The sequence below is a fragment of the Mesorhizobium sp. M7A.F.Ca.CA.004.04.2.1 genome, assembly GCF_004022825.1.
Lineage (GTDB): Bacteria > Pseudomonadota > Alphaproteobacteria > Rhizobiales > Rhizobiaceae > Mesorhizobium.
In genome coordinates this window covers 1-44,902 of the sequence record NZ_RZPH01000001.1, presented here as the reverse complement: position 1 = coordinate 44,902, position 44,902 = coordinate 1, and the positions used below count along the sequence as shown (strand labels likewise).

The following is a 44,902-nucleotide window of genomic DNA, read 5'->3' as shown; positions in this document are numbered from 1 at the left end:
GCGTCACACCGAGACGCTGTTCGTCGATGACGGCAAGCGACAGCTCAAGCTTTCGGTGCGCATCGAGCCGCTTAGCATCGACGCCGAAGTGGTTGGCGCACTGATGATTTTCCCGACGCCTCACGAGTCTGGTCAACTCGATCAGATGCTGCTCGACAGCACCAAATTCGCACTCAGCGTGCAGATGATGCGCAGCTTCGTGCGCTTCCGTTTCGAGACGCGCTCGCTGACCGAGCTTTTCCTGGAGGTGGCGGAGCGCCGCTGGCGCGACGAGGCCGATATCGTCAGTCGCGCCCGCCGGCTGGGGCTCGACTTGACCGTTGCACAGAAGATGATCGTCGTCGACCTCGCCGAACAGGACGGTGCCATCGGCCTTGCCGATCCGCATCACGAGGTCATGCGTCTGCTGCAGCAGGCCGGCATTGCCGGCACGGCAATCGCGGTGGAGGATGGGCTTGTCTGTCTTGTCCCGGCCGATACCGGGCAGGATGGCGCGCGCTTCGCGAAATTGCCGCACAAGATTGCGGCCGGGCTTGGCCGCTATTTCGAAGCTGAGCCGGTGGTTGTGCTTTCCGAGGCCTGTGCCGCGCTGGTCGATTATCCCATCGCCTGGGAGCGGTGCCGCCGCATGATCCGGATCGGCCGTTCCTTCGGGCGCGCCGGCGTTTTTGCCGGCCAGGATTTCGGTCCGCTGCCGATATTGGTCGCCGCTGCCGACGCTCCGGACGTGCGCGGCTTCGTCGACGAAAGTGTCGGCGCCCTGATCGCGCATGACCGCGAGCACGGCACGCCCTATCTGGAGACGTTATTTGCCTATCTGCGCGAGGGCTGCCGCAGCCAGGCCTGCGCCGACGCCATCGGCCTGCATGTCACCACCTTACGCTATCGCCTGTCGCGCATGGAGGACCTGTTCGGCATCCGTCTCGACACGCCCGAACAGCGCTTCGCGGTTGAACTCGCGATCCGTCTCAGCGGCATCATCGACAGCCGCACGCCGACAGCCCGTTAGACTCTGTTGACCTCGCCACCACTGTTTCGACGCGGCAGCCGCCGCAAGTGCAGGCGCGCTGCGCCTGCACTTGCTCGGGATGGCAGCAGCACGCCCCGACATCTTTCCTACAGACCGGAGGAAGAAGGCCGGCCGTCTCTTGCCTAGCTTTCATCCGACACTATGGGAGGAAAGCAATGGCGGACGCGGTGGTACACAGGACGATCGACCCGATCGCCTTGCGTCGTGCCTTCGGCACCTTCGTCACCGGCGTGACCGTCATCACCACGCGCGACTGCGACGGCAATCCGCGCGGCATGACCGCGAACTCCTTTACCTCGGTCTCGCTTGACCCGCCGTTGCTCCTGGTCTGCGTCGCCAAGGCGGCGGCGAGCTTTCCCGCATTCAACGAAACACGGTCCTTCGCGGTCAATTTCCTCCATGAAGGCCAGGTCGACGTTTCTTCGGTGTTCGCATCCAAAGCGGCGGACAAATTCCAGTCGGTCAACCATGACCGCGCCCACACCGGCGCGCCGATCCTCACCGACAGCCTGACATGGTTCGACTGCACCGTTCACAACCGCATCGAGGCCGGCGACCACATCATCCTGATCGGCCAGGTCCAGGCTTTCGGAACCAGCCCATCGGCGCCGCTCGGGTTTTGCCGCGGCCGTTACGCCAGCGTAAAGGATCCGCTGCCTGCCGGCTGGCTGGCCTCGCAGGACATGATCATCGGCTATCTTGTCGAAGCCGGCGACCGCATCCTCTTGCGCACCGATGGCAAGGGAAGTTGGGTGCTGCCGACGGCGCGGCGCCGCAAGGCCGACAGTCAGCTCGTCCTCGATGGCGGCGAGGCGCTGACCCTCGTCCCTGAAAACACCTTCCTCTATTCGGTCTTCGACGTCGCCGACAGCGACCCGGGCTATCTCATCTACCGCGCCGAACTGAGCCGTGAGAGCGCTGAAGCCGCACTTCCGGAGGGTCACGCCTTCTTTTCCGTCGACGCGCTGCCCTATGAGCGGATCGCCACGCATGAACTGCGCGCCATGCTGCGCCGCTATGCCCGCGAGCGCCAGGACAAACGCTTCGGCATCTATATCGACACCGGCGATGGCGGCCGTGTCGCCATGATCGACGGCCAGTCGCAATCGTGGACGCAGGCCGCGTCCGAATGATGCTCCACGCAGGACAGACAGCATGAAAACGACGGTCGGATCGCTCGAAGGCTCACGCCAGAACCTGTTCATCAACGGGGCGTTCGTGGCGCCGAAAACCGGGCAGTACATCGACAGTTTCGACCCGACCACCGGCAAGCCCTGGTACGAGTTCGCCGAGGCCGGCGCCGAGGATGTCGGCGCGGCCGTCGAGGCCGCACGTACCGCTTTCGCGGCGCCTGCCTGGCGGCGCATGACCCAGACCGACCGCGGCAGGCTGGTGCGCCGGCTGGCGGAACTGGTGCTGGAGCACGCCGACGCGCTGGCGCTGATCGAGACCCGTGACAACGGCAAGCTGCTCAAGGAAATGCGGGCGCAGATGCGCGCCATGCCCGACAGCTACACCTATTTCGCAGGGATGGCCGACAAGCTGCTCGGCGACACCATTCCGGTCAACAAGCTCGACATGCTCAATTTCAACCTGCGCGAGCCGATCGGCGTCGTCGGCATGATCACGCCATGGAACTCGCCGCTGATGCTGCTCACCGGCACGCTGGCGCCATGCCTGGCGCTCGGCAACACGGTGGTCGTCAAGCCGTCCGAGCATGCCAGTGCCTCCACGCTCGCGCTGGCCGAGCTGATCATGGAGGCCGGCTTCCCGGCCGGCGTCGTCAATGTCGTGACCGGCACCGGCGCCGTGGCGGGGGACGCGCTGACCCGGCACCCTGGCATCGCGAAATTCGTCTTCACCGGTTCGACGGCGACGGGCCGGCGGATTGCCGCCAATGCGGCTGAGAACCTCATCCCCTGTTCGATGGAACTCGGCGGCAAGTCGCCACATGTCGTCTTCGACGACGTCGACATCGACCATGCCGTCAACGGCGTCGTGTCCGGTGTGTTCGCGGCGGCTGGGCAGACCTGCGTCGCCGGTTCGCGCTGTTTCGTCGAGGCCAGCGTCTACGATCGGTTCGTCGAGGCGCTGGTCGAACGCACGCGGCGCGTGCGGGTCGGGCTGCCGATGCTGGAGGAAACCGACGTCGGACCGCTGGCGCTGTCGGTGCAACTCGCCAAGGTAGAAGGCTACGTCGCCTCGGGCGTGCGCCAGGGCGCGCGGATTGCGGCCGGCGGCAAGCGGCCGCAGGCGGATGAGCTTGCAGGCGGCTGGTACTTCGAGCCGACCGTGATGACCGATGCCGACAACGGCATGGACTTCATGCAGGAGGAACTATTCGGTCCTGTCGTCGGCGTCATCCCGTTCTCGTCGGAAGACCAGATGATCCGTCTCGCCAACGACACCCGCTATGGCCTCGCCTCCGGCATCTGGACCCGGGACATCAACCGCGCGCTGCGTTTCGCCAGGAATGTTGAAGCCGGCACCGTCTGGATCAACACCTACCGCGCCTCGTCCTTCATGTCCGCCAATGGCGGCTTCAAGGAGAGCGGCTACGGGCGGCGCGGCGGCTTCGACGCCATGGAGGAGTTCTCGCGCCTGAAGAACGTCGTCATCGACTACTCGGGCGCGATGCAGGACCCCTTCATTATCCGCCTTCGCTGACCAAACCGACGCACTGGGGAGACCGACATGAAATTCGCCGTTTCGCTGACCATGGAACGCTTCTCGCCCGACATGCCGATGTCGAAGGTGAAGAGCAATCTCCTCGAGTTGGCGCGCCTGGCCGACGAAGGTGGCTTCGAGACGCTGTGGACGGCCGAGCATCACACGATCGAATGCACGATCTCGCCCAACCCCCTGATGACGCTGACCTGGCTTGCCCAGCATACCGAGCAGATCCGCCTCGGCACCTCGACGCTGGTCGCGCCCTACTGGAGCCCGATCCGGTTGGCAGGGGAGGCGGCACTTTGTGATCACCTGACCGGCGGGCGGCTGGAGTTCGGCATCGCGCGCGGTTCTTACCAATATGAGTTTGACCGCATGGCCGGCGGCATGCCGCAGCAGGAAGGCGTTGCCTATCTGAAGGAGCTGGTGCCGGCGGTGAAGAAGCTGTGGGCACAGGATTATGCCCATGACGGCGATTACTGGAAGTTCCCACTCGCCGCCGGCGTGCCGAAGCCGCTGCAGAAGCCGCATCCGCCGATCTGGGTGGCCGCGCGAGACCCGGGAACCTTCGACTGGGCGGTCGGCATCGGCGCTTCGATCCTGTCGACGCCCTTGTCGGCGCCGGCGGCCGAGATCGCCGTGCTCGGCGAGAAATTCCGCAAGGCCGTCGCCGATCATCCAGAGGTGCCGCGCCCGCGCCTGATGATGCAGCGGCGCACCTGCGTCTACGAACGAGCGCAGGACTGGGAGATCGCGGTCGGGCATGCCATTGACTATGGCCGCGCGTTCGAGAACCTGTTCCAGAACATCGGCACCGTGCAAAACGGCTTTCCCGAAGCTATCCCCTACGAGAGAGTCAAGGGCAAAGACAATTACAATCCCGAGAACATCCGTCGCAACCTGATGTTCGGCACGCCCGACGAGGTGATCGAGAAGCTGCTCGACTATGAAGCCGCGGGCGTTGACCAGTACTGCCTCGGCCTGACGTTCAACCTGCCGTTCGAGCTGCAGAAGAAGACGATCAAGCTGTGGGTCGACGAGGTGATGCCGGTCTTCGCCGCGCGCGAGCGCGACAGGGCGCGCCAGGCGGCGAGGGCGTGACTATGGCGCGCTCCGGCCAGCTCGATGTCGATGGCGTGCTGCTCAACTGGCGCCTTGAGGGTGAGGGTGGGTTGCCGCTGGTCTGCATCCATGGAGTCGGCTCCTATCTCGAAGCCTGGAGTGGCGTGGCGGGCCAACTGAAAGATCGCTTCTCGGTTCTCACCTTCGACCTGCGCGGCCATGGCCGCTCCAGCCGGATCAAGGGCCGTTACGAGATCGACGATTTCGTCAAGGAAACGCTGGCGCTGGCCGACCATGTCGGGTTTGCCACCTTCCATGTGGCCGGGTTTTCACTGGGTGGCCTGATCGCACAGCGCCTGTCGCTGACCCATGCCGAGCGCCTGAAAAAACTGGTGTTGCTGTCGACGGTCGCCGGCCGCACGCCCGAGGAACGGCACGCGGTGCGTGGCCGGCTGGCGGCGCTGATGGCGAGCGATGCCTCAGTGCATCATGAAGCCTCGCTGTCGCGCTGGCTGACGGAGGATTTTCAGGACAGCAACCCGGAGACCATCGCCGAGTTGCGCCGGCGTGACGCTGAAAACGACCGCGACTGCTATGCGGCCGCCTATCGCGTTCTGGCCGAGACCGATTTCGGCGGCATTCTCGACCGCATCACCTGCCCGACGCTGATCGTGACCGGGGAGGACGATCAGGGCTCCAGCCCGCGGATGGCACGGCTGATGCACGAACAGGTGCAAGGGTCGCAACTCGCCATCCTGCCCGGACTTCGTCATTCGATCCTGATCGAGGCGCCGGCTCGGGTTGCCACGCTGATGGGCGATTTCCTGATGGACGCTGACCGCGGGAAAGGGGGGCGGCGCCGATGAATAGCAGCCTTCGCGATGCGAAAGCCAACGCCGGACACCAGGGGCTGCACGACACCTCGCAGGGAGCGGGCCGGGACCTTCCCTGTGATCGGGGGAATGGCGACGGCAAACATCCTCCGCCACATCGGAAGACCGGACCGGCCGCGACGTCGCTAAATCCGCGGGCCTTTGGGAGAGGACGCCGACCAGGTCGGCACGAAATTGCGACGTCACGACCGGCTGAACGGAAGTGACTGCAAGGAACTGAACAACAACAGGGGAATACGGATATGACATTCTGGAACAGACCACAGCTGACGTTGGCCGCGATGGCGCTTGCGCTTGGCGCATATCCTGCTCACGCAGGCGCGGTGCTCGACCGCGTTGTGGCGGCCGGCACGCTCAAGGTGGCGACCGATGCCAACTGGGCGCCGCAGTCCTTCGTGAATTCCAGCAACGAGCTGGACGGCTTCGATGTCGACGTCGCCAAGGCGATCGGCAAGCACCTCGGCGTCAAGGTCGAGTTCATCACGCCCGGCTGGGACATCATCACCGCCGGCCATTGGGCGGGGCGCTGGGACATGCATGCCGGCTCGATGACGCCGACCAAGAAACGCGCCGAGATCTTCGATTTTCCGGCGGTCTACTATTACACGCCGGCGGCCGTTGCCGTGCACAAGGACAGCAAGGCCAAGACGCTGGCAGATCTCGACGGCAAGGTGGTCGGCGCCACCAGCACCTCCACCTTCGAGGCCTATGCCAAGAAGGATCTGACGCTCGACGCCGCCGGCGCGCCGCCATTCGAGTACAAGCTCAACCCGAAGGAGGTCCGCTCCTACGAGAATTCGACGACCGCCTTTGACGACCTCCGCCTCGGCGACGGCGTGCGCCTGGACGCGGTGGTCTCTTCACTGCCGTCGATCCTCGACGCCGAGAAGGCCGGTTACCCGATCAAGCAGCTGGGCGACCCAGTATTTTACGAGCCGCTGGCGATCGCCACCGAACGCGGCGATCCCGAACTCTCCGCCAAGATCGGCGACGCCGTGAAAGCGATGAAGGAGGATGGCACGCTGAGCAAGCTTTCCGAAAAGTGGTACGGGCAGGATTACTCGAAGACCAACTAGCCCCCTTAAAAGGCGCCTGCCCCCCGGGCAGGCCGCCGAACAGCCGGTGCTCAAAGATGCTTTATCCGGATACCGTCGAAGCCGAAGTCCTCGTCCACAAACCCTGGTTCGTGGCTACGATGTTCGGCGTCGTTCTGCTTCTCTTCATGGCTTTCAACATGTCGAGCACCAGCTTTGCCGAACTGATGCGCCCCGTGATCGGCGAACCGTCGGTGAGTGGCTTCTACGGCCGCTTTGCCATTGCTTTCGCCATAGCGGTGATCTTCACCTTGAATGTCGTGTTGATCGGCTTCGCGCCGCTCAAGTTCCAGATCGGCATCGTATGGCTCGAACTGCTGCTCCTGTTTGTTGGCTTCTTCGAGACGTTCCATCTCAGCTTGCCCTTTATCAGAGAGAAACTGCCGTTCCTGATCAGCCAGGGCGTTGTCACCACGCTCTACGTCTCGGCGATTTCCATCGTCATCGCTTCGGTCATCGCGGTGGCGGGAGCGGTCGCCAAGCTCTCCAACAATGGCTTCGCCTACGCCATCGCCAGCTTCTACACCTCCTTCTTTCGCGGCCTGCCCCTGCTGATGCAGGTCTATCTGATCTATCTCGGGCTGCCGCAGCTCGGCTTTGTCATTGATGCGGTTCCGGCCGGCATCCTGGCGCTATCGCTCTGCTACGGCGCCTACATGACCGAGATCTTCCGCTCCGGCATCCAGAGCATCGATCGCGGCCAGTGGGAGGCGTCGCGCTCCATGGGCTTCGGCTTCACGCTGACCATGCGTCGCATCATCCTGCCGCAGGCATTGCCGGTCATCATTCCGCCAACGGGCAACCAGTTCATCTCGATGCTGAAGGATTCCTCGCTGGTCTCGGTCATCGGCGTGTGGGAGCTGATGTTCCTGGCGCGCACCCTCGGACAGAAGACCTTCCAGCACATGGAGATGCTGATCTCGGCAGCGATGATCTACTGGATGCTGTCGATCTGCCTCGAACTGGTCCAATCGCGGATCGAACGGCATTACCACAGGAGCAAGGTGCGATGAGCGCCCCCGCCATCATTGAAGCCAAGTCCGTTTCCAAATGGTATGGCCAATTCCAGGCGCTGAAGGACATCAACCTGATCGTCCACAAGGGCGAGCGGATCGTGATCTGCGGGCCCTCGGGTTCCGGCAAATCAACCCTCATCCGCTGCTTCAATCGCCTGGAGGCGCATCAAGAGGGCGACATTGTCGTCAACGGCGTTGCCTTACATGGCAAGATGACCAACGTTGCCGCCGTGCGTTCCAACGTCGGCATGGTCTTCCAGCACTTCAACCTGTTTCCGCACATGACGGTGCTGATGAACTGCATGGCCGGCCCAATGTGGGTGAAGGGCGTATCGGAAAAGCAGGCGCGCAAGACCGCGCTGAAGTTCCTCGAGCGGGTCCGCATTCCCGAACAGGCGAACAAGTTCCCCATCCAGCTGTCCGGCGGACAGCAGCAGCGCGTGGCGATTGCCCGCAGCCTGTGCATGGAACCGGCTGTCATGCTGTTCGATGAGCCGACCTCCGCACTCGATCCGGAAATGGTCTCCGAGGTGCTAGAGACGATGACGGGATTGGCTCGGGACGGCATGACCATGGTGTGTGTAACACATGAGATGGGTTTTGCTCGTGCGGTTGCCGACCGGGTGATCTTCATGGACGCTGGGCAGATCGTCGAGGAGGGCACGCCCGACGGGTTTTTCGGCCACCCTTGCCATGATCGAACCAAGTTGTTCCTCAGCCAGATACTAAAGCATTAAACTTCCAGAAAAAAATGCGTGGATGCGCTGGACGAACGGCCCGTGCCTTTCCTCGACCAGCAACGCGCCGGCTGCCGCGGTTTCACCACGCCATTTTTCCTGTCCGTTTCTTCCTTTGCGCGCTTCAACGATTTCTCGGCACGTTTGACGCACAACCTTGAACTGCCAAGTTCGAAATCCAGAATTTCAGCCATCGTTCCCCTTCCTATGCGGTTGCGGTCCCTTCGGCTGATAATTACGGCTGTTCTGTTTGGTTCCGGCCAATCGCGACCCGGCTCCAGATTTTACAGGAGCCAGGCCGATCTGGTCCTGCCGATTTAAATCTCTCCGGCAATGGGCTTGAGCGCATCTTCTGTCGCAGGCTCCAGCGGGGCGCGGCAACGTTCCGGAGCAAAGCGGCGCGCCGAAGGACGATCTGAAATCCGCCCCGGGACATATCCGCGATGCGATCGACCGCGCTTTCAAGCTTTCGCGCGATAGATAGGCGCGCCGATGATCATGGAAACCTTCGACCATGTTCACTCCGAGGAGGTTTCAAGTTGTTTGGGGAATGACATGTGCCGGCCAAGTGGCCTATCTCACGCATCGCCAGCACCTATGCGATTGCCAAGACGGCTGTGCCGGCGTGACGGTCCACGAACTCGAATAGCGATCCTGGGGACCGCTGGATGTCGCAAATTGCGCCGTTCGCAACGTCGCGGCGGAGGTAGGTCCGGTTTGAGTCGAAAGCTTCGGTTGCGGTCGAATGAGCAACCGCCCTATGTGCATGCGTCATGACCATCGGATCGATCTTTGAATGAGCAAATTAGCCACAAGGCGCGCATTGCTGCTCCTCAATCCAAAGGCGCGGCGCGGCCAAGAGCTGATCGCCCCGATTGTGGAGCGGCTGGAGCGCGGCCGGCTTTCTGTCGCTGTCGAAAAGTTCGAGGCGTTGCCGGAGATCGCTCGTGACATCGTTCGCTTACGCCAAACGGCCGACCTTGTGGTCGTGTGCGGTGGCGATGGTTCGGTGTCGGCGGCGGCGATGGCTGTAGTGGAAAGCAGCCTGCCGATGGGCATTATTCCTATGGGAACGGCTAATGACCTCGCTCGCACACTCGACATCCCTATGGATCTTCTGCAGGCCGCTGACGTGATCGCGCAGGGCCGACTCCGGCAGATCGATATCGGCACGGTCAATGGCAATGCCTTCTTCAACGTTGCGAGTATCGGACTCAGCACTGAACTGGCGAAGGGTCTGGATCCCACTTTGAAGAAGCGTTTCGGCAGGCTCGGCTATGCGCTGGCGGCGATGAAAGTGTTGACGCGGGCCACGCGGTTCCACGCGAAGATTGTTGAGAAAGGCACGTCGACCGACGTCGAAACCTACCAAATTGCGGTGGGAAACGGTCGTCATTACGGCGGCGGCAACGTGGTGGAAGAGACGGCCGAGATCGATGACGGACATCTCGATCTTTATAGCTTGGAAATGACGAACCTTTGGAAGCTGGCGCTGATGCTCCGCTCCTTCCGGTCTGGAAGGCATGGCGCCTGGCGAGAGGTGCGCACGGCTAGGTGCGTCGAGTTCGACATCGAGACGGAGAAGCCGATGCCGGTCAACACCGATGGTGAGATCGTCACCTCGACACCAGGCCATTTCAAGGTCCATCCAAAGGCGATCTCGGTCTTTGCGCCTCCGCCCGTGGGCATTCGACGTCGCACAGAAGGAGCATTCGGTGCGGACCTTTGATTTGTCGGGCGACCATCCCGGTGTCAAGGCTGCGCGATAGCTCGTCCGGCCGCCGAGGCACGCATGATATCGTGTTCTCGACGCGCTTCAAAGGTGCCTTCCCATCGCCGCTCGAATATTAGCAACCTCTTGACGACCGCCGACCGCGCTCCAGAATCTCTCAAATGGCGCGGGAACAGACTGGCATCGATTTTGGCCACGAGGTGAGGGTGGGCGGCGTCACCCGTCTGGAACTGCTCGACGACGATGAAGATGGCAAGGCCACGGTCGGCGGTTTGGTCACGGCCGAAGCTGGCCCCCATCAGGGCATGGGAACGCGCCCCGCCGGTGCTCGGCGATGAAAAAAGCCAGGACTGACAATCTCCTCACGGCCATCAAAAGCCCCGGCCATGCGCTGTCGATGAAGGATCCAGCGCATGTCGAGATTTTCCCCGACTACATAATCAACAAGCGCCACATGGTAGCGGCAGCGGTGGTGGCAGTCCCGCTCCTGTTCGGTTTCACTGGCCTTGCTATTCGTTATGCCGCTGTTGCTTCAACGTTGGCAGAACCAGGCTTCGAGTCTTATGCTCGTGCGCTCTGCCGATGGGATTGCCACTGGTATCTGGATATTTCCGAACGCGGCTACGAGCGCTTTCCCATCCCAAACCAAAGCAACGTCGGACGATGGGGCTTCTTTCCATTCTATCCGATGCTGGTAGCGGTGATCCGGGCGATTTTCCCCTTCGCCACGATACTGGTCGCGACGATCACTTCGATTGCATGCAGCTACGCCGCGTGTCTGGTGGCATGGCCGCTGTTGGAGAAGAACATGCGGGCCTATGTACTGTACTGCGCTTTTCTGCTTAGCGGCCCGTTCTCCTTCCACTTCACAACTTTCCTTTCCGAACCTCTTTTCGTGCTCCTGACCTCGATTGTCTTCCTGGCACTCAAACGCTCCAGCTATGCCGTCGCTGGCATCTCGTCAGCGCTCCTTTCGGCAACGAGGCTCGTTGGGGTCCTTGTCGTCTTTGCGACCGTCATTCAAATGTTCCAGCAGCATCGAGAACGGGGCGGCTCACCACTCTCCTTTCCGCGTTGGGTGCTCGGTCGACCGGATCTGCTCGTCGCTATCTTTATCTCGCCTGCCGGCTTGTTTGCCTACATCCTGTTTTTGTATGTCACTGTCGGTGACGGCTTTGCGTTTCTGCACGTCCAACGCGCCTTTGGACGAGTGGCTGGGAACCCGCTCCTGTTTCTATGGGACGGGCTCTCAGCATTTCCCAAGACCGGGTGGCTGCCCACGGCGCCGCAATGGAGTGCGCTCGCAGCGATCATCGGGCTGGCGCTATCAGTCGTGCTGGTGGCTCGCAAGCAATATGGCGCTGGGGTCTTCTGCGCGATCTGCATTCTCGTGCCATTGATAACGAATCTGGCCTCCATGGTCAGATACGTCATTGGGCTGGCGCCTCTGATAATGTTGATGGCCGTCCTGTTGTCGGCGTCGAAACTGATCTGGCTCGCCGCTTTGGTTCTCTTCCTGGTCGCCTGCTATTTCATGACGGCGGCATGGATTGGAGGCTACCTTGCTTTGGTCTGACACCCTCAATCCCCGTGGACGCGCCATCTCGCTTGGCGCTTACGCGCTCGCCGCGGTTCTGGCCGTGTCCGAACTCGCCATCCTTGCGCTGGCTCTCCATCCGACTGTCCACGCCGACTATCGTGCCTATTACATCGACCGCACGACGACATGCCTCAACCGCGATGCCATTGGCAGCTACTCACTCGGCCAGACAGTGTCCTTCCGGTCCGATGGCGCCAAACGGGCAGCCGGCATGAAAGTTTGTGGCTGGTCGGGGCCGGTAGCCGACGGCACGCATTCACTGGGCGAGACCTCGCGGCTTCGCCTGCAGATACCGCCGCTTCGCGACGGTCTCAAGGCAACGCTACAAATGGCCGCTGTCATTCGTCCGCCACAGACGACGCAGAGGGTAATAATCTCGGTGCATGGCGTGTCCGTGCATAAGGTCACACTGTCGGGCAAGCAACCGATGACCGTCTCGTTCGTCATTCCGCATGCAGCTTTTTCGAACGCCAGCACGTTCGAAATGACCTTTGACTATCTCGACGGGATCCCGCCCAGCCAGGCCGCCAGCGACATTTACAAGCGCTCCATCAAATTGGTGTCGTTTCGACTGGACGCCATTTAGAGCATTATTGCCTCTGGCGGGAGCGATTGCCGTGCCGACCGGGAATGCGTCCGGCAAAAACCCACCGGTCAAGCACGAAGAAATTGATGCCGGGGACAAGCAAGCACGTAATCAGCACGGGAATGATGAGCGGCAAGCCCAGCTTTACCGTCAGCAACGCCGGCGCCCCATAGGCAATGGCCAAGCCTGTTGCCCCCAGCAGGAGAAAACGCGGAGCTTCAGTTCGATGCGATCGGCCCGACACGAACGTCAGGGATTTGTGAGCCAGATACGAAAACAGGGTGGCTGCGGCATATGCCCCAAGCGAGGCATGGATGGGCGTTAAACCGAGCCACTCCGATTTGGAAAAAGCAGCAACCAAAGCGGCATACAGAAGTGTGGCAGCGATGCCGACCAGGCCGAAGCGTGCCAGTAGCTTCAGGGAGTCGTCGCCGGCAGGCCGATGCTCATGCATGCGCACTACACGCATACTGTGCCCCCAGCGGCAGGGGGGCGAGCGCGCGTTCGACTTTTCGGGCCAAGGACCTGCCCGACGGCAGCAGCAGGAAGTGCTCGGATCGGATGTTGCTGAAGCCTGCTTCTTGAAGGAGGGACGCTGTTTTGGCTGCGCTGAGCAGCACCGCGTCATGGTCGAAGGGACACCGGAACACAGCCAGACGCGTCAGCGGGTTATAGGGATTGTGCTCGATGATGCAGGCGACACCGCCCGGGCGCACGACGCGCCGCATCTCGCGCATGAACCCGAGCCAGGAAGCTGGCGGTACATGATGGACGACGCAGCTGGCGAAGGCCAGATCAAAGACCCCATTGTCGTATGGCAGGTTCAGGCTGGTGCAGGCCCTGTATGTGACGCTCGGATTTTCCTGCCTCGCACGCAGGATCGATTCCTGCGAGATGTCACAGCCGTCCAGGCACTCGAAGGCGCCTTTGAGATAGGGATGGAGCACACCTACGCCGCAGCCGACATCAAGCACCCGTACTTCCGAGCCGGCATGACGAAGCCCCCGCTCGATCACAACGCGTCGCAGCAACTCGGCCTTCGCCATGAGAAAGAAGTCGTGCTTAAGCCCTGAAAAGCGGATCGATCCCTGGACCGTCTCACCATAATTGAATCTATAGCTGTCGAAGGGTTCGGACATTGGCCGGGACTCCAATCCGGGATTTTCGAGGCGAGCGGCGGCTCTTGCCCGGGACGGCAGACATCGGCCGGTCGAAGCCGGTGAGGCGATCGATCACGTAAAGCGGGCGCCGTTTTACTTCGGCGTGGATGCTGCCGACATACAATCCGACCACGCCGGTCATGAAGAGGTTGATGCCGCACAGGAGCGACACGATCATCACGGTGGATGTCCAGCCGGCAACAATGCCGGTTTCAAAGGCCCAGGCGTAGATGGCGTAGGCACCAAAGGCTACGGCCAGCGCAGAAATGGCCAAGCCACCCCAGAGCGCCAGGCGCAGCGGCTGCTCCGAGAAACTGACGATGGCGTGCACAGCAAGATGCACCATCTTCCAGAATGGGTATTTGGTCTGGCCATGGGCTCGTGCCGGGCGCTCGAAAGACACCGACGCCTGCTTGAACCCCATCCAGCCAAACATGCCCCTGACGAAGCGATCCTGTTCGGGCATCTGCCTGAAAGTTCTCAGCGCTTTCGGACCGACCAACCGGAAATCTCCAACGTCGCGCGGAATGTCAACGGTCGTCATCCTTTCCAGCAAGCGATAGAAGAGACTTGCCGTGAAGCGCTTGAACCAGGATTCGCCCTCGCGTTTAACGCGCCGGGCATAGACAATTTCGAAACCTTCCTTCCACTTCGCCACCAGATCGAGAACCACCTCGGGTGGGTCTTGGAGATCGGCATCCATGACGATGACGGCATCCCCCTGGGCGGCGTCCATACCGGCTGTGATTGCTATCTGGTGCCCAAAATTGCGGGAAAGCTCGATCAGCCGAAAACGAGGCTCGGCGGCGACCACACGCCGAAGGTAAGTGACGCTGCCATCGCGGCTTCCGTCATCGACGAAAATAGCCTCTGTCTCACCGTCCAGCTGGTGGATTAGCAACCTGATCCGCTCGATCAGACGAGGCAGCACTTGTTCCTCGTTGTATATCGGCAGAACCAGCGAGTAGCGCAGCGACACGTTCGCTCTCATCCCGGCACTTTGGATTACAGAGGCCTCCATGCCGATCAAATGAAACGCCAGCCTCAAAGTTCCATAAGGCATTACTAATTTAATTTGTTGTTGTAGGCGGGTGGCGAGCTGTTCGTTCTGAACGGCTTCGGTCTGATTTGGCATGGGATATCGTTTCGCGCGCCGGCGGAGCAATGCGCTGTTTCGCAATCATTGTCGGGCAAGTGGCCGCCTTACCAGCTCTTGTCAGCGCGTCGGCGCGCGATAATTTTTGAGGGGAAGGGACTTCGACCAAAGGAGCCGACGATGGAACACCAAACTTTAAGCCAACTGCAGACAATTGCAGAAGTAGAACCCCTGTCGACATACCCGATCATGACCCGGCAACAGCGCATTGAGCGCTGGGCAGAATTGCTGGAACAACATCCCGAGCGACGCCTGACAGCGCTTACCGGCACTGAGCATCTGAAGCGGGAAGCTCGCGACGCAGCGCGCGGTGAGGGCTCGCCAATTACAGTGGCCTTCGAGGACCCGCTACTGCGTGCGTTAGGCCTGAAGGATGACACCTATGGGGCAGCAAAGCGCTTCTTCGAACTGTCTGACGGGGAGTTGCACGACATCGTCTGCAGTTGCCATGTCGGAACCACGTTCAGAGGGCAGTGGGCTGCCGCCAGAGTCCGCCGGTCAATCGGAGGGAACAGGTTTCTTAAGTGGCTTAGAGAGAGAATGTGGCACTGAGGTCGCCAAGGACGGCGATTGAAGCTCGTTTCAAGCGAGGTGGATGAACGATTGGGGCGCCAGTGGAGCGCCGTGTTGACGACGGGGGTCGGCGCCGTCCCACGGCTGTGCAGACGGGTGGGGCGCTCCTCGGTCCCAGTTTACTCGCGGTGCGTTCCAGCATGGCTGCAATACTCCAGGGGCAGGATTCTGGAATCCTGTTTGCGGCTAGCATCACCACGTGAAGACATCGATCGTTCGCCATCTGCTGCGCTAACCTCAATCTCGGCGGCGCCTGGCCTGTATGGCAGCAAAGGTGACTGGGCGAAAATCCCAGGCGTCGACGCCGACGTCGTGCTGGCGCGTCATTGGCTTCAGCCGGCCATGAGAATGGCCGTGCAGGTTTATCGATTTCTTGCCGATCTTGTTCCAGGTGCGGAACGGGTAGTGGCAAAGAACCAAGAAACTGCCCTCGACAGTTAGCTCCTTGTAGTGTTGCACGCTAGCCCAAGCCGAAGCGCGGAGCGTTACCATGCCGTCGTTGTTGCCGATGATCAGGTGTTTGGTGCCGTGGAGGCAGGACAGCAGCGAAGACACTGTCTCGGCCGATCCCTTGGCGAAGTCGCCGAGGTGCCAAACCTCGTCATTTGGAGCAACAGTCTCGTTCCAAAGTTCAGTCAGTGCCTGGTCGTGCGCCACCAATGAACTGAAGGGGCGGGGGTCGAGCCGCAGAATGCGGGGATCGTTGAAATGCGTGTCGGAGGTGAAGAAGATCATGCGCCGCCGCTGGCTGAGATGAGCGCTCGACGATCGCTTTTAAGTTCGGTTGCCGGAGCGGCTTTTGGGTCCATCATCGATCCTGATTTGGGCTTCCCTGAGCATCTTGAGTGCCTCTTCCTTGGTGAGGCCGCACTTGCGCGCAAAGTAGAGAGCTTCGATCGCCTTTTCACGATCTGTGGCTTCTGTGTGCTGTTTAAGCTTTTCACATCGTTCTCTATCACCTTTTGATGCCACCGAACCATCACGGTGCCGGGTTGTTCCCATCCATCGGATCTGCTGACCTGCGGAGCGCCGCTGCCTGATGTCGCCGATAAACGAGATCCCGAGACCTGTAGCAGGCATCAGCTTGGTCGTTTCTATGTGGCCCGTCTGGGAGGCACTGTCGGAGCTCTAAAGTTGCCGAACGCTTTGCGGCGGTTGCTTTTGGCTACGAGCGGGCGCGGCAGGCATCTACTGCCGAAGGCGGCTCGAGCTCGCGGAGGAACCATGCATCGCGCTTTTTGAATCGCAGTCTGAAGACCCAACCGCGATCACCTGGTGCGCCCGACGGTAGGACAGCGAGAAGCCTTGCCTCTGCCTTTGCAAGGTTGCCATGGCGATCCGGAACCTCGAGGCATGTGGAGAGTTGTCCAGCAGCCCAGCGGAGATCCAAGGGCGCCATCAGATGCCAATCCCGGCGTCGCCGCGCAGCCGAAACGCTCTAGCAAGCCGGCAACTCCATCACCGGCACGGCACAAGGCCTCCGGAGCAGGATTATCTATCGACGGGCTCCCAATGGTATGAAGGACAATGGCCCATGAACGTCGCCAACCTGCAATTGGAAGGTTTGCTTATGGCGGTCGCGGCCGTCAATAACGCCTTGGTCCGCAGAGGCCTTCTCTCGGTCGATGATATCGACACGGCGTTGAAAAACGCGGAAGCCTCCTTCACGGTTGATGAGCGCCTCTTCGAGGATATGTCGCCGGCTAACCGCGACGCAGTGTGTTTCCCTTTGCGGCTTTTGCGGCTGGCTAACACCGAGCAGTTCGAAGCGAGTGTGCCACCGTTTTCCGAGCTGGCCAGGCAGGTGGGGATCACCAAGGAGCCTAATAACGACCAGATGTGAGGGAGGAAGGTCGACCTGCGCGGGTGGCCTCGAAAGACGTGATGAACGATGACCCTGTAGATTCGCTCGCCAACGCAATTCGGCATCGCAGCGCAATTCTGTTTGTTGGGGCAGGGGTTTCGATCAGCGTTGGATTACCCTCCTGGGAGAAGCTGATAGAGCGAATGGCAAAGGAGCTCGGCGTCGACGACGAATTTTCCACGCGACGCGATCGTTTTCAAACCCTGGCCGAGTACTATCGCATCAAGCATGGCAGCATCGGGCCACTTCGCAGTTGGATGGACAGAAACTGGTCCGTCCCCAAGGACCGGATCGAGAAATCCGAGTTGCATCGTCTCATCGTGAGGCTCGACTTCCCTGTCATCTACACAACTAACTATGATCGGAATCTGGAACTGGCTTATGAGATATACGGTCGGGACTACGTGAAAGTGGCCAATGCACGCGATGTGGCGCAGGCCCGCCAAGGCATTACCCACATCGTCAAGTTCCATGGTGATTTCGACGAGGATTCGTCCCTCGTCCTCACCGAAACGGACTACCTCGATCGTCTCTCCTTCAATTCTCCGCTGGACGTGCGTTTTCGCTCGGATGCGCTCGGCAGCACGATCCTCTTCATTGGCTATAGCCTTTCCGACCCAAACATTCGGTTGCTGCTGCACCGTCTCTGGCAGACGTGGCATCGGTCCGGCTATGAGAAAGATCGCCCGCCCTCGTTCATCTTCATGACCAGCCGAAACCCTGTGGAGGAGGCCGTGCTTGGACGTTGGGGCATTTCGGTCGTGGTCGGCGAAATCGACGAGCCGCAAGCTGCTTTGGTGGACTTCCTCAGCCGGCTGGCGGAGATGGTTGGGGATGGGGAACTGTCGCCAAAAAGTGGGCGATAGCAACATCCGTATGATGGGCAGTTCGGCGGGCTCTCAAGGAGCGGCACATGGCAGAGAATTCCGTCCGGAATTTCAAGTTCAATTGGCCTCAAGGATACTATCGCGGCACGGAGAGCTAATCGGAAAACTTACTCACGCACTGCCTACTTTGAAGTGCCTTTCAGCGGTAACGGCTTACCTCGATGCGCCTTGCGCCGAGCTTCGGCGCAAGGCGCGAGCTTGTTTAGCGATACGCTACCGGCTGATCAACGCTTGGCGTTTTCACTCTCCGAGTCGGCCCGCGCCAGGAACTGCTCGGTTGTCGTTGGAATATGGCTTTTCAACCAGTCCGCCATTGCGACTTCCTCACGCAGGTTCTCTTCGCAGACCTGGGCGACCTCTGCTTCACGCAGCGATTTGGCAGCGGCGATAAGGATTGTGTAGGAGGCGATTTCCATGTGCTCGAACGTGTAGCTTGCAAGCGATCCTTTCATCACTTCGTCACCGGCGAAGACACCGCTGAGCGACTGCGCCATTGCCGTCAGCTTGCCGCCGGCATCCTTCAGTGTGGAAGATCCTTGTCCGATGCGGTCGAGACAGGTTTCCAGCCGAGCAGCCTGCTGCCTGGTCTCCTGGACGTGCTGGCGAATCCGTTCGCTGAGCTCAGGATAGTTCTCAATTCGGTTCAACTGCCCATTCAACATGGTCTCGGCCTGCTCTTCCATGGCGTGAGCATCCCTGAGCCATTGGACAAGCCATTCGCGCGATTCTGACATTTCATATCTCCGTCATGGGTCGGCCAGAACTTTCAAAGGGAGATATTGTTCCTCATCGGTTGAACCGCGGAGTCAGCCTGTATCGCGAGCCTTGCTGGTCGGCGCTGCAATCAGGCTCTTGGCACCAGGAGAGAATATCGCGGTGCGGGCACTGCCGCTGTGTCTCAGCTGGCAAACGCATTTCTGCAGAAATGACCGGACCTGCTGCCTGTCGCGGGTTCGGCGACGGATGGATCTCTGTTTCGCGTCGGCTCGTATTCTGATGCCCGCGCTGCCATGTAGGGCTATGCTGTATCTCTCCCGAGCGGCTTGGCATTTTACGGTTCACTTGCGAAATCTACCCGTAGCTGATGCGCTCCAGGGTCGAGGCATGTTCACCTGCGGAGATCTTATCGCACGAAGGGATCGCAATGGAACGTCAGGGCATTTCGGAGGTTGGTAAGGAAGTTTCGCAGCTAAGGAAACGAGCCATGACTTCTTCAGACAATTCTTCAGCTGGCATATCACCACGCCCCGAAAAATCGGACAGCCGGACCTCGTCTAAGCCGGCGACACCGTCACCGGCCGCAGAGAAAGTCTCCGGAGCAGGCCCTGCGATGGCCGAGCATTCGAAAGACGCCAAGGCGCCCAGAGGCGGTCGTCAGCCTGGGGCATATGTCAAGGATTAGACGGCCGAGCTGTTGAGTTTCGGCTGCCCGCTACAGTCGAAGGAGGTTCCTATGCAGATGATGGGAATTTTCGTCAGCCGAGACCAGGCTTCGATCGTGGAATTTCGAGCGATCGTCTGACGAGTTGTCGCCGCGCAGACGAATTATCGGGATCATCAGCCAAGCCCACCATGAGCATACCCCATGGGAAAGTGAAGGCGTGGCGGAACCGCCGCGCTTAATCCGGCGGAGGAGTTATCCGGTGAACGCGACCAAAGAGTTTTTTGAAACCTGGCTGCAGGAGAATGTCGGCACTCTTGCTGGCAAAGAGGATGTGAGCTTCGCCGTGCTGGCCCAGCAATTCGAGCAGGACGCCGAAGCGGCCGGTTATGGTCGCGAGGTGCGTGAGGACGAGCTCGGAAACATTGAACATGCGATCGAGCAAGCGCTAAAGAACGCCCGAAGTGACGTGCAGGGTGGCGCCGATGGCCAACCCAGCGATGCGACAGCCCTCATGGATGCGCTGGAGGTCGAAGATGCCAAAAGTGGGCCGTAGGCTTTACCAGATTAGCTCTATTCGTTTGTCGAAGTTGCCGGGGTAGTCCTATGGAGCAGTTTCGCAAGGACATGGCCGCCTTGGCAGAGCCAGCTTTCTGGGTGACGATAGGCTTGCTTCTGGTTCCGTATGCGCTTGGAACCGTGCTCCTCGTTTTGACCTGCGGCTGCCTGTAGGTTGACTGCAGAGACCCCCGGTAGTGGTTCAACGACCCTAGGGCCGAATTCTATGCAATACCGAGCTTATAACGTTTCCGTGGGGTCCCTTGCTCCAGCAAAGTGTGAACGATCGCGTCGCGAGAAAAGTTCATCGTCGACACCAGGCTCTTTGCGAGAGGGGAGAAGGCCGCCGTTCATGTTCAGGCGCCGACGCTATCTGTGCTCTCATAGTTCCAGCTACGGCCCCCTATCACAGTGCTCCGATCACACTTAGCATCCGCGCGTTCCTTACATCGAAAATAGCCCTGCAGCTTGCGAGTTGCCTTGGAACACTTGTGTCATATCGAAGTTCGGCCCCCTAGGAGAACCAAGATGGCCATGACACAAGCTGCCAACGACAACCAGCCGGGCGAGAAACCGGAACATGCAACCGAAACGTCACTCAAAGCGGCAATAGACCAGTTTAGGGCGGGACGCAGGTGCAAAATGGCACTACGGGCGACAAGAATCGGGGCGAGGCACTGAGATGCCGCGGATCAATCATGACGGTCGCAACGAGAATACCACATCCGCTGCAGCACTCATTATCGACAAGGAACGTGCTGAGCGCGCCGCCAAGACGGCGCGGTTGAAGGAGGCTCGCCTCGCACAAGCCATCACGCCCGGTCCCAGCCAACGCAAGCCGCGTGTCACCAAAAAGGTTCGCAGGATTTTTGTTGCTGGCTAGGAGGTGTCCGTGACTCGCAATCACGACAAGGAAAGATACGACCGCGCCAAACGTATCAGCCAAGAGATGCTGGACGCTGAACGAGCCGAACGCGCCGAGAAGACGGCGCGGCTGAGACAAGCAAGGCTTGCACAGCATCCGGTGAAATCACCGCCGGCGCAGCCGCGAATGCATCGCAAACCCATCCCGGCTCTCAAAAAGAGAAGCCGTAAGGTGATTGAATTCTTTTAGGCTCTCTCGCTCGCCTGCAGCACCATGCAGGAACACCGTCCGGACTTAACAGGCCTGGCGGCAGGGGCTTTCACGACTTGCTCCAGCTCGATCCGTACACATGCTGCCCTTTGTTGGTTCATCCCCCTGCAGTTGGTGAATCCGGCGCCATGTTCGAACTTGCATAAGTTAATGACCTCTTCCCAGAAACGAGTCATGCATGGGCTCGCCGCCCAGCATCTGCGGCCTTGATTTAAGTCGAGTCAAAGGGGCGTACATGACCTACGACACCGCCAGTGATCAACCTATCTATCCTGAAGGGTTGAGATTGCTGGAATCGGTCCTCAAGAAGCTTTGCGGGGAAGCAGAGATTCAACTGATCTCTTACAACGCCGAGCAGATTGCGGCCGAGCTCATAAAATTATTCCAGAGTGGCATGAAAGACGAAACGGTTCTGCTGGTCGTCATGCGGGCGCGGCTGCGAAAAAGGCCGGTCTTGGCGGTCGGCTAGTCTCTCTCACCGTCATTCCACGATCCACGGCTCAGCGTTCGATGGCGACTTGGCGAGCGTCTTAAGCGTACGATGCCGCGCGATCTCGCGGAGACTTCTGCATCTCTGGAACCTCGCCATCGTTAGAGCTGCGAGCGTAGCCTGCTGGCAAAGTAGTCGGTGACCTTTTCGCTTAGTGGACGCGCTTGCCATTCTTCCAGACTGACTGGCCTTGATCGTTTCAGGTCCTCGTTGAAGATGTCTATTTGCGTTCGCGCGAATTCCATGCCGTAGACGTTCAGGGTGGCCTCGTCATTGAGGCGCAGGGAACGCTCATCCAAATTGGCCGAGCCAACGCTCACCCAGACCTCATCGACGATCAAGAGCTTCGGGTGGTACATTGTGGGTTGAAACTCAAAAATGCGCACACCGGCTTTGAGCAATTCGCCCCAGAAATAACGTGAACCCTTTCGCACTATGGGCACATCCGTCAGCCAATTGGGAACGATGACATCGACCGAGACGCCTCGCTTCCTTGCATCAAGAATCTGCTGCAGGGCTATGTCGTCGGGCACGAAGTAGGCCATGCCGATGCGCAGATGATCCTTGGCCGCGGCTATTGCTGCCAACATCATCAACTCCATGTTCTCCGAGCCGTTTGGCTGCGAAGAAAGTATCAACTGGGCATCGATCCCACCAGCGGGCGCAACTGCAGGGTAGAACTTCCCGCCCTGCAATGTCTCGCCGGTCGTCTCAAGCCAGTTTTCCGCGAACGCCGCTTGGAATGCGGACACGGCGGGTCCTTCGATCCGGTAGTGCGTGTCGCGCCATTCATTCGAGTTGCGTGCGTTCCCGCGCCAATTATCGGCAATGCCGACGCCGCCAGTGAATGCTATCCGGCCATCGACGATCAGCAGTTTGCGATGGGTTCGGTTGTTTACTCGGTCCAACGTATACCAGCGTAAAGGCCGATAGCGTTCGAATCTCACACCGGCAGTGGTCATGATGTGGATCAAGTCCTCGTCGAAGGGAAGGCTGCCAACCCAGTCGACGTTCACACGGACTTCCACGCCTTCGCTGGCCTTCGCCGCCAATGCGATCGCGAACTCGTAGCCGATGGCTCCTGACCAATAAATATATGTTTCCATGTCGACGCTGGATCGAGCCGCCCCGATTGCTTGCAGCATTGACGGAAATATTTCGTCTCCGTTGATGAGAGTTTGGACCGCATTGGAATCGAACATCTGCCCTTGCGAATAGCTGCTCATCGTCTTGGAAAATTGGGGATCCGTAGCGTCGAAACGATGGGGAACGATTGATCGTAGAACGCGCGGCTCTGGAGTAAGATTTATGATCAACACCGTGAGCAGGCTGGTCATGGTGGCGATGGCCAGATAGATGAGCACCTTTCGCCAAAGCTCAATGCCGGAGGTCTTCTTGCGGGCGCCTGACGCCACGGAACCGAGAGGCTGCACGTCAATCGCCCCGCTGCTGGCGATGGCGATGCTTTTCGATCTCCTCGGGCTCTTCATCATCGATCCGCGTGATGTTTGAAGCCGCGTGATCTGACCGCAGAATCTCGTCAAGCTTGGCGTGGATCGCTTGAGTGTCGCGGTGCTCCGCGCGCTGGATGAACAGCGTCATCGCCCAAGTAAACAATGTTGCGGCTCCGTGCCAATCCAAGCTCTGTCGCTCGAAGATCATCCAAAGGATGGCGTAAGCCAACAAGACCAGGAATGCAGCGGGACGGGAGGTCAATGTGCCAATTGAGGTAAGCACGCTTGTGACCGAATGATTTGCCATTCCAAAGAACTCGCGGCAGTGCCCCTGGTTCCCACGAGGCATCATACCGCCCCGCCGTGATTCAACAAAAGGTACAGTTGAGCAGCGCGCGTTTTCCAGGTGTCCTGCATCGACCTTCACATGTCATGGTCTCGCAGCGAGCACGGTCTCGATTTGGATAGTCTCGCAGCGGTGGGTTCAGCAATTCGCTCATATCGGAGACGTGGCGATTCGGATTCGGCCGCTTCGGCCCCAGCGATTGCTGGCGAGAAAAAGGCAAGCAGTCGCTTGGTAAGTTCCGCTGCACGTTGTTCCCCATCAATCGCGCCGGTTACGAGTTGGTGGACGTTTTGCTGTTCTGAGCTTGCGCCGCACAAGGACCGAGCCGCCGATGATGACGGCTGGCATATTGTTGCGCGATGCCATGGTGAGCTGTCCGACACCATCTCCTGTGTCCGACGCGGGTGCTCTTCTGCTTCCTTCGGCAACTTCGTCTATGTCACGTTGTTCAGCATGAGTGTCAGCAGCATGAACGATCTCGTGAGTTGCCCCATTTTGCCCGCGGTTTGGTCGGACTAAATAATGCGGCCAGTCGCGAAGAGTTATAGGCGTTGGAGTATAGGGCTTCGCCATCAACATCCTTGCGCGAAGGTTAAGCGATGAATGGGCCATATGGCGATTTTCATGCATGAACACCGGCCGAGTGCATCATAGTTTAATGACAATTGGTGGGCTGCCCCGCATAAAGCCGTGGTCAGCGGCTGTGTAACGGGTTTCGCTGCTTGGGAGCGACGATCGCACTCTCGCCCATTCGGAGGAGCCTGATGCTTAATCGAACCATCCGCATGCACACGGACGCTCTCTACCCCAGTGACCTGAACATCCTTCGCGCGGCATTTGACGCGCTGTGCCAGGAATTTGCTATTTTGCCTGACACGGCGGCCGCCTATGCCGTGGCCAGAGAGCTGATCAGGCTATTCCAAACAGGAATGACCGAAGCGGCCACGCTGATGATTGCCGTGCGAGCACGTTGGCGGGACGATTGGGAGATGGCAGGCAGCAACGCTGCCTGACGGTAGATGGTGATGCGCACACCACCCGCTGCATCCTTTTCGACACCGCCGCGTTGACCATCAAACCTGCCAGAAATGGCCGATCCGCTGGCACGTGACTGGAGCAACCGATGCCGAAATTTCGCTTCGAGTTTATCGAAGGCATGTCGCAGCCAGCAATCTTTGCCGATATGGCTGATCGAGACGAGGCTATCAGAGAGGCCAAGCGCGCTGCCAAGGAGGCCATGCTCGACGGAATTGTCGATGGCGTGGACCCGACCAGTTGGGTGACGAAGGTTTATGATGAGGCAGGCTATCTCGTCGCTACTCTCGGATTCCAGGATCTGGTCGCCGCGCCCAAGGATACGGAAGAGCTCAAGGAAACAGAGGAGCCTGGCGTCTTGCGATCGGGTTGAAGCCTGATTTCTACGCTGTTGCCATCGAGTCAGATGTCCCGAGACCGCCCTTTGAACATCGCACGAACGAAATCGTTCGCCGTTAACGCGCCGCACTATGCACAACAGCCACGTCAGCCGACCGACCGCCGAGACCGAAGATGTCCTGATCGTTGGAGGCGGGCCGGCGGGATTGACCGCCGCTCAATATCTTGCGCGTTTTCGCCATCGCGTGCTGGTGATCGATGCCGGCGATCCTCGTGCCGCCTTGATCCCAACGAGCCATAACTGTCCTGGCTTTCCCGAAGGGATAAGTGGAGCCGATATTCTGGATCGCCTTCGACGTCACGCCACCTTGTATGGAGCCACTCTGGTTGAGGGGCAGGTCTACTCCCTCGCCCCTGCCTATCGGGGGTTCGTCGCTGAGACCTCGATCGGCGCAATCCGGACACGCAAGGTGTTTATGGCGACAGGGATCACCGACACGACACCTGTCATTCCGCGTCTACGCGAAGCAATTGCCGCAGGTGTGGTTCGACTCTGCCCTGTATGCGACGGGTATGAGGCGATCGACCAGAAGATTGCGGTCGTCGGGCACGACGAGAGAGCCTTTAAAGAGGCTATTTTCCTCAGTCGGTTTACACCACTTATAACGGTGCTTGGAAGCGACGCATCCGACTTTTCGCCCAGCACTCGTCGTGCCGCGAGGGCAAGAGGCATAGTCATCGGTGACGCTCTCGACACACTCTGCCCGACAGCAGACGGTTGCGAGGCGATTTTGAAAGATGGGACGTCATCCCGCTTCGATGCCATTTATCTGGCACTGGGGTGCAAGGTACATTCTCAACTCGCCGAGGTGGTAGGCGCAAGATGTTGTGAAGAGGGCTATGTCACAGTCGACGAGCATCAGCAGACTTCCATCCAAGGCATGTACGCCATTGGTGACGTTGTCAAAGCGTTGAACCAGATAGCCGTCGCTTTTGGACAGGCTGCCATTGCCGCGTCGCATGCCCATAGAGAGCTTGAGAGCGCCGAGCGGACTGGATTTGCGGATCAGCCTTCTCAACGAACATGAAGACCACGCGGCTGATCGAGCTCTTGGCTGCCTTGATGGCGCGTGCCAACATCTCGACGGCCGACAAGGAGTTGCCGTAACTGGCCGAGAATGTCGATCCCGAAAGGTCATGATACTCCCACCGACAGTTTACAGCCGCGGAACATTCCCTGCGGTAAGAGGTTTGGCTGCAGGCCTACAATCCTTTCTCATTGTCTGGGCCTCGAGGCTGTCGATGCAGCTTCGGCCCGTCTCGGCTTTGTCTGGGGCGGGCTTTCGTGGCTCTGGCAACTCGGCGCGCCAAGCCATTCTTTCTGTCCAAGATCATAACTGCCATTCTCAACTTTAAACGCACAGCAAGCCCAGAAATTCCCGTCAAGGAAGAGGCTTTCCGGATATGGTTGAAGGAGATCACACGTAGACCGGTAAAAGGCCGTTGCTGGCTCGGGCTGGGCCTTTTTGTTTAGTGTCCGAAAAACGCGCGGAACATTCTTTCTTGTCTAGCGTTAGCGCGCGCCGGACGACCCGTTCTGCGATCTCTTGCTGGCCGGCGTCAGAGGCTGCAACCACAGCTTCAGCCCGCCTCGGCCCCCTCTAGAGACGGTGGCGCACGGGAGCTGAGATGCGATGCATAGAGACGCCTTCACCCCATCAGAACTTGCCCTGCTCAGTCGCGTCTTTGCACGCAGCAAAATTAAAAACGAAACCGCAACAGAGGGAACGGCGCGCATCACGCATTCTGGCTTACTACCAGGCGGGAATCACGGATGAGGATGAGCTGGAACAGCTTTCTCGCCAACCGCTGGGAAGGTGACGACTAGTCTTCCTTCTTCAGAGCTTCCGCCTCGTCTTTGAGCTTCGGCCAATCGGCTCCATGCTTGCGAAGCAGCGTTCGGGCCTGCTCGGGGTCAATTTCCGTGACCTCGACAAGATGTTCGACCTCAAGCTCCTGGCCTTTCGCAACCCGGCTTGCTTCATTCGCTTTTCTTTGCACGTCGACACCCACCCACTGCTGAGACAACATGAACGAGCGCTGAGAATGCGCGTTCCAGAACTTCATACAAAAATACGCGACACCGATAAAAAATCGGTTGGATGGGCCATGTATGAGACTGTGAATTGCCGATTTCTTCGTGTGGGAGAACCCGAACTTGTTCGTCGGTCGAAATGGCGGCGTCTTCGGGCGATAGTCCGATCACGCGGCGTTCCTCGCCGCTCATGCCATTCGATGTGCCGGCACTCGGCAGCATTCTGACGTAGCAAGTCAGGCACGTTATCTCATCAACTTGATCTGAAGCGAGATGCTCAGCCGCAGAATCCTGTCGCCGTTTTCGTTCCGCACTTCAACAAATACTTGCTGCCCGTCCACCTCGGTAAGCACATCTCTCGTAAGGTCGATAAGGCCCTCGAAGCCCGCGCGGCGCACCTCCTCCAGACCGGCACATTCGATGCCGATTTCGTCCTCGATGACCACATCGTGATCGCCACTATCAAAGAAAAATCGTGCCATCCGAGAGCTTCCGTCACCACTAAGCTGCGGGGGTCCTTTGGTGCAGGTAGGTCGTGTCGAAATCACCTGCACGAGTGAGGCCGGGCCAATCAAGAGCATGCACTCTTGACCCCGTCGTGGCGATGAGGCCCCTACGTCGAAGTTCCTGAAGCATTCGGTTGACGTGGACTGTAGACAAGCCCAATGCATCGCCAAGTGCTGCCTGGGTAATCGGAAGATCCGCGACGTGATCCTGAATGCGTCCAACCGAGCGCAAGCGAAAGATCAGTTCGCACAAGATGTGAGCCATGCGCGTGTATGCCTCGCGTCTTCCCACATTCGTTACCCATTCTCTGTAAATCGCTGCATCGATCAGCGTCGACCGCCAAAAAGCCGTCGCGATTCGAGGATGCTGTTCGCAAATGGTGCGAAGAGCGTCATGTCGCATGAAGCCGAGTCTGGCTGCTGTCAGGGTCGTAAAATTGCAATCCATGACCGACAGATGCAGTCCGTGCAGATCGGGAATATCTCCAGCCACAAAGAAGGATGTAATCTGCCGTTTGCCATCGCCGGTAAGTTTGGTTGAACCGAGCAGGCCATCCAAAACCACGAACGAATTGACAGGGCGGTCACCCTCACGCACCAGGTCGTAGTTGGCCAAAAAATCCTTCTCCTGAATCTGGATGCCTTTCAAAACCTCGATATCGCCCTCTCGGAGATCCGAGATGCTCTGGAGCTTGCGAATAAGGACATCCAAGGATGAGGTGGGTGACAAATTGGCTACCTAGCTGATGTTGATTATCGAACTTGCATTCGCTTCAAAAGTTCCGAGTAGCCGTAAAGAGGCGCCGGACTGATGGTCGGCAGTTGGGAACTCAAGACGCGAACGCACCCAGGACCTTGGCCGGGACCTCAGTGCCCAGCGCCAGAGGGTTGAGGCCCCGTTCGGTTGCTCGCTTGGGGTGCGGCAACGCTCCCGACGTGAATATGCCGCACCCTTAAGGGAGCCGCCCGAGCCGCGCATTAACCTATGACATAGGCTGGGTTCGAATTTTTGACGTCACATCAGGGGCTCCAGCTCCGTTGAGCCCGCCAGAATTCCGCACAAGCCACAAGAAAGAAAGCGGCAGGCGAGAAAGGGGTGATAATCCCTTAGCCATCTCGCGTTTGGCTTGCGATTGACACGCACCCAAACCGAGGCAACGCGGTATGTGATTATGCGGTAGCCGAAGGGAGATAGCGAATGAAGAAGACCTATCAGGAGGCTCATTTTGACAAGCGTGAGCGACTGTCGGCGGTGAGGGCTTCGCCCAGCTCATCGCCCCTCAGCTCGGGGCCGACTGACTAAAGGCGGCACTAATTGGTACTACAAAAGGAAGCTTGTTGGGGCCGGCCCTTCTCCAAGTTGCCTGTCTCTCAAGGCCCCTGCCTCCCGGTAGCGGGCTTTTGCATTGCTGGTTCCCCGGAAGAGCCGGGAAGTCCGCCACATTGCGTGGAACATGCCGTATCGCGGGGAACATTTTAGCAAACTGTAAATTCAACGGTCTTCTGGTAGGAGGCCAATGTGTCCCGGCGAAGCGTCGACAAAGACCGATTGGAGCGCGCAGACCGTGAGGCAAAGATTGCTAACGCGGCCGAGAGAGAGGCGCGAGATACAAAAACTGCGCGACTTCGAGAACAACGCTTTGCTGCCGAAGCCAAGGCTTCGCAATCATTCAAGAAAGGTCGATCCAAGGCCTAGGTCGCTTACCCGCTGACGCTCGCCCCGACGCGCGCAAGTGGTGCGGGCCCGTCCAAACGTGAGGTGCGTGCGATTGCGAATTTTTCTTGGAACCGTCTTTTCGCAGCGAAGTTCGGTACCGAAGGGACATTCCAATATGGAGTTGATCATGAAACAGGTTCTTTTGGCTTCAGCCATTATGGTACTGTCAACTGGCCTCGCTGTTGCGCAATCGACCACCACGACCACAGGCGGATCGTCGACCTCGACGACCCAGACAATGCCGAGCACTACGACCGATCAGGGAACGGATTCGACCACCACGAGTGGAACGAACTCTAACTCGAACTCCGCCAAGGACTGCGCTCCAGGTCAACAAACTGGCAGCGCCAAGCAGGCCGCGCCAGGTCAACAGGATACCGATGCTAACTCGGCTGCTCCTGGCCAGATGAAAAAGACCACGGAAGGCTGCTGACGTGTCTTGGAACTGTTGCCCTGTTCCAGATTGATGCAAAGGGGTCGACTCTCAGGGTGTAGCCGCTCTCGAACGCCCGTCGTGCTAGGTCGGCACGGGGGGTCGATACCAGACCAAGGTCTTGTCGTTTCGCGGCGAGTCGCCCGCGAGGTGTGCCGTGTTGGTTCACCCCAGGTGGCACCTGCTTTGCACCGCCCGCGACAGCAGGGGAAACCAACACCCCAGCGAGTCCCATTATCCCAGGGACGGCCCGCCGCTGCCGCTAATGGGACGGCGGGCTTTTTTCTTATTCCATGAAACGAAAGGTCATTCCGTAAGTTGGCTTCCCAAGGAGGAACCAATGAAAAAGGATGGCGACGGCCGTGTGAAGAAGGGCAATGAGCAATTGCTTGCCCGACGTTTGTCTGAAGAAGTCGGCATTTCGGAGCCGGATGCGCGCGGTCTGATCAAGCTTATCGGCACGGATTGGAATTCGCTGCTTCGTGAAGCCCGATTTTTGAAAGAGCGGCATTAGAATGCTCCTGCCTGTCGTGACTAAATTATTATTCAATCGACTCTCGCCAATATGAGCGTAGTCTACTCTCATCGGCGGTAGTTTCAGGGCACCGCCGGCTGTGAGCGAAGAACATGCTTCCGCCCCAACGGAGGAAGCCATGACCGCTCCCGCTACCATCGGCGTTGCAAATCCCGAAGAACTCGCCCTCCTACAGCAGGTGTTTCAGCGGGCCTGCAAAGAGCGTGCGCTAGCAGAAGGCAGCGTCGAGGCCGAGGCACTGAGCGCCCGTCTGATGTGGCTGTTCCAGCACTCCGGAGCCTACTTCGATGAAGCTACTTTCGAAGAGATGCTGCGGGGTGAAGGCTGATGAGCCGCGCACCTTATCTGGACCGCCTGGATGATCTTATTCGCCAGCACAAGGAGCTTTCTGCGCAAGGGGAGATCCTGCGGGCGGAATGTCGACTGAGTTGCTATGTCTTGGAGGAATCGGCCGATGACCTACGGGGAATAGTTGGCAGGGCTTGGGACGCCAGAGTAGCACGGCTTCGCCGTGATACTATTCGGTCCGGGAACGTGATTACCGTTGCAACTCGGGTATAAATTGCGCCATGTTCACAACAAGTCCTCCAGGCTTAATTGTAGCATTCCCCTTATGCCGGTAGCGTATGCGTCAGGTCATTCGGCCCACGCTTGTGTCCAGTTAAGGTCGGCACGGTCACTCAACCCGAGCTTGGTCCGCTTGATCCTGCCGACTCCCTTACGCGAACGCTTTTTGTCGCACTGAGCCAGAGCTCCGATGCATTTGAAGCACCCTTGAGCACCTCGTGTGCTTGTGAAAGCAACGTCTGCTCCTGCGATCGGGTGGAAAGACGCCGGCGCACGTCGCGGAACAGAACCGTGTGCCTGACGTTGTGCCGAGATCGAGGTCTAGGAGAAACGGCATGGTTGCGCCACGCGCTGTGTGGAAGGGCTTTCTGAGGGTCGGTTCCGTGTCATGCGGGGTGAAGATAGTTGGTGCCACAAGTGAGGCATCCAAGATCCACTTCAAGATTTTGAACCGCAAGGACGGTTTACCCGTCAAAAGCGCTTATGTCGATGAAGAGACCGGCGATGTTGTCGAAGCCGAGGATCAGATCAAAGGGTATGAGGCGGACAAGGGTGATTTCATTCACGTCGAGCCGGACGAGATAAAGAAACTGAAACTGACGTCGCAGCATACACTTGACATCGATTCCTTCGTTCCGGTTGCCGAAATCGACACACGCTTTCTGGAGAAGCCATACTACTTGATCCCGGCAGACGGTGCCTCTCTGGAGGCCTTTGCCGTCCTGCGCGATGCGATGGCCAAGAAGCGCGTTGCGGCACGCTCCTGCGTCGTACTTTATCAGCGCGGGCGCGAAGTATTGATACAGCCCCTTGGAAAAGGGATGTTGCTGACCGAGCTACGGACCCACAATGAGATGACATCGGAAGACACCGTCTTCAATGACGTGAAAAGCCCAAAATACGATGCGGATCTGCTCGAAATCGCGGGGCTTCTCATCGACAAGAAAGTAACAAAGTTCGATCCTTCGAAATTCGAGGACACCTACGAGGATGCGTTGATTGCCATGATCGACGCCAAGCGCAAGGGCAAAAAACCGCCGAAACCAGCGCCGAAACCCAAGGAGAACGTGGTCGACCTGGCCTCGGTTCTCCGAAAGAGCCTCGCCAAGGAAGGCATCGGCCAAGACCGGCCAAAGGCCAAGAGCCGCAAATCAGCATAGTCAAAGATAGCGATCACCAACGCGGCGGTGCTGAAAAGAACCAGTGCAATTGCAGTGCTAGGTTAGAAGCGTACTGGGTGTGAGCAAAGTTCATGTTGGCGCCGAAGCGATGCGCGATAAAGAGGCGCAGGCCCAACGGCCGCTGGATCTTCAGGCCGTGAGCCCAGCCTCACGCCTCAAACGTTGAAGCCGTTCGCTCGGCACTCGACGCCGTGCATGCTGCCCGTCGGAGGCGTGAGCGTTGACCGCGCCTTCATCTACAGTGACTGGCAAAGGTACGATCGTCACAGCCGGCACCATATCCCTCCATAGAGCTTGCGGCTTGCTCGGGACTGCGACTGATTCATGCCGATCGTCGGTGCGTTGCGATGGCACTTGGTAGGAAGGGTCTGCCCTGATCACCGGCTCCAGATCGTGGGGGAAGTTCGGCGCATGGACGGGCAGTGCTTCGGCCGAATTTTCGCCCTTTTGAGTGATGGCCGGAAGCATTTCAGCGATCTCGATCAGGATATCTTTGACCAGATGTCTCATCTGTGCGCCCGCCCGCTGCGGCCATTGCTATGGCGATCAAACTTGCTGAGGCAACCAATGTTCCCGCTTGAAGCGAATGACGGGCTTTACCGGGAAAGATCGGCGGAGCGGCTCCTGAGATACTCCAGGCGACGTCGCTGCGATCCTCTCGCCTGGCATGATCGATGTCGGAAAGTCGAATTTGAACGTACTGTTCCTTGCCTTCGTCGGAGCGGTGGATGATCCGATGACGGCTGTGTGCCTCGCCCCCCGACTTCCCTTGCCAGCTTCTTCCCTGGCTGCTGTCTGGCCTCCGGTGGGTTCGATCGGGAACAAAGGCTCGACCATCCGGTTTGGTACCATCCCGTTAAGCACAAGACTAATGTGCAGCCTGACGGATGAGAGACGGCTGCCGGATTGCTATGGCTGTTCCCGATCTGCATTCGGCAGCCGAGATTGAGCCCAAATGCCCTAAGGAGACTTCGCATGAGCGAAGCAGGACACAGCGCAGGCAATGAGGTGACTTCGATTGCGGGCACGTCGCCGTTCGCCAGTTTTTTCATGGCTGGCTTCGAGTGCTCGTCGCACCGGCGCAAGGACGGCGTTCGCCTCGATCTTATCCGCGCGACGTCGCATTATTTGCATGCCCTGGGCGACTACCGCAGTTGCGCCGAACTCGGTCTTCGTACCATCCGCGACGGCTTGCGCTGGCACCTCATCGAAACCGCTCCTGGAACCTATGACTGGTCAAGCTGGACGCCGATGGTCGAAGCAGCGCAATCGGCAGGTGTCCGGATCATCTGGGACATCTTCCACTACGGATCTCCCGACCATGTTGATCAGGGATCGATGCATTTCATCGATGCCTATGCCTCGTTCGCCGCGGAAGCTGTGAGGGTTCATCGTTCAATCGCCGGTACAGCGCCTCTGTTGTGCCCGATCAACGAAATTTCGTTTTTCGCCTGGGCTGTTGAGGTCGGCTATTTCCCCCGCGTCGGCCCGAAGAGGCGGGGATGGTTCAAGCGGCACCTCGTGAAAGCAGCAATAGCCGGCGTTCGCGCGATGCGGGAGGTCGATCCCGCTTGCAGATTTGTCTGGGCCGAGCCGCTTATCCACATCGCTCCTCGCGACCGGACCCGCACCGAACGGCGCCGGGCCGAAAATGCCCGTCAGGGACAGTTCGAAGCTTACGACATGCTGCTGGGCCGGGCCGAACCTGAGCTGGGTGGGAGCGAAGATGTCGTCGACGTCGTTGGCTTGAATTTTTATCCACACAATCAGTGGTACCTAAACGGGCCGACGATTCCGATGGGGCATCACGAGTACCGTGCCCTATCGGAGATGCTGATCGAAGTCGCGCATCGATACAGCAAGCCTATGTTCATCGCCGAGACCGGCTCCGAGGGGTCTGGCGGGCCGGCTTGGCTCCACTATGTCTGCGACGAGGTGCGTGCCGCAGAAAGCCTCAAAGCCCCGATCGAAGGTATTTGCCTTTACCCGGTAACCGCCTATCCGGGCTGGGACAATTCGCGGCATGCGGAGGTGGGATTGTTTTCAGTCGTCCAGGCGGACGGCAGCCGACACGTCCACAAGCCCGTCGCGGACGAATTGGCCCGCCAGCAAGCTTTGTTCGCGGCGAACCCGACGCGTTAAATACATGAGCTGCACGAGGGACTGCGCGAGCGCCTGTCGGCCCCGCGCCGATGCTCCCGGGTCCAGGTGGGGGAGCTACAGCGCCCCTTCGGCCAACGACGCATTCCCCACGCCCGCCCATTCCGGGACGCTCTTTTGAATGCGTGCGAAGGTTGCCAGGGCCTGCCCGACCACCTGATCCATGTTGTAGTAGCGGTAGGTTGCCAGGCGGCCGACAAACCACACGTCGGGACAGGTTGCGGCGAGCGCTTCGTAGCGCTTGTAGAGCTCTTCGTTTTCGGCCCGCGGCACCGGATAGTACGGGTCCCCGATATCGGTGGGATATTCGTATGTCAGGCTGGTCCGCACGCTCCGTTGGCCGGTCAAATGTTTGTATTCGGTGATGCGGGTGTAATCTTCCGTCTGGGGGTAGTTGACGACGGCAACCGGCTGAAACTGCTCTTGGTCGAGTGTGACGTGCTCGAAACGGAGCGAACGATAAGGAAGACGCCCTAGCTGCCAGCCGAAATATTCGTCGATCGGGCCGGTATAGATCAGGCGGTTGAAGGGTATCTTGTCACGAATTTCGCGGAAGTCGGTCTGCAGCATGACCTTGATGTTCGGGTGACCGAGCATGCGCTCGAACATCCTCGTGTATCCACCGGCAGGCATCTTCTGGAAGCTGTCGCTGAAATAGCGATCATCGCGGTTGGTCCTGGTCGGCACTCGTGCCGTCACTGATTTGCTCAGCTGGTTCGGATCGACGCCCCATTGCTTCCTTGTATAACCACGGAAGAACTTCTCGTAGAGCTCGCGTCCCACGGTGCTGACGACAACATCCTCGGCCGTTCGCACGTCCTCTACCGTCTCGCGCCGCGATGCGAAGAACTCCTCCAACTGTGCGGAATTCAACTCGAGGCCATAAAGGCGGTTTATCGTGTCGAGATTGATCGGGATGGGAAGCAGTTTCCCGTCAACCGCCGCCAGAACCCTGTGCTCGTATGTGCGCCATTGGGTGAACTGCGAGAGGTAGTCCACGATCGACTGGCTGTTGGTGTGAAAAATATGGGGCCCGTAACGATGGATGAGGATGCCGGCTTCATTGTAGCAATCGTAGGCGTTGCCGCCGACATGGCTGCGGCGGTCGACCAGGAGAACGCTTTCATGACGCTGGGAGGCTATCCTTTCAGCAAGCACGCTGCCGGCAAACCCCGCGCCCACGATCAGCCAATCGAACATGGCTATGCGCTCCTGCGGAGCGGGACGACCTTCTTGCGTCGGTAGGCGCCCTCAATGTGAGCGGCCATGGCCTTCCATGTTCTTTCCCACGACATGTCAGCCAGATAGGCATCGACTTGCGGCAGCAGCATCTCGCGCGGTCGCAAAAGCAGGGAGCGCAGCTTGCTGTCCAAGTCGTCAATGTCGGCGATCTCCACCAGCCCAGCAGCGCCGTAGCTGCGCACAACGTCAACGATTGCCGTCGAGATCACCGGCAGGCCCGCCGCCAGAAACTCTGGCGTCTTGGTTGGGCTGATGAACCGGGTCGCTTCGTTGAGCGCAAACGGCATCCACCCGGCATCCCAATGGCGCAGATAATCGGGCAGGTCGCAGTAGGCCTTCGCGCCCAACCAATGCAGATTGTCGGCCTTCGGCAGGATTGCAGGATCGATTTTGACAACGGGGCCGATCATGACGAAATGCACGTCCGGCATGGTCCGCGCCGCTAGCGCCACGAGGTCGACGTCCAGCCGCTCGTCGATGACGCCGAAATACCCCACCCTCGGGTGAGGAATGCCGGCCTGATCGATGGGGTCCTTTCCTGGCAGCCTTGCCTTGTGAAAGTGTTTGACATCGATGCTGCTCGGAAAGGGGTAAATGGCCTGATGCAGGCGGCGCTTGGTCTCGAACAGGCTCAGGCCACCGGTGAAAACGAGATCGGCGCGGCGCAGAAGTTCCTTTTCCATCTGCGCCAGTTCGGGCGGTGCATTCTTGAAGGCGGAGAGTTCGTCCATGCAGTCGTAGACGCATATGTCTGGGTCAAGGAACTCCGTGAAGCGAAGAGCCATCGGCGTGTAGTACCAGGCGATCAGCCGGCTGTGCGGCATAGAAGCTATGATCTGCTGAACAAATCTCCGCTGGACGGCATCTGATTTCGCGGCCGACGCGCCGAGCGGAAGCACTGGTGTCACAATTAGAATGTTTGGCGACGCCTCGCTCGTCCGCATCAGCGGCTGTGGCAGTTCTTCAAAAACAGGCTCTTCAAAGTAGATCACTCTCTGCTTCATGGATGCAAGAGTGAGGATATGCTGCGGCCGTTGATGAACGAAATTCCATCGCAAATGGGAGAAGCAAACCAGTAGATTTTCCCTGCCAACGTGTTTACTGGCGGATACCCTGCCCAAGGCTGCTTCCATTGAGATGTTCCTTCTCGTAATCTTTGGTTTATGTTACGACTAACATTTGTTAATAGCGGGTCGAGGAGAAATAGACTTCGATGCCAGCTCCTAACTTTCCCGCGCGTGAGTTGTTCCAAGGTGAAGTGAAGTGCTCTCAGTCACCGCTCGGATGACGAATGCGACGACATTTCCGCGGAGCTGAGAACGGCCACCACGCGTCGCCGGGCTTTGAAAGCGTGAGCGACGGGGGAATGTCGGTGGAGAACTGACCTGCCGTATTTGCGTTTAAGTCGCTGGTTATAAAATGTGCAGGACATCAAGTTGATTCGCCCGCATCACTGGCGAGTCCGTGCCAGGCGAATTCCGGGGCTGATATGAAGATCGACTTTTCAACCAATGTTTTTCCGCTGTTTCATCCGCAAAGCGTGGATGATCTCAAAGACCCTTGCCCCGTCTTTGATGGCAGCCTGTGGCACGTCTTCGGCTCGAGCGGCACGGTGACCAGCGAGACGTGGAGGATCCTGCATGCCACGGCGCCGGAACTTTATGGGCCGTGGACCGAGCATCAGTCGATCGAGCTTCCTATCAATGGGAGTGGTGTTGCGGCTCCGGGGGTCATTCACGAAAGTGGCGTCTTTCACATGTTCATCCAGACCGAGTTCATGAAGTCTGGTGGCCGCTGCGAGCATGCGGTTTCCAATGACGGGTTCCATTGGGTGGTTCTTAGCCCGGCAATCCTCGCCATCCCGGACACGGAGGAAGATGGCATTTACGATCCGCATCCCGCAGTTATTGGCGGCAAGCGCTACCTCGTCTATTCCGCCATGCCAAAATTCACCAGGGTGCCACAGCCCGACATCTATCTCGCGCGTAGCCAATCCGATTCATGGTTCGGCCCTTGGAAGCGGATCGGCAAGATCCTCGACCATAATGAAGTTCCTCACCACAACACGAGAGAGGATCCCGACTACGAATGGGGGATAGAGGGCGCACAACTGGTCGAATTGCCGGATGGCCGCGTGCTTCTCAATGCCACTTGCTTTCTCCCGAATGGCCTTCGGGGAAACCGGCAACGCGTGTTTTTTGCCATCGCCGATGATGTTGCTGGACCCTATGTGTCGATGGGACCGGTGCTGGAACCAGGCCAGCCGGGAGAGAACGGCCACTCGACCGTGATGATCGAAGGGGGCCAACTTTCGCTGTTTTACCAAAGCCGGGTCGCCACGACCGATCATCGGTGGCGCTACGGCTTGGCCAGATGCGACGTCGCCCTGTTTTCCAAGGTTGCATGATTTAGGTGTTGCTCGGACGGAACAATCCGTCGGAGCGCGTGCACACGACACCATGCAGCAGTCGCTCGCGGCGTTCGAAGACATGGGCGAACTGAATATCTCTGCTCCTTCCCGCAGGAGAATGAAACATCAGCACGTATTCTATGCCTTCATCCTCGCTTCGTTGAAGGCGTCTAACAGCGCAGGGACGTGCCGGGCGTCCAGAGCGAGCAGATGATCGACAGGCGGACAGCCGAATAGACAAAGGTCAGCCAAAGCCGAGGCAACCGGCGGCCTTCCGCTCGACCCGTGCGCAGTCGGGAGCACAAGGTTTGTACTCGAGCCACTGAAGCTCCGCACGAGGGGCAGCTCAGCTCATTCCTGATTGTTGCGTGCCTGACGAGCTCTCCGTTTCAGCCTGATCATAAATGCTTTCACCTAGTGGAACATCGGAGGTTCCACGAAGTTGGGAAGCCACGGAGGACGTGCACATGAACAGTGTCATCTATCTTATCGGCCTTATCGTTGTCGTGCTCGCGGTCCTCTCCTTCCTCGGTCTTCACTAGGTGGCCCATGCAGCATGAGAACGATCAGGGCGGACAGCCCACCGATTTCGACAAGGCGAAAAGCGACGTTTCCGACAGGCTTCGCCAGGAACAAGAACGTGCCAGCGAGCTGCTTCACGACGCGCGTGACACGGTGACCCGTAAGGCTGGCGATTATGCATCTGAAGCCAGGGATGCGATTTCCGACAAGGCGGAGGAAGCTCAGCGCGACATCGGATCGAGTCTGGCGGCGCTGGGCGGCGCACTGCGCGCGGCCAGTGACCATCTGGCCAACAACGATGAAAGGAACGCATCGAAGTTCGCATTGGATGCCGCCGGTGGCTTGGAGCGGCTTTCATCGTCATTGAAACAGAAACCGTTCGGCCAGGTCCTGGAGGACGTGCAGTCCTTTGGCCGGCAAAATCCCGGTGTCCTGCTTGCCGGATCGGTATTGGCCGGATTGGCTCTCGGGCGGTTCATCAAGGCTTCTCCGCCGGCGGGTCCAGAATTCCAGGATGCTGCGGGAGACCTCAAATCACACACCGATCAGGCACAGGGTTGGTCCGTTGATCGTTCGCAGGATTCGGGCCTCGTCGGCGATGATGGGGCCACGCAGAACGCGGAGCAGGACAGATGAACACCCAGGACAATCCCAGCCTTACCGGACTGATCACCGACTTGGCCCAGAATGTCACCACTGGTGCAAACCGAGGCAAGGCTGTTTCGGGCGGAGCTCTCTGAAAAGCTTGCCAAAGCCGGAGCAGGTGCCGCGGAAGTACTGGGCGGCGCGATTTGCCTGCTCGCCGCGCTATTGGTGTTGCTGCAGGCACTCGTTATCGCACTGACGCGGGCAGGGCTAGGCGCGGGGTGGTCTTCCCTGCTGGTCGGTGTGGTCGTGGCGGTCCTCGGCGTCATCCTGCTGCGGACCGGGATGGCCAGCATGGCGCCTTCGGAACTTACCCCCGACCGGACCCAGGAACAGCTTAAGCGCGACGCGAGCGTGATCAAGGAACAGGTGAGATGAAAGAGAAATCCGCAGCCGAACTTGAACGCGAGGCCGAGGCAGCCCGCGCCCGGGTGATGGAGACCGCCGAATCCATTCGAGGCAAGATGACGCCCGGACAATTGCTGGATGAGTTCACCGGGCTGTTCTCGGGAGGGGAGAGCTCGGCCATGCTCAGCAATCTCAGAACGCAGGTCCGAGACAATCCTTTGCCGGTCACCATGGTGGGCGCAGGTCTGGCTTGGCTGATGTTCGGCAGCGGTACCTCAAACACCCCCCACGGTTCGGCTGGATACTCCATGCCTTCGGCGCCGGGACGACATGATGACGGGGAGCGTGGAGGCCTTGGCAGCACGCTTTCCGATGCCGCCACATCGTTGTCGTCGGCTGCTACCAGCGTCAGCGATACCGTTTCGAGCGCGGCAAGCAACGCCGCCGAGGGTTTGACGGGCAGCACGGCCACTGCAAGATCGGTGACCGGCGAGATGGCGGCGAAAACCACCCGCTCTGCCCAAGAACTGTTTGAGAACCAACCCTTGGCCGTAGCGGCCGCCGGTCTCGCCATCGGCGCCGCCATAGGTGCAATGCTGCCCCATACCGCAACGGAGGATGAGCAACTAGGCGCCTATGGCGACAAGCTTCGCGACACCGCCGAAACCATGCTCGACAGGGGTCTGGATGAAGCCAAGCAGGTCGCCGCCGACGCCTATGAGACCATCAAGCAGGAAGCTGGCCGGAAAAATATGGAAGCAGGCACGATGGCCGATCAGCTCGGCGAGGTCGTGAAGTCCACGGCAGACAAAACCGAGCATGCCGTGCGTGAACGGATTTCCGATCCGTCTCAGCGTCAAACCTAGCTTGAATGATCCTGGATCAACGATAGTCGGTCTCTTCAGAAGGGCCGGCGTTGTTGTTCAAACGGTGAACCGCTCGAGTCATTTCAGAGCGTAGAGGTAAGCCGCGATATCGCGCGCCTGCTGCTCTGTTATCCGGGTCGACGGCATGGCGGTGTGCGGATTGATTTCCCTGGCCGATCGTATCCAGCGGATCAGGTTCTCTGGATTGTTGGCCAGCCCGCCGCCGATAAAGACGCGGTCAGCAAGACTGGCATCCAGGCGAGGACCGACCTGCCCTTGCGCGCCCGGCACGCCCGTAATCGTATGGCAGCCGGAACAGCCATTCGCAGTCATGATCGGCAAGGCCCTCGCAGTGTCACCGCCTGTGGCCGCCTCCGCCTCGTGGCGGACGCGCGCGGCCCGATCGGACCACCAGGTCATTCCGGCCACGGCCGCGACGAGCAGCACCAGCGCGGCGATGACGGCGGCAAGCAGTTTAGACACGCTCGTACGCATGCGCCGCCTCCCTCCTTCCGCTCGCCTTGATCCACAACGCGGCCAGCAGCAGCGCTGCGCCGCCATATATCAATCCAGCCGGAACCCACATCACCAGCCCAGCAAGTTGCTGGTCCTCCAGGGGGCTCAAATTCCACAGTGCCGCTCCCACGGCGTTCTCCGGGTACCAGAGGCGTGGCGAGAGCAACAGGAGAACGCCGAGCAGCCCGGTATGCAGCGAGGTGACAAAGAGGTGCATCACTGCGCTCCCATAGGCATGCTGGCGGCCGGGACGCGGCAAGAGGACCCACCAGAACAGCAGCCCTGTTCCGAAGAAGCTCGCGTGCTGTGCATAGTGCAGTACGCCGCGTTCGAGCGCGGCCTCGAACAACACCGGAATGTGCCAAATCCATATAGCAATGCCGTGGATAATGGTCGCGCTGATCGGCCGCGTTGCGAAGGCCCAGACCACCCTCAGCCAATTGGCGTGTCCGGCAATTCCCAGAACGCGCCGGAACCGGATGGGTAGGCCCCACATCAAGGCCGCAGTCGGGCAGGCAGAGACCAACAGCGGCGCCGCCACGGCCATCAGCAGTTCATGCTCGATCATATGCGCCGCAAAGACCTGCTCGCCGAGCACATGAATCGGGCTGACCAATGCGGCTGTCAACACGCTCCATCCGGCCGTGAACAGCAGAGCCTGGCGCAGCCGCAGAGTCCTGCCGCGGCTGCTGCGCCGCCAAAGCCGGCCAGCGCCAACGACATATATCAGGGCAAGCACGGCGAGTGGCAGGGTGATGGGCAGCGCGAGCGTCCACCCGGCCCCGGGCGCGGCGGCGCCGTAGCAGATGGAAGTAGGGAACAGCGCGTCCAGGTTCATCGCAGGCACTCATCCAGGATCAGCGCCGCGCTGCCTTGCATGAGGATCACAAGCGCAAACAGCAACGCCGACAACATCCCGAGATTGGCGACGAAGCGCTCTGTGCCGCGCGTACGCTCCGGCTTGAATGCGGCACCGCCTCGCTGCTTCGCCCGCCACGACAGCGCCCCGCCGAGCAGCGACAACAAGACGAGCAGCAGCGCCACGGGAAGCACGACCGGCACCTGGCGGTTGCATTGCCAAGGCACCAGCGCATAATTCAGCTGTGTCGAGACCGCCCAGGCCAGCGGACCTGACAGAAGACCACCCCAAGACGTTCCCAACCGTAACGCTCGCATCTCAGCCTAGCCTCGGCGCCCAATAGATGAGCACGTAGATCGGGATCCAGGTCAGGACCACGAAATCCCAGTAGAAGACATTGTCGCCGACATCGCCGAAGCGCCGGCCGCTATAGCCGTGGCGCGTGAACATCAGCACTGTCAGCACGATGGTGTCGCCGACATCGGTTATAAGGTGCGTGGTGTGCAGGCCAAGCAGCACCCAGAGCATCGATCCATAGGCGTTGGTGTCCCAATAGATGTTGAGGGCGGGGAATTCGAACCAGCGCACGACGAGCGGAGCGATGCCGAGCAGCGACATAACCACCAGGCCGATCCGCACCGGAACCATGGAGCATTGCTTGGCGTGGCGGTGGAGGACGTGGTTGGGCACAAGGCTGACGACAAACAAAATCGTCACGATCGTTCCGGGCCAATGGTCAGGCTGCGGTGCGCTAAGCCGCCACGCTGGCCACGACAGCGCAAGATAGAGATATGCGCCCGCTGCCAGCGCGAAACCGGTGCCTTCCAAAGCCATGAAGCCGAGCGTGCCCCACCAGGTGGGGCTGCGCGGACCGTGCCCGAAGGTCGGCAGGCCAGAAAGATCGGCGGCGGCGCGCTGCTTCATTCCTGGTCCTCCGGATCGCCCTTGGGCCAGAACCAACCGATCAACGTGATGGCGATCGGCGCGGCGCCCCAGACGATCGCCCAAGGCGTGAAGATCGAATAGAGAAACGTGCCGCCGACGGCTAGCGCCGCAAAAAGCGGCCAGATCGACGGTGTGGCCGATTTCTCGCGAATATCGGGATAAGCTTCGGCCAAGGTCGAGATGAGGAGTTCGCGCGCATCGACGCGGAGCCCGGTCGCTACAGGGAGCGCCTCGCGCTCGGCCCAGAGCGGCTCGATATGGGTAACCATGGGAATGCGTGCGAAATTATAGCTCGGCGGTGGCGAGGACGTTGCCCACTCCAAGGTTCCTGCGTCCCACGGGTTGTTGCCGGCCAGGGTGCCTTTGAGCGCGCCATGCACCAGATTGAAAGTGAACAGGACAAAGCTCAGGAAAAAGAGCAGCGCCCCGGCAGAGATGAAAAGGTTGATGTTGCCCCAGCCAAGCTCGGCCGGATAGGTGTAGACCCTTCGTGGCATGCCCCATAGGCCGACGAGATGCATCGGGAAAAAGGCCGCATTGAACCCGATGAAGGCCAGCCAGAAATGCCACCGTCCAAGGCGTTCGCTCATCATGCGGCCGGTGATCTTCGGGAACCAGAAATAAGCCGCGCCAAGCAGCGGGAACACCGAGCCGCCGATCAGCACGTAATGGAAATGCGCGACGACGAAATAGGTGTCGTGCACCTGAAGATCCAGTGGCACCGAGGCGAGCATGACGCCGGTTAGCCCGCCGATGACGAAGATGAAGAAGAAGCCGAAGACGAACAGCAATGGCGTCCGGATCACCGGCCGGCGGTCCCAAAGTGTTGCAAGCCAGCAGAAGATCTGCACGCCGTTTGGAATCGCGATCAGCATGCTGGATGCGGTGAAGAAACTGGCGCCGAGCTTAGGCAATCCCGTGGCGAACATGTGGTGAACCCAGAGCCCGAACGACAGGAAGCCGACTGCGATAAGCGACAGGACCAGCCCGAGATGACCGAATGTCGGTCGCCTGGCGAAAACAGGAATGATCGCGGACACCATGCCCGTCGCCGGCAGGAAGATGATGTAAACCTCCGGATGGCCGAAGAACCAGAAGAGGTGTTGGAACAGCAGAGCATCCCCACCTTCCGCCGGGTTGAAGATGTGCGTGCCGACCAGCCGGTCAAGGATCAGGAAAGTCGAGGTGATCATCACCGCCGGCATCGCGAAGATGACGACGAAAGAAGTGACCAGCATCGCCCAGACATAGAGCGGGATCTTGTCCAGCGACATCCCGGGGGCCCGCTGCTTGAACACCGTGACGATGGTTGCCACCGCGACGGCCAGTGACGACACTTCGGTATAGGTGATCATCTGCGCCCAGACATCGGCGCGCTTGCCCGGTGCGAATTCGGGGCCGGACAGCGGCACGTAAGCGAACCAGCCCACATCAGGAGCCATGTTGAGGGCAAACGACACCCAGGCGAAAGCGCCGCCCGAGACGTAGATCCAATAGCTGAACGCGTTCAGGCGCGGAAACGCGATGTTGCGGGTGCCCACCATCAGCGGCACCAGGTAGATCCCGGTCGCCTGCACGATGGGCACGGCGAACAGAAACATCATCGTAACGCCATGCATGGTGAACAGCTGGTTGTAGAGGTCGGGCCCGATCAGGCCGCGTTGCGGTCCCGAAAGCTGGATACGCATGGCGACAGCGTTGAGACCGCCAAGACCAAGGAAGACGAAAGCGGTGATCAAATAGCGTCGTGCGATCACCTTGTGATCGACGCTCGAGAGCGCTCCGACGATGCCGGACGGCGTCCGCCAGGTGCGCTCGAGCCAGCGATGCAGGCTGGCATCATCCATGCCGGTATCGCGGGGGCCGTCACGTTCGGGAGCAAGGTCGCCCTTGGCGGGGTCTGGTTCCGGGATGTGGCGGTCGCCTGTGACATCGGCGCTGCTCATTTCAGCCCCTCGAGATAAGCGACGATTGCGTTGAGCTCGTCGCCGTTGAGATCTGCCACTGGCATGTGGGAACCCGGCTTGATGCCTTGCGGGTCGGCTATCCAGGCGGCGAGATTGCCGCGGCTCATCGTCAGCGTTCCGGCCGCCAATGTTTTCCGGCTGGCGATGTGGGTGAGGTCGGGAGCCACCGTTCCGCCGGCCGGCGTTCCCCCGATCCTGTGGCACATCACGCAGGGGCGTTTGAGGAACAGGTCTGCGCCGGCCTTGGCTTCGCCGCTCGCCGGCGCGCCGGCCGGCTGCAACTGGTCGTTCAGCCACGCATCGAATTTCGGGCGCGGTTCGGCGATGATGAAGGTGCCCATATTGGCGTGCTGCGCACCGCAGAATTCAGCGCATTGACCACGGTAGACGCCCGGCTTGTCGGCCTTGATATCCAACACGTTCATGTGGCCGGGGATAAGATCGAGTTTGCCGGCCAAGCTTGGGATCCAGAAGGAATGGATCACATCGGTCGAGGTCAATAGCAGCCGCACCGGCTCGCCGGCAGGGATATGGATCTCGTATGCCGTCGTCAGGATACGGCTCGGCGTAGCATCCTCGTAGCGCAACTC

General features: G+C 59.6%; 53 protein-coding genes. 31 read left to right on the top strand and 22 right to left on the bottom strand.

Features of this window, described 5'->3' with window-relative positions:
• The 8 genes from EN893_RS00280 to EN893_RS00245 all read left to right on the top strand — a co-directional run.
• On the top strand, positions 1 to 1,009 hold a 1,009-nt coding region (locus tag EN893_RS00280), incomplete at its 5' end, for a helix-turn-helix domain-containing protein (RefSeq protein WP_206640075.1).
• Between the two features lie 176 nt (positions 1,010 to 1,185).
• Positions 1,186 to 2,163, top strand: coding sequence for a flavin reductase family protein (locus EN893_RS00275; protein ID WP_127266842.1), 978 nt, complete (start codon positions 1,186 to 1,188; stop codon positions 2,161 to 2,163).
• A gap of 22 nt (positions 2,164 to 2,185) precedes the next feature.
• Positions 2,186 to 3,697 carry an aldehyde dehydrogenase gene (locus tag EN893_RS00270; protein WP_127270401.1) on the top strand — a complete coding sequence of 504 codons (1,512 nt, stop codon included), beginning with the start codon at positions 2,186 to 2,188 and terminating at the stop codon, positions 3,695 to 3,697.
• Between the two features lie 27 nt (positions 3,698 to 3,724).
• Complete coding sequence (locus tag EN893_RS00265; RefSeq protein WP_127270402.1) at positions 3,725 to 4,801, top strand: LLM class flavin-dependent oxidoreductase; 1,077 nt, start codon at positions 3,725 to 3,727, stop codon at positions 4,799 to 4,801.
• Positions 4,802 to 4,803: 2 nt separating this feature from the next.
• Positions 4,804 to 5,628 (top strand): alpha/beta hydrolase, encoded by an 825-nt coding sequence (locus tag EN893_RS00260; protein WP_127270407.1) that lies wholly within the window; start codon positions 4,804 to 4,806, stop codon positions 5,626 to 5,628.
• Between the two features lie 269 nt (positions 5,629 to 5,897).
• A complete protein-coding gene (locus tag EN893_RS00255; RefSeq protein ID WP_127270403.1) occupies positions 5,898 to 6,731 on the top strand; it encodes a transporter substrate-binding domain-containing protein in 834 nt (277 codons plus the stop codon).
• A 56-nt stretch (positions 6,732 to 6,787) separates the two neighbouring features.
• On the top strand, positions 6,788 to 7,762 hold the full coding sequence (locus EN893_RS00250; protein WP_127266450.1) for an amino acid ABC transporter permease: 975 nt from the start codon (positions 6,788 to 6,790) through the stop codon (positions 7,760 to 7,762).
• Positions 7,759 to 8,502: an amino acid ABC transporter ATP-binding protein gene (locus tag EN893_RS00245; protein WP_127266451.1), complete on the top strand. Its 744-nt coding sequence runs from the start codon at positions 7,759 to 7,761 to the stop codon at positions 8,500 to 8,502. Before EN893_RS00250 ends, EN893_RS00245 begins: the two co-directional genes overlap by 4 nt.
• Here EN893_RS00245 and EN893_RS38555 read toward each other — a convergent pair.
• Positions 8,499 to 8,696, bottom strand: coding sequence for a hypothetical protein (locus EN893_RS38555; RefSeq protein WP_127266452.1), 198 nt, complete (start codon positions 8,694 to 8,696; stop codon positions 8,499 to 8,501). The two genes, EN893_RS00245 and EN893_RS38555, sit on opposite strands and share 4 nt — an antisense overlap.
• 602 nt (positions 8,697 to 9,298) lie before the next feature.
• Here EN893_RS38555 and EN893_RS00235 point away from each other — a divergent pair.
• The 4 genes from EN893_RS00235 (at position 9,299) to EN893_RS00220 (ending at position 12,420) form a co-directional block, all read left to right on the top strand.
• Positions 9,299 to 10,231, top strand: coding sequence for a lipid kinase (locus tag EN893_RS00235; RefSeq protein ID WP_127266453.1), 933 nt, complete (start codon positions 9,299 to 9,301; stop codon positions 10,229 to 10,231).
• Between the two features lie 164 nt (positions 10,232 to 10,395).
• A complete protein-coding gene (locus tag EN893_RS00230) occupies positions 10,396 to 10,572 on the top strand; it encodes a hypothetical protein (RefSeq protein WP_127270404.1) in 177 nt (58 codons plus the stop codon).
• Positions 10,569 to 11,810, top strand: a complete 1,242-nt coding sequence (locus EN893_RS00225; protein ID WP_127266455.1) for a hypothetical protein — start codon at positions 10,569 to 10,571, stop codon at positions 11,808 to 11,810. The genes EN893_RS00230 and EN893_RS00225 overlap by 4 nt, the downstream gene beginning before the upstream one ends.
• Positions 11,797 to 12,420 (top strand): hypothetical protein, encoded by a 624-nt coding sequence (locus EN893_RS00220; protein ID WP_127266456.1) that lies wholly within the window; start codon positions 11,797 to 11,799, stop codon positions 12,418 to 12,420. Before EN893_RS00225 ends, EN893_RS00220 begins: the two co-directional genes overlap by 14 nt.
• Positions 12,421 to 12,424: 4 nt before the next feature.
• Here EN893_RS00220 and EN893_RS00215 read toward each other — a convergent pair whose 3' ends face one another.
• From EN893_RS00215 to EN893_RS00205, 3 genes are read right to left on the bottom strand one after another with little or no spacing between them, the layout of a single operon-like run.
• Complete coding sequence (locus EN893_RS00215; protein WP_127266457.1) at positions 12,425 to 12,889, bottom strand: GtrA family protein; 465 nt, start codon at positions 12,887 to 12,889, stop codon at positions 12,425 to 12,427.
• A complete protein-coding gene (locus tag EN893_RS00210) occupies positions 12,867 to 13,559 on the bottom strand; it encodes a class I SAM-dependent methyltransferase (protein WP_127266458.1) in 693 nt (230 codons plus the stop codon). The genes EN893_RS00215 and EN893_RS00210 overlap by 23 nt, the downstream gene beginning before the upstream one ends.
• Positions 13,534 to 14,571, bottom strand: coding sequence for a glycosyltransferase family 2 protein (locus EN893_RS00205; protein ID WP_127372400.1), 1,038 nt, complete (start codon positions 14,569 to 14,571; stop codon positions 13,534 to 13,536). The genes EN893_RS00210 and EN893_RS00205 overlap by 26 nt, the downstream gene beginning before the upstream one ends.
• Positions 14,572 to 14,856: 285 nt before the next feature.
• Between EN893_RS00205 and EN893_RS00200 the strand changes: the two genes are divergently transcribed.
• Positions 14,857 to 15,288: a hypothetical protein gene (locus tag EN893_RS00200; RefSeq protein ID WP_127266459.1), complete on the top strand. Its 432-nt coding sequence runs from the start codon at positions 14,857 to 14,859 to the stop codon at positions 15,286 to 15,288.
• Positions 15,289 to 15,546: 258 nt separating this feature from the next.
• Here the strand turns inward: EN893_RS00200 and EN893_RS00195 are convergent, their stop codons facing one another.
• Positions 15,547 to 16,044, bottom strand: coding sequence for a metallophosphoesterase family protein (locus EN893_RS00195; protein WP_127266460.1), 498 nt, complete (start codon positions 16,042 to 16,044; stop codon positions 15,547 to 15,549).
• A 39-nt stretch (positions 16,045 to 16,083) separates the two neighbouring features.
• Positions 16,084 to 16,389, bottom strand: coding sequence for a hypothetical protein (locus EN893_RS00190; RefSeq protein ID WP_236383244.1), 306 nt, complete (start codon positions 16,387 to 16,389; stop codon positions 16,084 to 16,086).
• Positions 16,390 to 16,843: 454 nt separating this feature from the next.
• Here EN893_RS00190 and EN893_RS00185 point away from each other — a divergent pair, with 454 nt between their 5' ends.
• Together EN893_RS00185 and EN893_RS00180 are read left to right on the top strand one after the other, a co-directional pair.
• Entirely contained in the window at positions 16,844 to 17,152 is a 309-nt protein-coding gene (locus EN893_RS00185; RefSeq protein WP_127266462.1) for a hypothetical protein, read from the top strand.
• A gap of 41 nt (positions 17,153 to 17,193) precedes the next feature.
• Positions 17,194 to 18,039: an SIR2 family protein gene (locus tag EN893_RS00180; RefSeq protein WP_127266463.1), complete on the top strand. Its 846-nt coding sequence runs from the start codon at positions 17,194 to 17,196 to the stop codon at positions 18,037 to 18,039.
• A 245-nt stretch (positions 18,040 to 18,284) separates the two neighbouring features.
• On the opposite strand, the gene EN893_RS00175 is transcribed toward EN893_RS00180, so the two are convergent.
• A complete protein-coding gene (locus EN893_RS00175; RefSeq protein WP_127266464.1) occupies positions 18,285 to 18,794 on the bottom strand; it encodes a DUF892 family protein in 510 nt (169 codons plus the stop codon).
• Positions 18,795 to 19,703: 909 nt separating this feature from the next.
• Here EN893_RS00175 and EN893_RS00165 point away from each other — a divergent pair.
• From EN893_RS00165 to EN893_RS00145, 4 genes are all read left to right on the top strand, one after another.
• Entirely contained in the window at positions 19,704 to 19,997 is a 294-nt protein-coding gene (locus tag EN893_RS00165; protein WP_127266465.1) for a DUF768 domain-containing protein, read from the top strand.
• Positions 19,998 to 20,681: 684 nt separating this feature from the next.
• Entirely contained in the window at positions 20,682 to 20,882 is a 201-nt protein-coding gene (locus tag EN893_RS00155) for a hypothetical protein (protein ID WP_127266466.1), read from the top strand.
• A 9-nt stretch (positions 20,883 to 20,891) separates the two neighbouring features.
• Positions 20,892 to 21,113 (top strand): hypothetical protein, encoded by a 222-nt coding sequence (locus EN893_RS00150; protein ID WP_127266467.1) that lies wholly within the window; start codon positions 20,892 to 20,894, stop codon positions 21,111 to 21,113.
• A 256-nt stretch (positions 21,114 to 21,369) separates the two neighbouring features.
• A complete protein-coding gene (locus tag EN893_RS00145; RefSeq protein WP_127266468.1) occupies positions 21,370 to 21,603 on the top strand; it encodes a hypothetical protein in 234 nt (77 codons plus the stop codon).
• Between the two features lie 122 nt (positions 21,604 to 21,725).
• Here EN893_RS00145 and EN893_RS00140 read toward each other — a convergent pair whose 3' ends face one another.
• The 3 genes from EN893_RS00140 to EN893_RS38895 all read right to left on the bottom strand — a co-directional run bounded on the left by EN893_RS00140 (position 21,726) and on the right by EN893_RS38895 (position 23,997).
• Positions 21,726 to 23,117, bottom strand: coding sequence for a phospholipase D-like domain-containing protein (locus EN893_RS00140; RefSeq protein WP_236383246.1), 1,392 nt, complete (start codon positions 23,115 to 23,117; stop codon positions 21,726 to 21,728).
• Positions 23,059 to 23,385 (bottom strand): low affinity iron permease family protein, encoded by a 327-nt coding sequence (locus EN893_RS00135; protein ID WP_127266486.1) that lies wholly within the window; start codon positions 23,383 to 23,385, stop codon positions 23,059 to 23,061. The genes EN893_RS00140 and EN893_RS00135 overlap by 59 nt, the downstream gene beginning before the upstream one ends.
• Before the next feature lie 297 nt (positions 23,386 to 23,682).
• Positions 23,683 to 23,997, bottom strand: coding sequence for a hypothetical protein (locus tag EN893_RS38895; RefSeq protein ID WP_245456750.1), 315 nt, complete (start codon positions 23,995 to 23,997; stop codon positions 23,683 to 23,685).
• Between the two features lie 191 nt (positions 23,998 to 24,188).
• Here EN893_RS38895 and EN893_RS00125 point away from each other — a divergent pair, with 191 nt between their 5' ends.
• From EN893_RS00125 to EN893_RS00115, 3 genes are all read left to right on the top strand, one after another.
• On the top strand, positions 24,189 to 24,437 hold the full coding sequence (locus EN893_RS00125) for a hypothetical protein (protein ID WP_127266469.1): 249 nt from the start codon (positions 24,189 to 24,191) through the stop codon (positions 24,435 to 24,437).
• Between the two features lie 110 nt (positions 24,438 to 24,547).
• The gene (locus tag EN893_RS00120) at positions 24,548 to 24,832 is read left to right on the top strand and encodes a hypothetical protein (RefSeq protein ID WP_127266470.1); all 285 of its coding nucleotides are present in this window, start codon (positions 24,548 to 24,550) and stop codon (positions 24,830 to 24,832) included.
• Between the two features lie 97 nt (positions 24,833 to 24,929).
• Positions 24,930 to 25,886, top strand: coding sequence for an NAD(P)/FAD-dependent oxidoreductase (locus EN893_RS00115; RefSeq protein WP_127266471.1), 957 nt, complete (start codon positions 24,930 to 24,932; stop codon positions 25,884 to 25,886).
• 796 nt (positions 25,887 to 26,682) lie between these two features.
• Here the strand turns inward: EN893_RS00115 and EN893_RS00105 are convergent.
• From EN893_RS00105 to EN893_RS00095, 3 genes are all read right to left on the bottom strand, one after another.
• A complete protein-coding gene (locus EN893_RS00105; protein ID WP_164748697.1) occupies positions 26,683 to 26,925 on the bottom strand; it encodes a hypothetical protein in 243 nt (80 codons plus the stop codon).
• A gap of 213 nt (positions 26,926 to 27,138) precedes the next feature.
• Positions 27,139 to 27,375 (bottom strand): hypothetical protein, encoded by a 237-nt coding sequence (locus EN893_RS00100; RefSeq protein ID WP_127266472.1) that lies wholly within the window; start codon positions 27,373 to 27,375, stop codon positions 27,139 to 27,141.
• 19 nt (positions 27,376 to 27,394) lie between these two features.
• Positions 27,395 to 28,129 (bottom strand): Crp/Fnr family transcriptional regulator, encoded by a 735-nt coding sequence (locus EN893_RS00095; RefSeq protein ID WP_127266473.1) that lies wholly within the window; start codon positions 28,127 to 28,129, stop codon positions 27,395 to 27,397.
• A 1,114-nt stretch (positions 28,130 to 29,243) separates the two neighbouring features.
• On the opposite strand from EN893_RS00095, the gene EN893_RS00090 reads away from it, so the two are divergent.
• The 4 genes from EN893_RS00090 to EN893_RS00075 all read left to right on the top strand — a co-directional run bounded on the left by EN893_RS00090 (position 29,244) and on the right by EN893_RS00075 (position 31,811).
• Positions 29,244 to 29,549 (top strand): hypothetical protein, encoded by a 306-nt coding sequence (locus tag EN893_RS00090; RefSeq protein WP_127266474.1) that lies wholly within the window; start codon positions 29,244 to 29,246, stop codon positions 29,547 to 29,549.
• 340 nt (positions 29,550 to 29,889) lie between these two features.
• Positions 29,890 to 30,063, top strand: a complete 174-nt coding sequence (locus EN893_RS00085; protein ID WP_127266475.1) for a hypothetical protein — start codon at positions 29,890 to 29,892, stop codon at positions 30,061 to 30,063.
• 139 nt (positions 30,064 to 30,202) lie between these two features.
• The gene (locus EN893_RS00080; protein ID WP_127266476.1) at positions 30,203 to 30,412 is read left to right on the top strand and encodes a hypothetical protein; all 210 of its coding nucleotides are present in this window, start codon (positions 30,203 to 30,205) and stop codon (positions 30,410 to 30,412) included.
• Between the two features lie 574 nt (positions 30,413 to 30,986).
• Complete coding sequence (locus EN893_RS00075) at positions 30,987 to 31,811, top strand: Ku protein (protein WP_127266477.1); 825 nt, start codon at positions 30,987 to 30,989, stop codon at positions 31,809 to 31,811.
• A 150-nt stretch (positions 31,812 to 31,961) separates the two neighbouring features.
• Here EN893_RS00075 and EN893_RS00070 read toward each other — a convergent pair whose 3' ends face one another.
• On the bottom strand, positions 31,962 to 32,342 hold the full coding sequence (locus tag EN893_RS00070; RefSeq protein ID WP_164748699.1) for a hypothetical protein: 381 nt from the start codon (positions 32,340 to 32,342) through the stop codon (positions 31,962 to 31,964).
• Positions 32,343 to 32,807: 465 nt separating this feature from the next.
• On the opposite strand from EN893_RS00070, the gene EN893_RS00065 reads away from it, so the two are divergent.
• Positions 32,808 to 33,974 (top strand): beta-glucosidase, encoded by a 1,167-nt coding sequence (locus EN893_RS00065; protein ID WP_127266478.1) that lies wholly within the window; start codon positions 32,808 to 32,810, stop codon positions 33,972 to 33,974.
• Between the two features lie 75 nt (positions 33,975 to 34,049).
• Here EN893_RS00065 and glf read toward each other — a convergent pair whose 3' ends face one another.
• Both glf and EN893_RS00055 read right to left on the bottom strand, forming a co-directional pair.
• Complete coding sequence (gene glf / locus EN893_RS00060) at positions 34,050 to 35,192, bottom strand: UDP-galactopyranose mutase (protein WP_127266479.1); 1,143 nt, start codon at positions 35,190 to 35,192, stop codon at positions 34,050 to 34,052.
• 2 nt (positions 35,193 to 35,194) lie between these two features.
• The gene (locus EN893_RS00055) at positions 35,195 to 36,367 is read right to left on the bottom strand and encodes a glycosyltransferase (RefSeq protein WP_127266480.1); all 1,173 of its coding nucleotides are present in this window, start codon (positions 36,365 to 36,367) and stop codon (positions 35,195 to 35,197) included.
• Between the two features lie 356 nt (positions 36,368 to 36,723).
• Between EN893_RS00055 and EN893_RS00050 the strand changes: the two genes are divergently transcribed.
• The 4 genes from EN893_RS00050 (at position 36,724) to EN893_RS00035 (ending at position 40,025) form a co-directional block, all read left to right on the top strand.
• Positions 36,724 to 37,641, top strand: a complete 918-nt coding sequence (locus EN893_RS00050; protein WP_164748700.1) for a hypothetical protein — start codon at positions 36,724 to 36,726, stop codon at positions 37,639 to 37,641.
• Between the two features lie 552 nt (positions 37,642 to 38,193).
• On the top strand, positions 38,194 to 38,802 hold the full coding sequence (locus EN893_RS00045) for a hypothetical protein (RefSeq protein WP_127266481.1): 609 nt from the start codon (positions 38,194 to 38,196) through the stop codon (positions 38,800 to 38,802).
• A 51-nt stretch (positions 38,803 to 38,853) separates the two neighbouring features.
• Positions 38,854 to 39,189 (top strand): phage holin family protein, encoded by a 336-nt coding sequence (locus tag EN893_RS00040; protein ID WP_236383248.1) that lies wholly within the window; start codon positions 38,854 to 38,856, stop codon positions 39,187 to 39,189.
• Positions 39,186 to 40,025 (top strand): DUF3618 domain-containing protein, encoded by an 840-nt coding sequence (locus tag EN893_RS00035; protein ID WP_127270405.1) that lies wholly within the window; start codon positions 39,186 to 39,188, stop codon positions 40,023 to 40,025. Before EN893_RS00040 ends, EN893_RS00035 begins: the two co-directional genes overlap by 4 nt.
• A 78-nt stretch (positions 40,026 to 40,103) precedes the next feature.
• On the opposite strand, the gene EN893_RS00030 is transcribed toward EN893_RS00035, so the two are convergent.
• From EN893_RS00030 to EN893_RS00005, 6 genes are all read right to left on the bottom strand, one after another.
• Positions 40,104 to 40,520, bottom strand: a complete 417-nt coding sequence (locus EN893_RS00030; RefSeq protein ID WP_127268124.1) for a c-type cytochrome — start codon at positions 40,518 to 40,520, stop codon at positions 40,104 to 40,106.
• Positions 40,501 to 41,379 carry a cytochrome c oxidase assembly protein gene (locus EN893_RS00025; protein ID WP_127268123.1) on the bottom strand — a complete coding sequence of 293 codons (879 nt, stop codon included), beginning with the start codon at positions 41,377 to 41,379 and terminating at the stop codon, positions 40,501 to 40,503. The genes EN893_RS00030 and EN893_RS00025 overlap by 20 nt, the downstream gene beginning before the upstream one ends.
• Entirely contained in the window at positions 41,376 to 41,603 is a 228-nt protein-coding gene (locus tag EN893_RS00020; protein WP_245481567.1) for a hypothetical protein, read from the bottom strand. The genes EN893_RS00025 and EN893_RS00020 overlap by 4 nt, the downstream gene beginning before the upstream one ends.
• Before the next feature lie 115 nt (positions 41,604 to 41,718).
• The gene (locus EN893_RS00015; RefSeq protein ID WP_127268121.1) at positions 41,719 to 42,324 is read right to left on the bottom strand and encodes a cytochrome c oxidase subunit 3; all 606 of its coding nucleotides are present in this window, start codon (positions 42,322 to 42,324) and stop codon (positions 41,719 to 41,721) included.
• On the bottom strand, positions 42,321 to 44,291 hold the full coding sequence (gene ctaD / locus EN893_RS00010; RefSeq protein ID WP_127268120.1) for a cytochrome c oxidase subunit I: 1,971 nt from the start codon (positions 44,289 to 44,291) through the stop codon (positions 42,321 to 42,323). Before ctaD ends, EN893_RS00015 begins: the two co-directional genes overlap by 4 nt.
• Positions 44,288 to 44,902: c-type cytochrome (locus EN893_RS00005; RefSeq protein WP_128361366.1), on the bottom strand; the 615-nt coding region annotated here is incomplete at its 5' end. The genes ctaD and EN893_RS00005, both read right to left, overlap by 4 nt.

Coding starts and splice junctions, on each gene's coding strand:
- EN893_RS00065 (WP_127266478.1), top strand. CDS start 32,808: ATGAGCGAAGCAGGACACAGCGCAGGCAATGAGGTGACTTCGATTGCG.
- EN893_RS00195 (WP_127266460.1), bottom strand. CDS start 16,044: ATGATCTTCTTCACCTCCGACACGCATTTCAACGATCCCCGCATTCTG.
- EN893_RS00025 (WP_127268123.1), bottom strand. CDS start 41,379: ATGAACCTGGACGCGCTGTTCCCTACTTCCATCTGCTACGGCGCCGCC.
- EN893_RS00180 (WP_127266463.1), top strand. CDS start 17,194: ATGAACGATGACCCTGTAGATTCGCTCGCCAACGCAATTCGGCATCGC.
- EN893_RS00270 (WP_127270401.1), top strand. CDS start 2,186: ATGAAAACGACGGTCGGATCGCTCGAAGGCTCACGCCAGAACCTGTTC.
- EN893_RS00215 (WP_127266457.1), bottom strand. CDS start 12,889: ATGCGTGTAGTGCGCATGCATGAGCATCGGCCTGCCGGCGACGACTCC.
- EN893_RS00140 (WP_236383246.1), bottom strand. CDS start 23,117: ATGATGAAGAGCCCGAGGAGATCGAAAAGCATCGCCATCGCCAGCAGC.
- EN893_RS00070 (WP_164748699.1), bottom strand. CDS start 32,342: ATGAGACATCTGGTCAAAGATATCCTGATCGAGATCGCTGAAATGCTT.
- EN893_RS00115 (WP_127266471.1), top strand. CDS start 24,930: ATGCACAACAGCCACGTCAGCCGACCGACCGCCGAGACCGAAGATGTC.
- EN893_RS00040 (WP_236383248.1), top strand. CDS start 38,854: ATGTCACCACTGGTGCAAACCGAGGCAAGGCTGTTTCGGGCGGAGCTC.
- EN893_RS00185 (WP_127266462.1), top strand. CDS start 16,844: ATGAACGTCGCCAACCTGCAATTGGAAGGTTTGCTTATGGCGGTCGCG.
- EN893_RS00045 (WP_127266481.1), top strand. CDS start 38,194: ATGCAGCATGAGAACGATCAGGGCGGACAGCCCACCGATTTCGACAAG.
- EN893_RS00125 (WP_127266469.1), top strand. CDS start 24,189: ATGCTTAATCGAACCATCCGCATGCACACGGACGCTCTCTACCCCAGT.
- EN893_RS00050 (WP_164748700.1), top strand. CDS start 36,724: ATGAAGATCGACTTTTCAACCAATGTTTTTCCGCTGTTTCATCCGCAA.
- EN893_RS00035 (WP_127270405.1), top strand. CDS start 39,186: ATGAAAGAGAAATCCGCAGCCGAACTTGAACGCGAGGCCGAGGCAGCC.
- EN893_RS00275 (WP_127266842.1), top strand. CDS start 1,186: ATGGCGGACGCGGTGGTACACAGGACGATCGACCCGATCGCCTTGCGT.
- EN893_RS38555 (WP_127266452.1), bottom strand. CDS start 8,696: ATGGCTGAAATTCTGGATTTCGAACTTGGCAGTTCAAGGTTGTGCGTC.
- ctaD (WP_127268120.1), bottom strand. CDS start 44,291: ATGAGCAGCGCCGATGTCACAGGCGACCGCCACATCCCGGAACCAGAC.
- EN893_RS00090 (WP_127266474.1), top strand. CDS start 29,244: ATGAAACAGGTTCTTTTGGCTTCAGCCATTATGGTACTGTCAACTGGC.
- EN893_RS00075 (WP_127266477.1), top strand. CDS start 30,987: ATGGTTGCGCCACGCGCTGTGTGGAAGGGCTTTCTGAGGGTCGGTTCC.
- EN893_RS00100 (WP_127266472.1), bottom strand. CDS start 27,375: ATGGCACGATTTTTCTTTGATAGTGGCGATCACGATGTGGTCATCGAG.
- EN893_RS00210 (WP_127266458.1), bottom strand. CDS start 13,559: ATGTCCGAACCCTTCGACAGCTATAGATTCAATTATGGTGAGACGGTC.
- EN893_RS00245 (WP_127266451.1), top strand. CDS start 7,759: ATGAGCGCCCCCGCCATCATTGAAGCCAAGTCCGTTTCCAAATGGTAT.
- EN893_RS00250 (WP_127266450.1), top strand. CDS start 6,788: ATGCTTTATCCGGATACCGTCGAAGCCGAAGTCCTCGTCCACAAACCC.
- EN893_RS00260 (WP_127270407.1), top strand. CDS start 4,804: ATGGCGCGCTCCGGCCAGCTCGATGTCGATGGCGTGCTGCTCAACTGG.
- EN893_RS00175 (WP_127266464.1), bottom strand. CDS start 18,794: ATGTCAGAATCGCGCGAATGGCTTGTCCAATGGCTCAGGGATGCTCAC.
- EN893_RS00200 (WP_127266459.1), top strand. CDS start 14,857: ATGGAACACCAAACTTTAAGCCAACTGCAGACAATTGCAGAAGTAGAA.
- EN893_RS00225 (WP_127266455.1), top strand. CDS start 10,569: ATGAAAAAAGCCAGGACTGACAATCTCCTCACGGCCATCAAAAGCCCC.
- EN893_RS00120 (WP_127266470.1), top strand. CDS start 24,548: ATGCCGAAATTTCGCTTCGAGTTTATCGAAGGCATGTCGCAGCCAGCA.
- EN893_RS00105 (WP_164748697.1), bottom strand. CDS start 26,925: ATGAAGTTCTGGAACGCGCATTCTCAGCGCTCGTTCATGTTGTCTCAG.
- EN893_RS00135 (WP_127266486.1), bottom strand. CDS start 23,385: ATGGCAAATCATTCGGTCACAAGCGTGCTTACCTCAATTGGCACATTG.
- EN893_RS00230 (WP_127270404.1), top strand. CDS start 10,396: ATGGCGCGGGAACAGACTGGCATCGATTTTGGCCACGAGGTGAGGGTG.
- EN893_RS00265 (WP_127270402.1), top strand. CDS start 3,725: ATGAAATTCGCCGTTTCGCTGACCATGGAACGCTTCTCGCCCGACATG.
- EN893_RS00085 (WP_127266475.1), top strand. CDS start 29,890: ATGAAAAAGGATGGCGACGGCCGTGTGAAGAAGGGCAATGAGCAATTG.
- EN893_RS38895 (WP_245456750.1), bottom strand. CDS start 23,997: ATGGCGAAGCCCTATACTCCAACGCCTATAACTCTTCGCGACTGGCCG.
- EN893_RS00055 (WP_127266480.1), bottom strand. CDS start 36,367: ATGGAAGCAGCCTTGGGCAGGGTATCCGCCAGTAAACACGTTGGCAGG.
- EN893_RS00030 (WP_127268124.1), bottom strand. CDS start 40,520: ATGCGTACGAGCGTGTCTAAACTGCTTGCCGCCGTCATCGCCGCGCTG.
- EN893_RS00190 (WP_236383244.1), bottom strand. CDS start 16,389: ATGCCTGCTACAGGTCTCGGGATCTCGTTTATCGGCGACATCAGGCAG.
- EN893_RS00155 (WP_127266466.1), top strand. CDS start 20,682: ATGCCGCGGATCAATCATGACGGTCGCAACGAGAATACCACATCCGCT.
- EN893_RS00255 (WP_127270403.1), top strand. CDS start 5,898: ATGACATTCTGGAACAGACCACAGCTGACGTTGGCCGCGATGGCGCTT.
- EN893_RS00080 (WP_127266476.1), top strand. CDS start 30,203: ATGACCGCTCCCGCTACCATCGGCGTTGCAAATCCCGAAGAACTCGCC.
- glf (WP_127266479.1), bottom strand. CDS start 35,192: ATGTTCGATTGGCTGATCGTGGGCGCGGGGTTTGCCGGCAGCGTGCTT.
- EN893_RS00235 (WP_127266453.1), top strand. CDS start 9,299: ATGAGCAAATTAGCCACAAGGCGCGCATTGCTGCTCCTCAATCCAAAG.
- EN893_RS00015 (WP_127268121.1), bottom strand. CDS start 42,324: ATGAAGCAGCGCGCCGCCGCCGATCTTTCTGGCCTGCCGACCTTCGGG.
- EN893_RS00205 (WP_127372400.1), bottom strand. CDS start 14,571: ATGAGAGCGAACGTGTCGCTGCGCTACTCGCTGGTTCTGCCGATATAC.
- EN893_RS00145 (WP_127266468.1), top strand. CDS start 21,370: ATGACCTACGACACCGCCAGTGATCAACCTATCTATCCTGAAGGGTTG.